This is a genomic window from Actinoplanes sp. NPDC049316, assembly GCF_040677315.1.
Lineage (GTDB): Bacteria > Actinomycetota > Actinomycetes > Mycobacteriales > Micromonosporaceae > Actinoplanes.
The window spans coordinates 1-55,836 of the sequence record NZ_JBFAQM010000004.1; the positions used below are offsets into that span (position 1 = coordinate 1).

53 protein-coding genes (1 of these 53 only partly in view) are annotated in these 55,836 nt (G+C 72.2%); 20 read left to right on the forward strand and 33 right to left on the reverse strand.

Annotated elements, in window-relative coordinates:
* Positions 1-127: 127 nt before the first annotated feature.
* Positions 128-1,495, reverse strand: coding sequence for a DUF2254 domain-containing protein (locus AB0K03_RS07365; RefSeq protein ID WP_364681732.1), 1,368 nt, complete (start codon positions 1,493-1,495; stop codon positions 128-130).
* A 396-nt stretch (positions 1,496-1,891) separates the two neighbouring features.
* Between AB0K03_RS07365 and AB0K03_RS07370 the strand changes: the two genes are divergently transcribed.
* Entirely contained in the window at positions 1,892-3,658 is a 1,767-nt protein-coding gene (locus AB0K03_RS07370) for a LamG-like jellyroll fold domain-containing protein (RefSeq protein WP_364681734.1), read from the forward strand.
* A 26-nt stretch (positions 3,659-3,684) separates the two neighbouring features.
* Here AB0K03_RS07370 and AB0K03_RS07375 read toward each other — a convergent pair whose 3' ends face one another.
* The 4 genes from AB0K03_RS07375 to AB0K03_RS07390 form a co-directional block, all read right to left on the reverse strand.
* Entirely contained in the window at positions 3,685-4,449 is a 765-nt protein-coding gene (locus AB0K03_RS07375; protein WP_364681736.1) for a potassium channel family protein, read from the reverse strand.
* Between the two features lie 293 nt (positions 4,450-4,742).
* A complete protein-coding gene (locus AB0K03_RS07380) occupies positions 4,743-5,252 on the reverse strand; it encodes a YetF domain-containing protein (RefSeq protein WP_364681738.1) in 510 nt (169 codons plus the stop codon).
* Between the two features lie 9 nt (positions 5,253-5,261).
* Positions 5,262-5,576 carry a hypothetical protein gene (locus tag AB0K03_RS07385; protein ID WP_364681740.1) on the reverse strand — a complete coding sequence of 105 codons (315 nt, stop codon included), beginning with the start codon at positions 5,574-5,576 and terminating at the stop codon, positions 5,262-5,264.
* Positions 5,577-5,589: 13 nt separating this feature from the next.
* On the reverse strand, positions 5,590-6,573 hold the full coding sequence (locus tag AB0K03_RS07390) for a YihY/virulence factor BrkB family protein (protein WP_364681742.1): 984 nt from the start codon (positions 6,571-6,573) through the stop codon (positions 5,590-5,592).
* A 190-nt stretch (positions 6,574-6,763) separates the two neighbouring features.
* Between AB0K03_RS07390 and AB0K03_RS07395 the strand changes: the two genes are divergently transcribed.
* Both AB0K03_RS07395 and AB0K03_RS07400 read left to right on the forward strand, forming a co-directional pair.
* Positions 6,764-7,645, forward strand: a complete 882-nt coding sequence (locus AB0K03_RS07395) for a hypothetical protein (protein WP_364681744.1) — start codon at positions 6,764-6,766, stop codon at positions 7,643-7,645.
* Positions 7,646-7,801: 156 nt separating this feature from the next.
* Entirely contained in the window at positions 7,802-8,107 is a 306-nt protein-coding gene (locus tag AB0K03_RS07400) for a hypothetical protein (RefSeq protein WP_364681746.1), read from the forward strand.
* Between the two features lie 14 nt (positions 8,108-8,121).
* Here AB0K03_RS07400 and AB0K03_RS07405 read toward each other — a convergent pair whose 3' ends face one another.
* Positions 8,122-8,484 (reverse strand): nuclear transport factor 2 family protein, encoded by a 363-nt coding sequence (locus tag AB0K03_RS07405; RefSeq protein WP_364681748.1) that lies wholly within the window; start codon positions 8,482-8,484, stop codon positions 8,122-8,124.
* Between the two features lie 170 nt (positions 8,485-8,654).
* On the opposite strand from AB0K03_RS07405, the gene AB0K03_RS07410 reads away from it, so the two are divergent.
* Complete coding sequence (locus AB0K03_RS07410) at positions 8,655-9,101, forward strand: phage holin family protein (RefSeq protein WP_364681750.1); 447 nt, start codon at positions 8,655-8,657, stop codon at positions 9,099-9,101.
* A 62-nt stretch (positions 9,102-9,163) separates the two neighbouring features.
* Here the strand turns inward: AB0K03_RS07410 and AB0K03_RS07415 are convergent, their stop codons facing one another.
* Genes AB0K03_RS07415 through coxB form a run of 9 tightly spaced genes read right to left on the reverse strand, consistent with a single transcriptional unit; the run spans position 9,164 to position 17,690 of the window.
* Positions 9,164-10,852: a ubiquinol-cytochrome c reductase cytochrome b subunit gene (locus tag AB0K03_RS07415; RefSeq protein WP_364681751.1), complete on the reverse strand. Its 1,689-nt coding sequence runs from the start codon at positions 10,850-10,852 to the stop codon at positions 9,164-9,166.
* Positions 10,849-11,694: a Rieske 2Fe-2S domain-containing protein gene (locus tag AB0K03_RS07420; protein ID WP_364681752.1), complete on the reverse strand. Its 846-nt coding sequence runs from the start codon at positions 11,692-11,694 to the stop codon at positions 10,849-10,851. The genes AB0K03_RS07415 and AB0K03_RS07420 overlap by 4 nt, the downstream gene beginning before the upstream one ends.
* Before the next feature lie 14 nt (positions 11,695-11,708).
* On the reverse strand, positions 11,709-12,491 hold the full coding sequence (locus AB0K03_RS07425; protein ID WP_364681754.1) for a c-type cytochrome: 783 nt from the start codon (positions 12,489-12,491) through the stop codon (positions 11,709-11,711).
* Between the two features lie 9 nt (positions 12,492-12,500).
* Positions 12,501-12,893 carry a c-type cytochrome gene (locus AB0K03_RS07430; protein ID WP_364681756.1) on the reverse strand — a complete coding sequence of 131 codons (393 nt, stop codon included), beginning with the start codon at positions 12,891-12,893 and terminating at the stop codon, positions 12,501-12,503.
* Complete coding sequence (locus AB0K03_RS07435; RefSeq protein ID WP_364681758.1) at positions 12,890-13,771, reverse strand: cytochrome c oxidase assembly protein; 882 nt, start codon at positions 13,769-13,771, stop codon at positions 12,890-12,892. The genes AB0K03_RS07430 and AB0K03_RS07435 overlap by 4 nt, the downstream gene beginning before the upstream one ends.
* Positions 13,762-14,142, reverse strand: a complete 381-nt coding sequence (locus AB0K03_RS07440) for a hypothetical protein (protein ID WP_364681760.1) — start codon at positions 14,140-14,142, stop codon at positions 13,762-13,764. Before AB0K03_RS07440 ends, AB0K03_RS07435 begins: the two co-directional genes overlap by 10 nt.
* Complete coding sequence (locus AB0K03_RS07445) at positions 14,142-14,759, reverse strand: cytochrome c oxidase subunit 3 (RefSeq protein WP_364681762.1); 618 nt, start codon at positions 14,757-14,759, stop codon at positions 14,142-14,144. Before AB0K03_RS07445 ends, AB0K03_RS07440 begins: the two co-directional genes overlap by 1 nt.
* Positions 14,756-16,675, reverse strand: coding sequence for a cytochrome c oxidase subunit I (gene ctaD, locus AB0K03_RS07450; protein WP_364681764.1), 1,920 nt, complete (start codon positions 16,673-16,675; stop codon positions 14,756-14,758). Before ctaD ends, AB0K03_RS07445 begins: the two co-directional genes overlap by 4 nt.
* Positions 16,676-16,682: 7 nt before the next feature.
* Complete coding sequence (coxB, locus tag AB0K03_RS07455) at positions 16,683-17,690, reverse strand: cytochrome c oxidase subunit II (RefSeq protein WP_364681766.1); 1,008 nt, start codon at positions 17,688-17,690, stop codon at positions 16,683-16,685.
* Positions 17,691-17,844: 154 nt separating this feature from the next.
* Here coxB and ccsA point away from each other — a divergent pair, with 154 nt between their 5' ends.
* The 5 genes from ccsA to AB0K03_RS07480 are packed head-to-tail and all read left to right on the forward strand — an operon-like array spanning position 17,845 to position 22,319.
* On the forward strand, positions 17,845-18,579 hold the full coding sequence (ccsA, locus tag AB0K03_RS07460; protein ID WP_364681768.1) for a cytochrome c biogenesis protein CcsA: 735 nt from the start codon (positions 17,845-17,847) through the stop codon (positions 18,577-18,579).
* Positions 18,576-18,974: a cytochrome c maturation protein CcmE gene (locus AB0K03_RS07465; protein ID WP_364681769.1), complete on the forward strand. Its 399-nt coding sequence runs from the start codon at positions 18,576-18,578 to the stop codon at positions 18,972-18,974. The genes ccsA and AB0K03_RS07465 overlap by 4 nt, the downstream gene beginning before the upstream one ends.
* Positions 18,971-20,884 carry a cytochrome c-type biogenesis CcmF C-terminal domain-containing protein gene (locus AB0K03_RS07470; protein ID WP_364681771.1) on the forward strand — a complete coding sequence of 638 codons (1,914 nt, stop codon included), beginning with the start codon at positions 18,971-18,973 and terminating at the stop codon, positions 20,882-20,884. Before AB0K03_RS07465 ends, AB0K03_RS07470 begins: the two co-directional genes overlap by 4 nt.
* Complete coding sequence (locus AB0K03_RS07475) at positions 20,881-21,435, forward strand: redoxin domain-containing protein (protein WP_364681773.1); 555 nt, start codon at positions 20,881-20,883, stop codon at positions 21,433-21,435. Before AB0K03_RS07470 ends, AB0K03_RS07475 begins: the two co-directional genes overlap by 4 nt.
* Positions 21,432-22,319 carry a cytochrome c-type biogenesis protein CcmH gene (locus AB0K03_RS07480; protein WP_364681775.1) on the forward strand — a complete coding sequence of 296 codons (888 nt, stop codon included), beginning with the start codon at positions 21,432-21,434 and terminating at the stop codon, positions 22,317-22,319. The genes AB0K03_RS07475 and AB0K03_RS07480 overlap by 4 nt, the downstream gene beginning before the upstream one ends.
* 28 nt (positions 22,320-22,347) lie before the next feature.
* Here AB0K03_RS07480 and AB0K03_RS07485 read toward each other — a convergent pair whose 3' ends face one another.
* The 13 genes from AB0K03_RS07485 to AB0K03_RS07545 all read right to left on the reverse strand — a co-directional run bounded on the left by AB0K03_RS07485 (position 22,348) and on the right by AB0K03_RS07545 (position 38,672).
* Positions 22,348-22,749: a BON domain-containing protein gene (locus AB0K03_RS07485; RefSeq protein WP_364681777.1), complete on the reverse strand. Its 402-nt coding sequence runs from the start codon at positions 22,747-22,749 to the stop codon at positions 22,348-22,350.
* Positions 22,750-22,888: 139 nt separating this feature from the next.
* Entirely contained in the window at positions 22,889-23,320 is a 432-nt protein-coding gene (locus AB0K03_RS07490) for a response regulator (RefSeq protein ID WP_364681779.1), read from the reverse strand.
* A 50-nt stretch (positions 23,321-23,370) separates the two neighbouring features.
* Complete coding sequence (locus AB0K03_RS07495) at positions 23,371-24,075, reverse strand: DUF4142 domain-containing protein (protein WP_364681780.1); 705 nt, start codon at positions 24,073-24,075, stop codon at positions 23,371-23,373.
* An 80-nt stretch (positions 24,076-24,155) separates the two neighbouring features.
* Positions 24,156-24,653, reverse strand: a complete 498-nt coding sequence (locus AB0K03_RS07500; protein ID WP_364681782.1) for a MarR family transcriptional regulator — start codon at positions 24,651-24,653, stop codon at positions 24,156-24,158.
* A gap of 175 nt (positions 24,654-24,828) precedes the next feature.
* Positions 24,829-25,290 (reverse strand): SPW repeat protein, encoded by a 462-nt coding sequence (locus tag AB0K03_RS07505; RefSeq protein WP_364681784.1) that lies wholly within the window; start codon positions 25,288-25,290, stop codon positions 24,829-24,831.
* 97 nt (positions 25,291-25,387) lie between these two features.
* Positions 25,388-26,806, reverse strand: a complete 1,419-nt coding sequence (locus AB0K03_RS07510) for a SigB/SigF/SigG family RNA polymerase sigma factor (RefSeq protein WP_364681786.1) — start codon at positions 26,804-26,806, stop codon at positions 25,388-25,390.
* A 281-nt stretch (positions 26,807-27,087) separates the two neighbouring features.
* A complete protein-coding gene (locus AB0K03_RS07515) occupies positions 27,088-28,110 on the reverse strand; it encodes a trypsin-like peptidase domain-containing protein (protein ID WP_364681788.1) in 1,023 nt (340 codons plus the stop codon).
* Between the two features lie 332 nt (positions 28,111-28,442).
* Positions 28,443-30,254 (reverse strand): glycoside hydrolase family 15 protein, encoded by a 1,812-nt coding sequence (locus AB0K03_RS07520; RefSeq protein WP_364681790.1) that lies wholly within the window; start codon positions 30,252-30,254, stop codon positions 28,443-28,445.
* Between the two features lie 15 nt (positions 30,255-30,269).
* Positions 30,270-31,322: a glucose 1-dehydrogenase gene (locus tag AB0K03_RS07525; RefSeq protein ID WP_364681792.1), complete on the reverse strand. Its 1,053-nt coding sequence runs from the start codon at positions 31,320-31,322 to the stop codon at positions 30,270-30,272.
* 9 nt (positions 31,323-31,331) lie between these two features.
* Positions 31,332-32,636: an NAD(P)/FAD-dependent oxidoreductase gene (locus AB0K03_RS07530; RefSeq protein WP_364681794.1), complete on the reverse strand. Its 1,305-nt coding sequence runs from the start codon at positions 32,634-32,636 to the stop codon at positions 31,332-31,334.
* Positions 32,637-32,761: 125 nt separating this feature from the next.
* Positions 32,762-33,841, reverse strand: a complete 1,080-nt coding sequence (locus AB0K03_RS07535) for an enolase C-terminal domain-like protein (RefSeq protein ID WP_364681796.1) — start codon at positions 33,839-33,841, stop codon at positions 32,762-32,764.
* Positions 33,829-36,912 carry an FAD-linked oxidase C-terminal domain-containing protein gene (locus AB0K03_RS07540; protein WP_364681798.1) on the reverse strand — a complete coding sequence of 1,028 codons (3,084 nt, stop codon included), beginning with the start codon at positions 36,910-36,912 and terminating at the stop codon, positions 33,829-33,831. Before AB0K03_RS07540 ends, AB0K03_RS07535 begins: the two co-directional genes overlap by 13 nt.
* A complete protein-coding gene (locus AB0K03_RS07545) occupies positions 36,909-38,672 on the reverse strand; it encodes a thiamine pyrophosphate-dependent enzyme (RefSeq protein WP_364681800.1) in 1,764 nt (587 codons plus the stop codon). Before AB0K03_RS07545 ends, AB0K03_RS07540 begins: the two co-directional genes overlap by 4 nt.
* Positions 38,673-38,998: 326 nt before the next feature.
* Here AB0K03_RS07545 and AB0K03_RS07550 point away from each other — a divergent pair, with 326 nt between their 5' ends.
* Genes AB0K03_RS07550 through AB0K03_RS07585 form a run of 8 tightly spaced genes read left to right on the forward strand, consistent with a single transcriptional unit; the run spans position 38,999 to position 46,966 of the window.
* Positions 38,999-39,322 carry an NADH-quinone oxidoreductase subunit A gene (locus tag AB0K03_RS07550; RefSeq protein ID WP_364682441.1) on the forward strand — a complete coding sequence of 108 codons (324 nt, stop codon included), beginning with the start codon at positions 38,999-39,001 and terminating at the stop codon, positions 39,320-39,322.
* Positions 39,313-40,452, forward strand: a complete 1,140-nt coding sequence (locus AB0K03_RS07555; RefSeq protein ID WP_364681802.1) for a hypothetical protein — start codon at positions 39,313-39,315, stop codon at positions 40,450-40,452. Before AB0K03_RS07550 ends, AB0K03_RS07555 begins: the two co-directional genes overlap by 10 nt.
* On the forward strand, positions 40,449-41,375 hold the full coding sequence (locus AB0K03_RS07560) for a complex I subunit 1 family protein (RefSeq protein WP_364681804.1): 927 nt from the start codon (positions 40,449-40,451) through the stop codon (positions 41,373-41,375). Before AB0K03_RS07555 ends, AB0K03_RS07560 begins: the two co-directional genes overlap by 4 nt.
* Before the next feature lies 1 nt (position 41,376).
* The gene (locus AB0K03_RS07565) at positions 41,377-41,916 is read left to right on the forward strand and encodes an NADH-quinone oxidoreductase subunit J (protein ID WP_364681805.1); all 540 of its coding nucleotides are present in this window, start codon (positions 41,377-41,379) and stop codon (positions 41,914-41,916) included.
* Complete coding sequence (nuoK, locus tag AB0K03_RS07570; protein ID WP_364681807.1) at positions 41,913-42,218, forward strand: NADH-quinone oxidoreductase subunit NuoK; 306 nt, start codon at positions 41,913-41,915, stop codon at positions 42,216-42,218. Before AB0K03_RS07565 ends, nuoK begins: the two co-directional genes overlap by 4 nt.
* Positions 42,215-44,065 (forward strand): proton-conducting transporter membrane subunit, encoded by a 1,851-nt coding sequence (locus tag AB0K03_RS07575; protein WP_364681809.1) that lies wholly within the window; start codon positions 42,215-42,217, stop codon positions 44,063-44,065. Before nuoK ends, AB0K03_RS07575 begins: the two co-directional genes overlap by 4 nt.
* Positions 44,066-44,067: 2 nt before the next feature.
* Positions 44,068-45,552, forward strand: coding sequence for an NADH-quinone oxidoreductase subunit M (locus AB0K03_RS07580; protein WP_364681811.1), 1,485 nt, complete (start codon positions 44,068-44,070; stop codon positions 45,550-45,552).
* 10 nt (positions 45,553-45,562) lie between these two features.
* Positions 45,563-46,966 carry a proton-conducting transporter membrane subunit gene (locus tag AB0K03_RS07585; protein WP_364681813.1) on the forward strand — a complete coding sequence of 468 codons (1,404 nt, stop codon included), beginning with the start codon at positions 45,563-45,565 and terminating at the stop codon, positions 46,964-46,966.
* On the opposite strand, the gene AB0K03_RS07590 is transcribed toward AB0K03_RS07585, so the two are convergent.
* Together AB0K03_RS07590 and AB0K03_RS07595 are read right to left on the reverse strand one after the other, a co-directional pair.
* A complete protein-coding gene (locus AB0K03_RS07590; RefSeq protein ID WP_364681815.1) occupies positions 46,953-47,927 on the reverse strand; it encodes a cation diffusion facilitator family transporter in 975 nt (324 codons plus the stop codon). The genes AB0K03_RS07585 and AB0K03_RS07590 overlap by 14 nt on opposite strands.
* Before the next feature lie 77 nt (positions 47,928-48,004).
* Positions 48,005-48,703, reverse strand: a complete 699-nt coding sequence (locus AB0K03_RS07595) for a hypothetical protein (protein ID WP_364681817.1) — start codon at positions 48,701-48,703, stop codon at positions 48,005-48,007.
* 181 nt (positions 48,704-48,884) lie between these two features.
* Between AB0K03_RS07595 and AB0K03_RS07600 the strand changes: the two genes are divergently transcribed.
* Positions 48,885-49,232: a hypothetical protein gene (locus tag AB0K03_RS07600; protein ID WP_364681819.1), complete on the forward strand. Its 348-nt coding sequence runs from the start codon at positions 48,885-48,887 to the stop codon at positions 49,230-49,232.
* Positions 49,233-49,250: 18 nt separating this feature from the next.
* Here the strand turns inward: AB0K03_RS07600 and AB0K03_RS07605 are convergent, their stop codons facing one another.
* On the reverse strand, positions 49,251-49,631 hold the full coding sequence (locus AB0K03_RS07605) for a hypothetical protein (RefSeq protein ID WP_364681821.1): 381 nt from the start codon (positions 49,629-49,631) through the stop codon (positions 49,251-49,253).
* Between the two features lie 187 nt (positions 49,632-49,818).
* Here AB0K03_RS07605 and AB0K03_RS07610 point away from each other — a divergent pair, with 187 nt between their 5' ends.
* Entirely contained in the window at positions 49,819-52,002 is a 2,184-nt protein-coding gene (locus AB0K03_RS07610; RefSeq protein ID WP_364681823.1) for an MMPL family transporter, read from the forward strand.
* Positions 52,003-52,026: 24 nt separating this feature from the next.
* Here AB0K03_RS07610 and AB0K03_RS07615 read toward each other — a convergent pair whose 3' ends face one another.
* Positions 52,027-53,046, reverse strand: a complete 1,020-nt coding sequence (locus tag AB0K03_RS07615) for an SDR family oxidoreductase (protein WP_364681825.1) — start codon at positions 53,044-53,046, stop codon at positions 52,027-52,029.
* A 120-nt stretch (positions 53,047-53,166) separates the two neighbouring features.
* On the opposite strand from AB0K03_RS07615, the gene AB0K03_RS07620 reads away from it, so the two are divergent.
* Entirely contained in the window at positions 53,167-54,942 is a 1,776-nt protein-coding gene (locus AB0K03_RS07620) for a protein kinase domain-containing protein (protein ID WP_364681827.1), read from the forward strand.
* Here AB0K03_RS07620 and AB0K03_RS07625 read toward each other — a convergent pair.
* Positions 54,878-55,836: the 3' portion of a sigma-70 family RNA polymerase sigma factor gene (locus AB0K03_RS07625; protein ID WP_364681829.1), read on the reverse strand. Its footprint extends 667 nt past the window's final position; only the last 959 of its 1,626 coding nucleotides appear in the window; the start codon falls outside the window, past its right edge — the gene reads right to left on this strand; it ends in the stop codon at positions 54,878-54,880. The genes AB0K03_RS07620 and AB0K03_RS07625 overlap by 65 nt on opposite strands.

Here is a 55,836-nt window from a genome sequence, read left to right on the forward strand (position 1 = left end):
GCCGACGACGAGGGCGACCGCGACATCTCCGTGGACTCCACCACGACCGGCCTGAACGCCTTCCGCAAGGTCGCCGCCGACCCGATGTTCAACGTGGGCCTGTAGCTCCGCCGTCGGGTGACCGTACTCATCGACAGGGCACGCCGGACGGCACCGGCCAGCGATGGTCGACAGCGTCGTGGACCAGACGGGCCAGACCCTCCAGGCGTTCAGCTTCACCCGGTGGCAGGTCTTGCCCGCCAAGGTGGTGGAGGACGAGGGCGAGGTGGTCGAGGACCGCGCGGTGGTGCCGGGGGTCCCGGCTCGACCACGCCACTTCGCGCAGAAGCATGAGGAGGCGTGCCGTCACCTCGGGCTCCTGGGCGCCGTAACGGCTGGGCTGGGCGACGGCGAGGCGGAGCAACGAGCTGAGATCAGGACGGTCGAGAAGGACGCGGGGACGTCCTGCCTCATCGCGGAGGACGCGCGGGCCGCTGGGGCGATCGGCGGCACAGCACAGCAGCGCGGCCGCATGCCCGATCGCGTGCACGGCAGTGGTCGGATCGTTGACGCCGGGCGAGAGAGCCCGCAGTGCGATGTCGACGATCTGGCGGAGGCCGTACGCGACGTCCTGGGTCGCCGTGCGTTCGAAGCCGGTCTGCACGCCACGCTGGACGCGCGCTCGGAGGCGTTCGACGACGGCGTCGTCGAGCGGACGGTCGCCGGCCGGCCACGCCACGGCGATCGGTGTCCCGGCGACGAGTGAGTCGCCGGGGCGGCGATGCAGACGGACGACGGCGTCCGCCTCCACCACGGCGGCGAACAGAGCCTCTTCGTCGACAGCGATCAGGAACCCGGACGAGCCGGCACAGACGGTCACCGCGGCGTCGGCGGGGTCGGCCTCGACGATCGCCGACGGCGCGTCGGCCGCGACGAGTTCGCGCCGCAGGGTGCGGTTCGTCTCGGCGTGCACGTCGCGGAGCATGGACTCGACGCGGATCTTGCGAGCGAGGTGAGCGAGGAACACCACGAGCGCGATGACGCTCGCCAGGGTGAACAGGTAGGCGACGGTGACGGACAGTTGCGGGACGAACGGTTCCTGGCCGTCGAAGTCGGTGCGTACCGTCCGCATCACGGTCAGCGCGTACACAAAGGTGCCGAGCAGGGCCGCCAGGGTGACGTGCACGACGCGATCCTGCGAGAAGGTCCGCAGGACGCGGGGTGAATGCTGGCTGCTGGCGAGCTGCAGGGTCACCACCGTCAGGGAGAACGTCAGCGAGGTGACCGTGATCAGCGAGCCGGCCACCGCGGCGAGCACGCCGCGGCCGGCGTCTGGACCACCACGGAACAGGAAGTGGGTCAGGACCTCGGGCAGGCGGTGCACCAGGCGGTCGTCGAGTTCGGGCAACCCGACGCCGAGCAGGACCGCCCCCACCACACCGGCCATCGGCAACGGCCAGAGCCGGCTGCGCCAGGCATCCTGGACGGCACGTCGTCGTGCTCCTGCCCGTGCCATGGTCCGAAGAACCCCTCCCTCGATCGCTGCAGACCCGCGGCCCGCGCGAGCAGCGTCACGGCTCCTCCCAGGAGCATGACGGCTGTCCCCGTAGAGGTATCCCGCCGGCGCTCCGCCCACCCATGACAGTCGTGTGACAACATGTCGGCGACCTCGTGACAAACCAGCGGTCACCGTTCCGCCCGCGCCAGGGGTGCCAGGGACAGGGCGCAGAGACTCAACCCGCCACGCCGCGCACATGGGCAGAACGCGGCGCAAACCGACCCGGCGGACCGCCGTGTCGACCCGTTCGGCCGATCATGTTCACGCTCACCGGATCGCCGTCCCGGGCTACGGTCGGCTATGCATTTGGGACTTTCTGGAGGTAAAAGCACTTTCCGGCGGATTCTCGTCGGAGTGGTGGCCGCGGGAGTCGTCGTGTCCGGCGGCGCCGCCATAGCCGGCGTGGTCTCCGACGCCCCGGCTGCGGCCCCGTCGTTCAACGGTCCGGTGTACGCGGTCGCGTACCGAGGCGACACCGTCTATGTCGGTGGCACCTTCACCACTGCGATCGTCGGCCGCACGAAGATCGGCCGTCAGCGCCTGGCCGCGTTCAACGCCCGTACCGGCGCCCTGCTGGACTGGCGGCCCGCCGCGAACGCCACGGTGCGGGCGCTGGCCGTCGACGGCGCGTCCGTGTACGCCGCCGGAGACTTCACCACGATCGACGGCGCCACGCGGAAGTCGCTGGCCGGCATCAACGCGACCTCAGGCGCCCTGACCGCCTTCAAACACGCCGTCACTGGCCGGCCCCACTCGCTGGCGGCCGGCAACGGGCGCCTCTACCTCGGTGGCCGTTTCAGTGCGGTCGACGGTGCACCACGGACCAACCTTGCGGCGTTCCGGCTCGACAGTGGCACCCTGGACTCCGCGTGGGTACCCACGACGGACGACACCGTCAACGCCGTCGCGGTCCACGGTGATCGGGCCTACCTGGGCGGCAGGTTCCACAAGACCAACGGTGTCCGGTCGACGTTACGGCTCAGCGCCGTCGATGCCACCACCGGAGCGCTCGACAAGGGTTTCGCCCCGAAGCCGGTCTCCCAGGTCATGGCCGTGACCGCCGACGCGTACGGCGTGTACGCCGCGCAAGGAGGCCTGGGCGGCCGAGCGGTCGCCTACACGGGCGCCGGCGCCGTCCGCTGGACCCGGGTGTTCGACGGTGACGCCCAGGCCATCACCCGGCTCGGCGGGATCACCTATGTGGGCGGGCACTTCGACAACGCCTGCACCACCACCGACAACGGAGCACAAGGAGTCTGCACCGACGGTTCGGTGTCACGGGTCAAGCTCGCCGCCGTGGACGCCCAGGGAAACCTGACCGGCTGGGCGCCGCAGGCCAACGGCGTCACCGGAGTCCGTGCCCTCGTCGCGAATCCGGATCTGGCCATGGTCAGCGCTGGAGGAGACTTCACCACCATCGGCGGTACGGTCCGGAAACGCTATGCCTCTTTCACCGCCACAGCCACCGGCAGAGCGGACTCCGACGGAACCGTCGCCGCGTACAACTTCGACTCCACCGACGGCGACGGCACCTTCGACGACGGTTCCGGTGCCGGCCACGTTCTCAAGGCGGCCACCCGCAACGGCGCGACCCTGCGGACGACCGCGCACGACGCGGGCCAGGCGGTCGTCTTCCCGCCACCGTGTGACGGCAGCAGCTGCCCGCGGCTGGTGCTGCAGACCCCGAGTGCGCCCGACCTGAACCCGGGCAGCCGGCCCCTGCGGTTCGGCGCCTCCGTACGGCTGACGGCACAGCAGACCACCGACGGTCAGAACCTCCTGCAGAAGGGCTATTCCACCGGCGGCGGCCAGTACAAGCTGCAGGCCGACAAGCTGCCAGGCCACCCGAGCTGCGCCATGACAGGCGCCGACTCCCCCACGATCCATCTGGCCAAGAGCAGCGTCACGGTCGCCGACGGCGCCTGGCACCACCTGGAGTGCCGCCGCACCGCCACGACCCTGAGCATCAGCGTCGACGGTGTCGTCCGGGGAAGCACCACCGTCCCGGCTACCCTGTCCGTCGACAACACCGCGCCGCTGAGCATCGGCGGCAAGGGCCTGAGCAGCAACGCCGACCAGTTCCAGGGCACGCTCGACGACGTGTGGGTGGCCGTGGGCTGACAGGCGGCCTCCGACCCGGCAACCGGTCACGTATCGGAGGTACGGCCGGCTTCGGGGAGGCGTGCCGGCGCCCTCAGCTCGGCGAGTTCTCCCCGGAGCCGGCGCATCTCGTCGAGGAGCTCCGCCAGTTCCGCACGGGTGACCTCCTCCGGTGTCTGCCCCGCAGCGACGCGGTCGACGATCCAGCTGGTCACCGACCCGGTCACGAAGCCGAGAAGGCCGATGCCCCCGATCATCATGGCGACGGCCACCAGCCGTCCCTCCGTCGTCACCGGGGACAGGTCGCCGTACCCCACCGTCGTGATCGTCACCACGCCCCACCAGAGCGCCTCGGGGTAGGAATCGATGCCGGCACCCGGCTGTCCGCGCTCGGCGTCCAGCACCGCCAGCGCCGCCACCGCGACCAGCAGGACCGTGGCGCCGCCGACGTAGACGGCGAGACGCCCCCGGCTCCAGGACTCGGCCCGCTGGTTGAGGACCTTCAGCGCGAAGATCAGACGCAGCGCCCGCAACGGGCGCAGGACGGGCAGAACCAGGACGAGCAGATCGAACCAGTGCGACCGCACGAAGCGGCGCTTTCCCTCGGCCAGGGACAAGCGGGTCACGTAGTCCGCCCCGAACAACGCCCAGATGAGCAGACCTGCGCCGTCGCAGACCCGCCCCCATACCGGGCCGAGGCCCGGCCACAGGATGGGAACCGCGTAGACCGCGATGAACAGGACCGACATGGCAGTCAGGTAGGGCGCGGCGGCGCGTTCCCACCGATCGAGGCGGCTGTCTTCCGTCGTCATCACACTCCCCCGTCCGCGGTGACGCCACCGCCGGTCCGGCCCGAAAGCCCGGCCCGCTGAACACATGCCGGCGAGAAGTGTTCGGCAAACACGTGGCAGCCGGCACGCTGGAACATGACAAGTCCGTGACGGTTCCGCAGCGGCGCAGCGCAGTTGTCACGCGATTGTCACCGCAGCGGGGAAGGATCGTCGTATCGGAACCGGAGAGTGTTCCATGGTGCTGAACTCACCGAGCAGTCAGTGTGCGGGCGTACCGATGCGGGCGCCCGCACACGACAGCCCCGATGCAGTCGTCAGGTTCCCTGGACGTTGCGGAGCGCCGTACGGGATCCGGCGTTCTGCTTCGGTATCACGCTGAAGGTACCGTCGGTCTCGAGCACGACGGCCGCCACGAGGCCGAGATCACCGACTCCCTGCGCGCGGACGGCCTGCAGCACCTCGTTCTCCGTCACTCGCTGCCGACGCATCATGTTCTCGTTCATCCGGCCGTCGTGCACGAGCAGGGTGGGTGCGGACTTGAGCAGATGGCGGACGGTACCGCTGCGGACCGACAACCACGTCGCGAGAAGTTGCAGGATCACCAGCAGCACCAGCGCCGCCAGTCCTTCCGACAGGCTCACGTCGCGCGAGAGCAGGATCGTGGCCAGCGTGGAACCCAGCGCCACGGTGACGACGAAGTCGAAGGCGTTCATCTTGGCGAGCGTCCGCTTGCCGGAGATCCGCAGGACCACGATGAGCAGCGCATAGGTCAGGACGCCGATGACGGCGACGCGCCACAGGTCCTGCAGGCTGTCGAAGAACATGCGGTTGTACTACCCCGGCCTGCGGATTTGAGACGCCCGGTCCGCGTACGAGAGAGAGCGCGAGTCGAGGACGAACTGCACTCGTCGCGTCTCGTCCTCCTGCGCGTCGAGCACTGAGCCCTCGATCAACTCCCGTGTGCCCTCGGCGATGAACAGATGAGCGTCGAGGACGACGTCGCCGGGGTGCGGTGCCGGTGCGACCGCGATGTGCAGCGACATCCGGCCCGGTTGCGCGGCGATCCGTACGCCGGCGCCCGCTGGCAGGCCCGACCGGCTCAAGATCCGGCGGATGGCCGCGGTCGCCTTGTCCGACACGGTGATCACGGCAGTTCTCCCTTCACGTCTGCGTCTGTGCCGGGCGAGAACCCCCGGCTCCATGGTTCCCGCGGCGTTTGCGGGCCTCCCGCCGGCCCGTATCGGTCGACGCATCCGGCTGGAAATCGTCGATCGAGGCATTGAGCTCCGCGCCGACGAGCACGGCCAGCGCCGTGACGAAGAAGAAGATCAGCACGGCTATGGGTGCGGCCGCCGCACCGGCGTCGTCCCGGCCGCCCGAGGCGAGGTAGAAGCGCAACGCGGCGCTGCCGCCGAGCCAGAGCAGCATGGCCACCACTGCGCCGGGCAGGTCGCGCCGCCAGCGGGTCCGCACCGGCACGGCCACGTGATAGAGCGACGTCAAGCCTGTGAGCGCGAGGACGATCACCAGGGGCCAGTAGCCGGCGGTGACCAGCCATGTCAGGTGCCCTCCCGCGACGTCGGCGAGCAGGTCACCGGCGGTGGCCGGACCCAGGACGAGCAGGGGCAGCAGGACGGCCCCGATCACGAGAGAGGACAGATAGACCACGAGGCTGAGGACGCGGGTACGCCAGAAGCTTCGCAACCCGGCCATGTCGTACGCCAGTGTGATCGCCGAGACGTACGCATTGACCGCCGCGGAACCACTCCAGAGGGCGAGCAGCAGGCTGAACGTCAGTACCCCGGCGCCGCCCTCGCGCAGGGTGGTGGTCACCAACGGACGCACCACCTCCTGCATCGTGCGATCGGTGAACACGCCGTCGGCCCAGTCCACCACCGCGTTCGCCACCGGCGTTGCCATGTCCGTCCCGAACACCGAGCCGAACTCGCCGATGAGGGTCAGCAGCGCCAGCAGCAGCGGCGGCAACGACAGCATCGTCCAGAAACTCGCCTCGGCGGCAAGCCCGTGCACCCGGTCACGCATCGCCGCTCGCGCCATGCGCAGGGCGAGGTGGCCCGCCTCACGGAGACCGCCCAGGGCGCGGCTGTGCCACCGACGCAGGCCGGGCGCCAGGGTCTCGTTCATCGCCGCGCCAGGGCGCTGGGGGCCGAGGTCATCGAGGTTCTCCCGCCGGTCGTGATCGGTACCGGCGCGGCCCTACCCGACGGCACCGTTTCCAACCGCACCCCGGGAAGAGAAACCGCCCTCACGGGTAGGACGGCCCCTCATGGGTAGGACGGCGGTTCCACTCGTACGTCGAGCACCGGAGGAGACCGTGAAGCGAGGAATTGCCCGGACGGCCGTCCGGCGGTGGGGCGTGGCACTGGCCGTTCCGGTTCTGCTCGGCTCCTGCGCCACCACCGACGACGCCGGCGCACCCGAACCGGTCAGGACGCCGACGCCCACGCCCACCCTCGCCCTGCGCATCGAGCGAACGGGAGGCCTGATCGGCCCGGCGGTCGAGCCCGGCCGGTTGCCGGCCCTCAGTGCGTACGCCGACGGCCGCGTCATCACGCCGGGGCCGCAGATCGCCGTCTACCCGCCGCCGGCGCTGCCCGCTCTCCAGGTGCAGGACGCCGGGATGGACACGGTGGCCCGGCTGGCCGTCGACGCGGTCATGGCCGGCGTGCAGCCGGACACGGATTTCGGCGATCCCGGCGTGGCGGACGCCACGACAACCGTGGTCACGGCGGTCACCGGCGAGGGCGTGCACCGGGTGCGGGTTCCCGCCCTGATCGAGGCGTCGGTCGACGACCCGGAGCTCACGCCTGCGCAGCGAGCCGCACGCACCCGGCTCAAGAACTTCATCCAGCGGGCCACCCGTCTGCCGACGGACGACCACCTGCCGGAACCTGAGCCGTACCGCAGCGTCTCCCTGGCGGCTCTGGCCCGGCCGTACACCCCGGCCGACGAGGCACCAGTGAGCCCGGCACCGACGCGGCAGTGGCCCGGTCCTGCGCTACCGGGCGCGGTGGTGGCCACCGACGGCCGCATCACCTGCACAGTCGTGACCGGCGCCGAGGCCGACCGGGTACGCGACGCCGCCGCGCAAGCGAGCGTCCTCACGCCGTGGCGGTCCGGGGACAAGACATGGGACGTCACCTTCCGCCCACTACTGCCCGATGAATCCGCCTGCACGGACCTCGCCGGTTTCTGACCGCATCGGGCCGTGTTCAGCACGGGGCCGGAACCCGGCCGATGACGATCGTTTGAAGCGCGGGCGGGAGGGGCAGGCAGCCCGCCGCTGGGCATCGCCCTGCAGCACGACCACTCCCTGGGCATCGTCCTGACCATCGCGCTGACCCTCGAGGATGTGATCACCGGCATGTCGGTGGCCACCACCGTACGGCGGGCCCTGGGCGACGGCCCCATGCTGGCCCGCATGTCCGACGTCGCGGCCGGGCTTCCCGCCGGGGCAGTCGCCGGTGCGTTCCTCGGCGGCACGCTGACCGGCCCTCTCTACACCGGGGTCCTCGCCTTCGCCGCCGTCTCCCTGCTCTTCCTCGCCCTCGAGGAGCTCCTGCGTGAGGCACACCGACGCGACGGACGGCCCTGGGTCACCGGCACCCTGTTCCTCGGCTTGCTCGTGTTCCTGCTGGTGGAGCAGCTCATCAGATGACCCGCACCGCGACGTCACGCCCAGGGCGTCTGCTGATGCAGCATGAGCCGCCATCCGTCGGGGTGGGGCACGTACGTGCTCGACGCCGTCGCCCGGTACGGCGTCTGCAGGCGGCGGCAAGCCGTGACGTCGTAGACCACGACGACCGCCTCGCCCAGGTGTGCCACGTGCCGCTTGACCAGGTCGTACCACTCCCACGGGGGCACACCGTCCCACGAGGCCAACGTCTGCGCCTTGTCGAGCAGAGCGCCGGGCACGACGACGACGGCGTCGTCGGCGAGCATCACCTCGTAGAAGGCCCGGCCCTCCCCTCGGCAGAGGGCGGCCCATCCCTGCTCTTCCAGGCACATGAGCTCTTCAATCCGCGTCTCGGTCATGCCCGGCCGCTACCCCGCTCCGGATTTTCCAAAGCCCGCTCGGTCGCGGACGGTCGATTCGTTGCCCGCATGGGGGCGCCTCGAACGGGTAAGCCGCCGCATCCGATCGGCACGCCCTGGCAGCGCGCGTCCGGCCGGCACAGCGGCACATCGACACCTGGGAGTCACCGATGAGCGAGAGCACCACGGGAAACACCGGCCGGCCGGTGGCCGAGCGGTCCGCCGCGGACCGGCTGGCCGGCGACATGGCAGATGTGGCACGCGAGGAGATGCAGACGGTACGGACCGAGTTCGTCGAAGCGGCCCGCCCCGCCGCGTCCGGCGTGCTGCTCCTCGGGGCTGCCGCCGGGTGTGCCGTTCTGGGCGTCGGCGCGGCGTCTGCCACCGTACTGCGCATCCTGGAGACCTTCCTGCCCCGCAAGCTTGCCGCGGCGGGCCTGACCGCGGGCTATCTCACCGGCGCCGCGGTGCTGGGGGTCGTGGGCCTGCAGCAGTTGCGCGAGGCCGGCGGCAGCTCGCAGCGGCTGGCCGAGGAGATTCAGGAAGCGATTTCCGGCACGGTGAGCCGGATCCGGCAGGCCGGGGCCGCGGCGGCCCGCGACGTCCACAACGGCTGAGCGGCCGGGCGGCGCAGCGGATCGCCGGGCGCGTCCGGTCCTGCATGGACATCCGCGAGGCGTCAATCCGACGCCTCCGATCGCGACGGTGCCCGGCGGTCCGCCCGCCGCCCGAGCACGGCCATCGCCACCCAGACCAGGGTGGCGGCCACCTTGGTGGCCGGGCCGGGCTTGTGGCGCGGCGGCGGTAGCACCACCCCTTCCGGCGGTTCGTCCTGTTCCACGATGACGCCGGGGAAGGCCGTCCGCGCGGCGTCGAGCGCCTCCCGCCGGTCCGGGAACGCCTCGTTGCTCACCAGCTCCTCGCCGGCGCCGTACCAGCGCCACCGCCACATGTCGTCCGGGTTGCGCCACAGCCGGATGCGCTCGTCCGGCTCGCCGCCCGGTTCGGGGGCGACGCTGTGCCCGGACAGGCCCGCGTGCAGGTCCTCGCGGGTGAGCTCGCCCAGGCTCGTCGCCGTGCCCGCTCGCAACGCACGGGCGGTGAAGAACGCGGTCGCGGCGACGACGAACGGCAGCACCAGCACGAGGATCTGCAGCGTACGCAGGATGCCGGTCACCGGGATGCGGGTCAGCCGGGCGATGATGTCGTCGGCCGCGGTGACGAGCAGAACCGCGAAGAACGTCAGGGCGTACGCGCCGACGGCCACCCGCCACGGGCTCTCCCGGGGGCGCTGGAGGATCTGGTGCGACGCCTTGTCGCCGGTGCGCCACCGTTCCAGCCAGGGCCAGGCGTACAGCAGCAGGAAGGTCACCGTGCCCACGCCGACGGCCGGCAGGAAGGGTGCGGGAACGAGGTGGCCGAAGACGTGGAACTCGATCGGCGGGAACAGCCGCAGGGCGCCGTCGCCCCAGGCCACGTACCAGTCGGGCTGGGCCGGGGAGGTGGCCTGCGCGGGGCGGAACGGGCCGTAGATCCAGACCGGGTTGATCTGCACCAGGCCGCCGAGGGCGAACACGGCCGCGAACACGCCGGTGAGGAGGCTCAGCGAGCGGACCGCGTACGCCGGCCACAGCCGCGACCCGACGACGTTGTGCTCGCGACGCCCCGGGCCGGGGAACTGGCTGTGCTTCTGCCGGATGATCATGACGAGGTGCACGGAGATCAGCGCGAGGAAGACGCCCGGCACGATGAGCACGTGGCTGATGTAGAGCCGTGGTGTCGTCTCCGGGGTGGGGAACTCGCCGCCGAAGGCGAGCATCGCGATCCACTCCCCCACCACCGGGATCGACAGGACCGTCGAGTAGATGATCCGCAGGCCCGTGCCGGACAGCAGATCGTCGGGCATCGAGTAGCCGGTGAAACCGTTGAGCAGCGCCAGGGCCAGCATGGTGACGCCGACGACCCAGTTGAGCTCGCGCGGGCGGCGGAAGGCGCCGGTGAAGAACACCCGCAGCATGTGCAGGACGATGGCCGCGACGAAGAGCAACGCCGCCCAGTGGTGCGCCTGCCGGATCAGCAGGCCGGCGCGGACGTCGAAGCTCAGCGCCACGGTGGAGGCGAAGGCGCTGGACACCTCGGAGCCGTCGAGCGGCTGGTACGCCCCGTCGTACACCGTCCCGGACGTGCTCGGCTCGAAGAACAGCGTCAGGTACGTGCCGGTGAGCAGCAGCGCCATGAACGCGTACAGGGCGATCTCGCCGAACATGAACGTCCAGTGGTCCGGGAACACCTTGGCGAGGGCGGTGCGCCCGATCGAGGTGGTGCCGAGCCGGGCGTCGAGGGCGCGGTAGAGCCGCCGGGTGATCACGGCCGGCTCCAGAATCCGGCGCCCGGCGGTGCGGTGAAGTCACCGCGCGCCCGCAGGAAACCCGCCGCGTCGACGTCGAAGGGCAGGCCGGGCAGCGGTCGCGCGGCCGGCCCCGCGATGGGGTCGGCGTCCCGGTAGAGGTCGAACGCGCTCTGGTGGCAGGGACAGAGCATGCGGCCGGTGGTCTGCTCGTACAGGCCGACCGGGCAGCCTGCGTGCGTGCAGAGCAGCGAGTACGCGACCACACCGCCGAGGTCACCGGCCGCCGGCCGGCGATCGAGCAGGGCCGGGTTGAGGCGTACGACGAAGGCGGGGGCGTCGCCGTCGCGGGTGTGGCCCTCGGGCACGACGATCTGGATGGTCCCCGCCTGGATGTCGGTGAGCCGCACCGGCTCGCCCTCCGGCGTCACCATGCGCACCCCCGCCTCCCATGCGGTGCGTCGCAGCATCGTGACGGGGGCGGGTTTGCGGAACGACAGCAACGACCGCAACGGGAACAACAGCGCCACGCCGATGGCACCGACGCCCAGCAGCAGCATGCCGACCAGGCCGCGGCGCTGCAGCGGGCTCTCCGGGCCGTCGGTCGCCGCGGCCAGCAGGTCGCGCTGCCGCGGTGGGGCGGCCAGCTCGGGCTTCTGTTCCACGAAGCCGCCGGTCGGCAGCAGCCGGCTGCCCCAGACGGCCAGCCCGTACGCGAGGCCGGCGAACGCCACGGCGAGGCTCAGCCCGAGGAGCTGGGTGTTGCCGCCGAGTCCGTAGGTCACCGCGAAACCCACGGCGCCGAGCACGGTCACCGCGAAGGCGAACCGGATGCGGCGCACCGCGCCTGTCTGGTCGCTCATCGGCCCGGTTCCGCTCATCGGGCCCGGCTCCCGAGCCGGCGGGCGAGCAGAAGCACGATCGTGAGGCCGAACACCCAGGCCACCGCTCCCTCCGTGAAGGGGCCGAGCCGGCCCAGGGGCCAGCCGCCCCGGTCCAGCTCGCCCCGGTCGTCCTGCAGAACGCCGACATACGCGGCCACGTCGTCGACCTCCTCGTCGCTGAGCACGTCGGGCGGGAACTCGGGCATGAGTCCCGGTCCCACCCGTACCGCCTCCCCGATCTGGGTCGGGGTGGCCCGGAACAGCGACGGCGCGATCCGCCCGTTGTTCAGCGTGGCCCCCACCCCAGCGGCGGAGTGGCACGCCGAGCAGTAGGTCAGGTACAGCTCCCGGCCGGAGCGGGCGCTGCCGCCGCCGACGGCCGGAATCGGCGGGCCGCTGGCCGGTGGGAACGACGCGACGTGCTGCACCAGGGCCCGGATGTCGGACTCCGAGAAGACCGCGTCCTGATGCGCGTTGGGCTTCCCCTCCTTCCGCAGCGGCATACGGCCGGTGCTGAGCTGGAAGTCGACGGAGGCAGGCCCGGCGTCGGCCAGGGAGGGCCCGCGCTGGGTGCCCTCGCCCTGCTGGCCGTGGCAGCTGGCGCAACTCTGCTGGTACAGCACGGTGCCGCGGTCAGGGCCGGTGGGCGGCGCCGGGGACGTCGACGGTGACGGCGAGGGTGCGGGCGCCGCCAGCGGCAGGCCGAGCACGCCGAGCCCGGCCGCCGCGGCCAGCATCCGGTGACCCCGGCGCGGCGGCGAGGGTTGGTCGGTCACGGTACCCCCTCAGTCCAGCGTGAACAGGTAGGCGGCGATGTCCCGCGCGTCGGTGGAGGTGACCCCGAGGTCCGGCATGGCCGTTCCGGGCTCCACGGCCTGCGGGTCCATCACCCAGTGCCGCAGGTTCGGCCCGCTGTTGACCAGTTCCCCGGCGATGTACGACCGGCTGCCGAACTTCGTCAGGGGCGGGCCGACGAGCCCGTTCGCCCCTTTGACCCCCGGCACGGTGTGGCAGGAGCCGCAGCCGTACGTCGAGATGAGCCGCTCGCCACGGGCCGGATCGCCGTCGGGCACCTCGGCCGGTGGCCCCGGTGGCACCGCCGCGCAGGCGGCCGGCGCCAGCAGCAGGGCGGCGGTCGCGGCGAGCGGCCAGACGAGGCGTAGTCGACGGGCGATCATGCCGGTATCTCCTCTCGGCTCGGACGCAGATCGCGGTCGGCGGGGCTGCTGCGGTCCAGCCGGACCATCCAGCGCAGGAAGACGGCGACCGCGGCGACGAGCATGACGACGTCCATCGGGATCCACATGATCAGACCGGCGAGCTGCTGGTCGGCGAGCGGATCCGGCCCCGCGAGGGCCCCGGCCGGATAGATCGGCGCCGAGGCCAGCGTCAGGACGGCGCCGAGCGCGGCGGCGGGCATTCCGGCAGCGAACAACAGCAGGAAGGTGGCCGGTCCGCCCAGCCCTCGGTGGCCCGGGGCCAGCACCGTGGCCCACAGCAGCCACGCGGCGGCGGTGAAGGACAGATGCTCCACGCCGTGAATCCAGGCGTCTTCCTCGGCCCACATGTACGGCTTCGGAAGGTGCCACAGCCACAGCACGACCGTGTGCACACCGGCGGCGACCAGGGCGAGGTTCAGCGGCCGGCGCAGCCAGCGGCCGGCCGCACCGGCGCGGAACCGGGCGATCACCGTGCGCACGCGGCGCGGGGCGGCGAGGGTGAGCGGCAGGCCGGCGCCGCCGGCGGCGAGCAAGGGCCCGGCCACCAGCAGCAGGATCATGTGCTGGGTCATGTGCCCGGCCAGGGACCGTTCGGCCGCCTCGTGCACCGGGCCGCGCTGGGCGAGCAGGATGACGACGAGCCCGGCGGGGAACGCCGCGGCGCGCCAGCGCGACACCACCGCGCCCGCGCCACGCCGCGCCCACAGCTCGTGCACACCTCGGCCGTACGCCGCTCCGAGGCCGGTCACTGCCAGCAGGCCCGACACTTCGACCCACCGGTCGGCACCACCCGGGTCGGCGTGGGCGAGGACGACGGCCGCCGCGGTCACTGACATGGCGACAACACCAGCACCGCAGCGCCGCCGGCGGCGATGATCGACAGGAAGAGGGCGTTGGCGCACAGCCCGATGAGCAGCATCATGCCGGTGCGCTCCATCCGCGGGTCGTCGTCGTCCCGCGCCGCAGTCGCACGCCGCCAGCCCCGCCAGGCGAGCAGCAGTGCGGCGAGGGTGATCAGGCCCGGCACCACCACGCCGGCGCCCACGATGCCGCGTATCGGGATGCCCCCCACGCTGGTGTTGCCGGAGCGGCAGGTGAGCTCGTCGACGCCCCAGGCGACGAAGAGGTGCAGCGCCCAGGCGAGCGCGCCGCCCAGCACGGCGAACCAGAGCAGGAAACCGCTGGCCCGGCGGGTTTGTGTCGGCATCACAACCTCGGCGACAGGTAGAGGCTGATGAAGATGGCCACCCACACGACATCCACGAAGTGCCAGTAGATGGCGGTGAGCCGCACGCGCTCATGACGGCGGTAGCCGAAACTGCCGCGCAGGGATGCCGCCAGCAACCATCCGACCATGAGCAGTCCGACGGCGACGTGGAACCCGTGCAGGCTCGTGATGGAGTAGAACAGCGAGCTGTACGCGTCGGTGGTCAAGGTGTGCTTCTTGAGGTCCTCGGAGTACTCCCACGCCTGCAGGCCGAGGAAGGACAGCCCGAGCACGAGCGTGATCGCCAGGCCGGCGCGCAGCCGCCACCGCTGTCCCTTCCGGATGCCGCGCTCGGCCCACATGACCGGGACGCTGCTGGGCAGCAGCACAGCCGTCATGATGATGACCTTCATCAGCTTCGGGTCCTCCAGCGGTGGCGGCGGCCACTGCGGACCCGACTGGAAGCGGACGTAGAAGTAGCTTCCCAGCATGGCGGCGAACACGGTCGCCTCGGTCGTGACGAACAGGATCATGCCCCACCAGCCGGTGGTACGCCCGGACGGCATCTCGGCCGACAACAGCCGCGGCGAGGTCGCCTTCTCGGTCACCGCCGTCATGACGCCACCCCTGCTTCCTCGGGCGACCGTTCCGGTGGCCACATCCAGCGGGCGACCGTGCCGAAGATCAGCAGTGCTCCGGCGCCGGCGAACCAGTACCAACCCCACAGCACGCCGAGCACGACGACGAGGATGCCCAGCGCGGTGACCAGCGGCAACAGCGACTCCTCAGGCATCTCGACCGCCCCCTCCTCACGGCCGTCCAGCTCGCTGGTGGTCATGGCCTGGTGATCCGGCAGGGGCGGGTCCGTGGCGAGCGCGGCGGTGGTCCGCTCGTCCCACATCGGATGGACACTGTGCACCTTCGGCACCGTGACGAAGTTGTACGGCCGGGGCGGCGAGGTCGTGGCCCATTCCAGGGTGTCCCCGCCCCAGGGGTCATCGGGTGCCGGCCGCCCCCGCCGGATGGCGTGCAGCACGCCGATGAGCACCAGGAGGAGGCCCACGGCGAGGATGTACGCGCCGACGGTGGAGATGAAGTTCCACAGGTCCCAGCCCAGATCACCGGGGTACGTGTAGATGCGCCGCGGCATGCCGAGCAGACCCGACACGTGCATGGGCATGAAGGTGGTGTTGAAGCCGATGAAGACCAGCCAGAAGGCCCAGCGGCTGAGCTTCTCGGCGTACATCCTGCCGGTGAACTTCGGCAGCCAGTAGTAGATCCCGGCGATCATCGGGAAGACGGCACCGCCGAAGAGCACGTAGTGGAAGTGCGCCACCACGAAGTAGGAGTCGGTCACCTGCTGGTCGAAGGCCGTGATGGCGAACATGACGCCGGTGAAGCCGCCCAGCACGAACGTCACGATGAAACCGACGACGAACAGGAACGGCGTACGCACGACGATCCGTCCGCGCAGCATCGTGAAGAGCCAGGCGAAGATCTGGATGCCCGACGGGATGGTGATCAGCGTGCTCGCCGCGCTGAAGAAACTGTAGGACAGCTGCGGCAGCCCGGTGGCGAACATGTGGTGCACCCACACGCCGAAGCTGATGATCGAGATGGTGACGATCGCCAGGACCATCAGCGGGTACGCGACGACGCCACGCCGGCAGAACGCGGGCAGCACCGCCGAGACGATGCCCAGCGCCGGCATCACGATGATGTACACGTCCGGATGCCCGAAGATCCAGAAGAGGTGCTGCCACAGCAGGGTGCTGCCGCCGTGCGCGGGGTCGAAGAAGTGGGCGCCGAAGCGGCGGTCCAGGAAGAGCATCACGTTGGCGACGTTCAGCGCGGGCAGCGCGAAGATCACCATGAACGAGGTGCCGACGATCGCCCAGACGAACAGCGGCACCCGGTTGAGCGACATGCCGGGGGCCCGCATCTTCACGGTGGTGACGATGAAGTTGATGGCGCCGGCCGTCGTCGAGACGCCCAGGAACAGCAGTCCCAGCGAATAGACGTCGAGGTTGATGCCCGAGGAGTACGGCGTGTCGGTCAGCGGCACGTACCCGAACCAGCCACCGTCCGGGGCCCGCCCGACCATCTGGCTGGCGAACATCACGATGCCGGAGAAGGCGAAGACCCAGTAGCCGAAAGCGTTGAGCCGGGGGAACGCCATGTCCCGGGCGCCGATGAGCAGCGGCACGAGGAAGTTGCCGAAGCCGAAGAACATCGGCGTCGAGAACAGGAAGATCATCGCCGTGCCGTGCATGGTGAACAGCTGGTCGTACGCCTCCGGCGACAGCACCGTGGCGTTCGGCCTGGCCAGCTGCGTACGCAGGATCATCGCATCGGTGCCGGCCAGGATGAAGAAGATCCCGGCGGTCACCATGTACCGGCGGCCGATGCGCTTGTGGTCCACAGTGCTGAACCAGCTGCGCAGCGACGGCCGCTCACCCCACTCCTTCTCCAGCTCGGCCTCGGCCTCGCCGCGGGAGATGGAGCGCGCCTGTTCCTCGGTCTCGACGCTCATGCGCTCCCTACTTCAGCGATTGCAGGTACGACAGCAGGTCCTGCAGATCCTGCGCGGCGACGGGCTGCGGCGGCATCGCGTTGCCCGGCTTGATGGTCTGCGAGTTGACGATCCAGCCGCCCAGGTGGCCCGCGTCGTTGGGCGCCGCCCCCGCGCCGATGCTCCACCGCGAGCCGATCGTGGTGAGGTCCGGTCCGACCTCGCCCACCGCGGAGGTGCCACGGATCGTGTGACAGGAGGCGCACGAGCTCTGCTCGAACACCTGACGGCCCCGCTGCTGCGCCGCGGTCAGCGTGCCGGTGGCGGGCTGAGCGGTGGAGGCCACCCAGGCGTCGAAGGCGGTACGGGGCTCAGCGACGACCCGCAGGGCCATGAACGCGTGCTGCTTGCCGCAGTACTCCGCGCACTGGGCCCGGTAGGTGCCGGCGCGGTCGGTCTGCAACCACGTCTCGTTCACCTTGCCGGCGATGAGGTCCGTCTTGGGCATCAACTGCGGCACCCAGAAGCTGTGCTGCACGTCCGCGGTCCGCAACCGCACCCTGACCGGTTCCCCGACCGGGATGTGCATCTCGTTGGCGGTCACCGCTCCGGCGCTGTCCGGGTAGTGAATCTCCCACCACCATTGGTGCCCGATGACCTCCACGGTCACGTCCGGCTTCTGGCCGGGAGCGGCGAGCGCGTTCAGGTCGCGCAGGCCGAGCCCGTACGCGGCGACAAGGATGACGAGCGGGACGGCGACGCCGAGCACCGTGATCGCGCCGATCGCATCCCCGCCCTTGATCCTGGCGGTGGCCCGGCGGCGCCGCCACAGCGCCCAGCCCAGGATCAGCATGACCTCGGCGAAGACGGCCATCGAGATCCAGAAGAGCAGCCACCAGAGTCCTTCGATGCGCTGCGCCCCGGCGCCGGACGCGTGCAGGGTCGACTGTTGCTGCCGGGCGCACCCCGCGAGCAACAGCGACAAGAGCACGATCGACAGCCGCCACGGGCGCTGTCGTGGGTGGCTCTGCCCCATCCGATCTCCCTTCGTCAGCGGGGCGCGCTTGCCCTCAACCGTGGGCGTCAAACGCCGCGCGGGCGAAATTCGCCGCAAGATCTCAGCTTGCTGATGGTTTGACGGCCCGTCCTCCGGGCAAGCGCGCGCCACCGTTTCCTGCGGAGGAGCACACATGCCGAACAATCTGCCGACGCCCCTGCTCGACGGCCGCCGTGCGACCCGGGACCGGCGCAACCTCGGCTGGGGAGCGGCGGGACTGGGCGTGGCGGGCGTGGTCGCCGCGTTGACCGTCGCACCCGCCGACGCCGTTCAGGGCCAGGCGCAACGTCTGATGTACCTGCACGTGCCCACCGCCTGGACGGCGTACCTCGCGTTCTTCGCGGTGCTCGTCAGCAGCGGCGCCTACCTGATCTGGTCCGACCCCCGGTGGGACCGGGCGGCGCGAGCCGCCGCGGAGATCGGGCTGGGCGCCACCGTCGTCACCTTCGCCGTGGGCACGGTCTGGGGCCGGGCGACCTGGGGCGTCTGGTGGGCCTGGGATCCCCGGATCGTCAGCACGATCGTCCTGTTCCTGATCTACGCCGCCCAGGTGACCGTGCGGGGCGCCGAGGGGGATCCGCACCGCGGCGCCCGGCGGGCCGCCTGGCTGGGCGCGGCGGGCTTCGTGATGATCCCGGTGGTGCACTTCTCCGTCGTGTGGTGGCGCTCCCTGCACCAGCAGGCCACCGTGCTGGCGCCGAGCGCGAGCCCGCCGATCGACACCGTCATGCTGGCCACCCTGCTGCTCTGCGTTGCCGCGTGCACGGTCACCGCGGCCTGGTTGTTCCTGCGCCGGCTGGCCGTCCTCGAGCTGCGTGCGGGCGTACGGACGCCGGCGAGGCGAACCGTCCCGGCGGGGCGTCCGTGACACCGCGGCGCAGCCGTGCGCTGCTGCTCCTGATCGTGGTGGCGGGCGTCGCCCTGCTGGTCGCCGCGGGCCTGCAGAACACGCTGACCTTCTACCGCTCTCCCAGCGAGGTCGCCGGGCACACCTCCACCCACGAGCGGGTCCGACTCGGCGGCGAGGTCGTGCCGGGTTCGCTGCGTACCGACGGCGGGCTGACCCGGTTCCGCATCGGCGACGGCACCACCGAGATCGCGGTGGAACAGGTCGCCGACCTGCCGGGCACGCTGCGCGAGGGCCAGGAGGCCGTGGTGGAGGGCACGCTGGACGCCCACGGGGTCTTCCGGTCCGACACGGTGATGGCCAAGCACGGCAACGAGTACCGCCCCGCCCAGGCGGGCGGGCAGGGCAGCCCGTGACCGGCCGGCTCGGAGAACTCGCGCTGGGCGCCGGGCTGGTCGCGGCGGTCGCGACCGCCCTGCTCTGGGCCCGCGTCGCCCTGCTCGGCGTCTCCGCCCGCCCGGCACGCGCCGCGACGTGGGCCACCCTCGCCATGGCCGTTCTGGCCTGCGGTGTGCTCGAGGTGGCACTCGTCGGGCACGACTTCAGCGTCCGGTACGTGGCCGAGAACGGCGGCCGTGACGTTCCGCTGTATTACACGGTCACGAGCCTGTGGGCGGCGCTCGACGGCTCGCTGTTGCTGTGGCTGCTCGTGCTGGCCGGCTGCGCGGTGCTGGTGGGCAGTCGCCGCCCCGAGCGCGCCGGCCCGCTGCAGCCGTACGCGATGGCCGTCATCGGCGTGGTGGCCGTGTTCTTCTTCGCGCTGACGTACTTCGCCGCCAACCCGTTCGCGTCCGTCTCACCGGTGCCCGCCGACGGTCCCGGGCCCAACCCGCTGCTGCGGGAACACCCCGCCATGGGCGTGCACCCCCCGCTGCTGTACGCCGGCTACATCGGACTGGTCGTGCCTTTCGCGTACGGGATGGCCACCCTGCTCGCCGGCCGCGCCGACCGGCTGTCCGTCGCCGTGGTCCGCCACTGGACCCTCGTCTCCTGGGCCCTGCTCACCGGCGGCATCACGCTGGGCGCCTGGTGGTCGTACGCGGTCCTGGGCTGGGGCGGCTACTGGGCCTGGGACCCGGTGGAGAACGCATCCCTGCTGCCCTGGCTGACCGCCACCGCGCTGCTGCACACCCTGTCGGCGGGGCGCCGTACGCCCGCCCTGCGCTCCTGGACGATCGCGCTCGCGTGCGGGAGCTTCCTGCTGGTGCTGGTGGGCACCTTCCTCACCCGCTCCGGCGCCGTGGCCAGCGTGCACACCTTCACGGCGTCGCCGCTCGGCCCGATGCTGCTGGGTTTCGTCCTGCTCAGCGTCACGGTGGTGCTCGGTCTGCTCGTGTGGCGGTCGGGCGTGGCCGCCGGAACGCAGCCGTCGCCGTTGCTGGCCCGCGAGTCCGTGATGACGGGGAACGCGGTCCTCATGGTGGCGATCGCGGCGATCGTGCTCACCGGCACGCTGTTCCCGTTGCTGGTCCAGGCGGTGCAGGGCCATCAGGCGGCCGTCGGGCCGGGCTACTTCAACCGGGCCGCGGTGCCCGTCGCGCTGGTCGTGTTGCTGCTGATGGGGCTCGCGCCGCTGCTCCGCCCCGGCCGCACCGCCGACCTGCGGGACCTGCGGACACCAGCGCTGGCCGGTCTCGCCGCCGCGGCGGTCGTCGGCCTCCTCAGCCGCCCCGGAGTGCTCGCGCTCGCGGCTTTCGCGCTGGGGGCGTACGTCCTCACCGGACTCGCCCAGGCGCTGATCCGACGGCCCGGCGGCCTGCGGCGGTACGGCTGGATGACGGCGCACGCCGGGATCGCGATCGTCGCCGTGGGAGTCGCCGCGTCGTCCGCCTACACGGTCAGCACGGAGCGGCAGCTGCGCGTCGGTGAGAGCCTCAACGCCGGCGGTGTGACGGCCCGGCTGGACACCGTGGACCGCCTCGGTGCGGACAGCGGGATGAGGGTCCGGGTCCGCCTCACCCTCGGCGGTGAGGCCGGTGGCACCAGCGAGCCGCAGTTGCGCTACTACCCTGCCCGGGATCTGACCGTCAGCGTGCCGGCCATCCGCTCCGGTGTCACGGGCGACGTCTACGCCACCGTGCTCGGCGCTGCACCCGACGGATCAGGCGCCACCGTACGGCTGGCCGTGAACCCGCTGGTGTGGCTGGTCTGGCTCGGCGGCGGCATGACGGCTCTCGGCGCGTTGGCGGCCACCGTACGGACACCGTCGCGACGCCGCACCGCCACCCCGGCGCCGGAGGTTCCCGTGTCTGTGGGTACGGCATGAGCAGGCGGCGGGTCGTCGGCGCGTTGCTGGCGACGGCCGCGGTGGTGTCGCTGGGCATCACCCTGGCGTCCGGCATGGGCCGGGCGTCCGATGCTCCGGAACCGTCGGCGACGGGCCCGGTGACGCAGGCACGCAGCGGGACGGCGCCCGGGCTCAGCGGGCGGACCCTGACCGGTGCGGCCTTCGACCTGACCACGCTGCGGGGCAAGGTGGTGCTGGTGAACGTGTGGGCGTCATGGTGCGATCCGTGCCGTGCGGAGCTGCCGGTGCTGGCCGGCGCCCAGCGGCGCTGGTCGGCCGAGGGGCTCGAGGTCGTGGGCATCGACATCCGGGACAACGCCGAGTCGGCTCTGGGGCTGCTCAGCGAGCTGGGCATCCCGGACCTACGCAGTGTGGCGGACCCGCGAGGTACCGTAGCCGTGGCGTGGGGTGCCCGCGGGGTCCCCGAGACGTTCGTCGTGGACCGGACCGGGCACGTGCGATGGTGGGCGCAGGGCGCGGTGGACGCCGCCTGGCTGGAGGAGCGGATCCCGCCGCTGCTGGCTTCATGAGGCTGCGCCGTCTGCTCCTGCTCGGCGTGGCCGCCGTGTTGCTGGCGGCGGCCGGGGCGGCCCTGTGGCGCTCTGCCGCACCACGCCCGGAGACCGCCCACAGCATCGCCGACCAGCTGCTCTGCCCCGCGTGCCAGGGCGAGTCCGTGGCCCGGTCGCAGTCCCCGATGGCAGCCGCCATGCGCGACACCATCGAGCAGCAGCTCGCCGCCGGCCGCAGTCCCGGCCAGATACGCCGGTTCTTCGTGGACCGATACGGCACGGGTGTCCTCGCCGAGCCCGGCTACGACGGCATCGGGATCCTCCTCTGGGTGCTGCCTTCGCTCGCCGTCGGCGCGGTCGCCTTCCTCGTCGTCCGGCAACGACGCCGCCGGCCCGCGGAGCCGGCGCGAGGAGAGCCGGACACGGCACCATCACCGCGGACCGGGCGGGCGCGGACGTGGGATGCGGTGGCGGTCGCCGTCATCGCCCTGGTCGCCGTGGTCGCGTTCACCAGTCCCGAGCGCGGGAACACCGATCGGCCGGCCCGGGCGGCGGACGCCACGTCGTCGCTGCTGACGCTGGCGCGGTCGCTGGAGGATCAGGGCCGGTACGCCGAGGCGGCCGAGGTGTACCGCGACGTGGTGGCGCAACAGCCGGACGACCGTACGCGGCTGCGGCTGGCGTTCACTCTGTTGCGGTCCGACCGGGCGGCCGAGGCAGCCACCACGGCCGGGGAGGTGCTGCGCGACTCCCCCGGCAGCACCGAGGCCCTGCTCATCCTCGGGCTGGCCCAGCGGGCGACCGGCTCGCCGGACGCGACGGCGACCCTGCGCCGTTTCCTGAAGGCGGCGCCGGACGATCCGGCCGTCCCCGAGGTCCGCCGGCTGCTGGCCAAGTCCTGAGCCGTCGCGGAGCGGGGCGCCCGGCGGCTCACCAGTCGTCGGTCATCAGCATGTTGCAGACGTCGTGCACGCCGGGCGTCTCCCAGGCGCGGCGACCGGCGGCCTCGCGGACCTCCGCGGTGTCCACGGCGCCCTCGAGGATCACGACGCCGTTCTGGACGGTCACCTGGACGTGACGGCCGCGGATCTGCGTGTCGGCCACCAGCCCGTCGGCGACCCGGTGCACCAACCGCAGGTCCGACTCGTCCCACTCGTCCTCCGAGTCGTCCCAGGCGTGCCGGTCATCGGGCTCCTCCCAGGGTTCCGGCACCTTGAACTCGTCCCAGAGATAGCCGCGTTCGAAGTCGGCCCAGAGGTCGTGCACGCCGGCGTCGTCCCGGCGTCCGGTTCCGTCGAAGTCGTCCCCGGGTCCGGGAGAGCAGGGGGTCATGGCAGGCTCCTCGGTCCGATCGATCGGGCGGGCCGGGAACGCGCCGGCCAGCGCCCGGGCCACAGGGAGACAGGCTCGCACCGGCACATCGCAGGGTTCCTGCACCCGCATGACAGTTGTGTGACGGTCCTCGGTGGCGTCATGACGGCCGGGTCACCACGCAGAAGGCGGTGGATTCCAGGGCCCGGACGATGCCGGCCAGGCAGGTGAAGTCGACCGGCTTGGCCGCATAGCCCTGCACCGGCAACGCTTCGCGCCGGACGATCCGCTCCGCGGCCGGGGAGTCGACGAGAACGATCACCGGGAGCTCCCGGGTCGGCGGGTGATCCCGCAGCCACCGCAGCAGATACCGCCCGTCGTGGCCCGGCAGGCTGAGATCGAGCAGCACGACGTCCGGGGCCGGCGCGGCCTCGTACGGCGGCTCCCGCCGCAGGAAAGCCAGGGCCCGGCGCGCGTCGTGCACGGCGTGGACGCGATTGAGGACCTTGTGTGTCTCCCACGTCTCGCGGAGATAGAGCTCCTCCGCGGGATCATCCTGGACCAAGAGGAACTCGACCGTCGCAGGACTCACCGAGCCTCCCGGATAGGTGCATGAGTGCACGGAAAGGCCCGATGATAACCCTACGAGCGGGTACGGACGTACAGCCGGATCCCGGTGCCCACCCCCAGGGCGACCATCGCGGCCAGCACCACCCACAGGATCGCGGGCTCGACGGGCGGCGTGACGCCGGTGTTCGCCCGGGCCAGTGCCAGCCCGGAGGTGTCCTGCGCGGCGGGAAGGGCGGCCGGCGCGAGCATCTCGTAGCGCACCAGACCGGTGCTCTCGAGCATCTTCATATGGTTCATGACGAAGGTGTTCGCCTGGTCGGCCAGCTCACGGACGATGGGATCACGGGTTGCGGCCCGCACCGCTCCGATCACCGGGAAGATCTTGCCGTGGGCGTTGCGCAGCCGCGTCACGAAGATCTGGTCGAACTGGCGGCCGCGGTTGTTCTGCATCTCGGTGAGCCACCCCTGCTGCTGGGTGGTGGGGGTGGCCGGGATCGTGGCGCCCAGCTTGTTCGCCGCGTCGACCACGAGCCGGTCCAGTTCGACGTGCTGGTCGGCGATCATCTGACCGACCTTGCGCACCTGGGCCGACCCTCCCCGGGTGGCGGCCATCTGACCGGCCGGGATCTCCCAGAGGCCGGCTTGGCGCACCCCGTTGAGCAGCAGCATGTCCGCGGCGTTCAACTGGGTCGGGCCGCCGGGCGCGGCCGTCGCGGCACCGGCGGGTACGGCGACCAGCACGGCGACGGCGGCAAGGACGGCGAACAGGCGTTTCATCAGCACCTCCGAGGATCTCGGGGTGGGATACGCACGCGGGCCGGAATTGGTTCACATGTGCACGTATTTTTCGGTGCCGGTCACACGGACTCGGCCCAGCGCCGCCACCATTGCGCGTCGGTGAGCTCGCCGGAGGCCTCCACGAGCGCGTCGATCACCGCGGCGAAGGCGATCGGCCGGGTCATCGACAGCTCCGCCACCAGGGCGCCGATCTCGGCCGACCGGCGCCGCATGACCTCGCCGATCAGGTCACGCCCCGCGGGTGTCAGCGTCACCCAGGCGGCCCGGCGATCGTCGTCGCGGTTGCGGCGGGCGACCAGCCCCTTGCGGACCAGCCGGTTACACATCCGGGTGGCGGTCGACGACGTCACGGCGAGCTCCTGGGCCAGGTCCGTGATGCGCTGCGGGCCCCGGGAGACGAGCACGACGAGCGTGCGGAACTGGCCGAGCGTGACGTCCTCGTCGAGACCGGACAGCGACCGGGCCGCGAGACCGACGAACACCCGGCTGAGGGCGAGCAACGCGGCGGTGACCTGCTGTTCGGCCTCGTCGCGCGGCCCGGCGGCGGAAACCGTCATGGCTTCACTCTGACACAGCGGCCCGCCGCGCCCCGCGCGGGACGGCGTCGCACTCGGCTGATGACGAGACGGAGCGGATGGCCGGCACACGGACGGCCGCGAGACCGACGCCGGCCGGGGCGCGCAGGCGGTGGAGCCGGAGAACCGGCTCCACCTGTTCGCGATCGATACGGCGTCAGGCGCCGCGACGGGCTCCGGACGAGCGGGAACCCCTCGTCAGGATCATCGCCGCCGCGACACCGAGCAGCAGGACGACGACCCCCGTGATGACGTTGTTCAGCACGATTCCGGTGGAGCTGCCGGACTGCTGGATCACCCACTGCGAGACCACGATCCAGCCGCCGATGACGGCGGTCGCCCAGCTGAGCCGCACCATGCGCTGCGGCATGAGGGTCAGCCCCAGCGCCACCACGGCGACGGCGATGCCCAGGATCAGGTTGCTCCGGGCCACATCGGGAGCGGTCGCGTTGAAGTGGATCACCCACGGCGAGATCGCCAGCCACAAGCCGGCGAGCAGGACGAGCCCGTCGGTGATCACGGCGGGGCCGCTGGCGGACGCCCGTTCGTAGCGGGCCTGCATCTCGACGAGGTCGGGATGCGTGACCATCGTGGTGCCGTACCGCGATGTTTCGGTCATTCTTCTCACCTCCATGGAGAAGGATCGCGTACGGGCCGCCTACCCCATGCCGGTCCTCACCCACTCCGATGCGGGCAGGCATTTCGGCGTGTCCGGGTCACGGGGCGCGGGCCCGGACACGGCGCGGTGCCGACAACGGCCTCCAGCGGGCTTCCCGGCAGTGCCGGACCGGCAGAGGACTGCTGCTGACGTCCTCAGGCGCGCCAACGCGTGGCCGGCCCGGCGCCCACTCTCCAGCGAGCGTCACGACCGTCTCCGCATGGCCCCAGGACTGCCTGCGCCCCGCGGACGCCGCCGAGGGCACAGTCCTCTGCGGAGCTGCGCCTCCGCCGGGAACCGCGACCGGGCGGACGGCCGGCGGGGTGAGCGGCCGGCAGGGCAGGAGGCGGGTCACCCCGAGCCGGCACAGGATGTCGAAGAGCTCCGGCGGCACATTGACGACCGCGATGCGGGCGCCGCTCGCCCCGGCAGCCCGATAGGCTCCCACCAGGGCCTGGGCCATCCCCACTCCCGCCCCGGTGGCCTGCCGCAGGTCGACCACAACTCGTCCGCGGCCCGTCCGGACCGCGGCATCGACCACGGCCTTGCGCAGGAGCGCGGTGTCCGTCTCGCCGGCGGCGGTGATCACGGTCGCCTGCCGGGTGTCGGCCACGGTGATGCCGGCGGCGGCGTACGGAGGTTCGGCGGCCACCTCCGCGGCGTCGGTGAGGTGCAGCCGGAGCCGGTCCAGCGTGCGTCGCAGCAACCGGGACACGTTCATCTGTGACATGCCCAGATCGGTGGCTATCCGTTCCTGCGTCGCCCCGGCGAAGAAGTAGTAGGTGAGGATGTACCGATCCCGTTCCGGCAGGTCACGCACCAGATCCCGGAGCGCCAGCCGGTCGCAGAGGGAGAGCAGGGCGTCGTCCTCGGCGCCGACGAACTCCTGCCGCTCGCCCGCGTCGTCGTCGGCGGACACCCGCTTGTTCAGCGACCCCACGTCATAGACCGCGGCGGCGCCGAGCGCTTCCAGGACCTCGCGCTCGGCCAGGCCGAGGACCGCGGCGATCTCGGCCGTGCCGGGCGAGTGCCCCAGGGACTGCGTCAGCTCCGCCCGGGTCTGCGTGACCGCGAGATACCGTTCCTGCAGGCGGCGCGGGACGTGCACGTCCCAGCCGTGGTCCCGGAAATGCCGCTTCACCTCGCCCGTCACGGTGGGGATCAGGTAGCCGAAGAACGGCTTGCCCCGACCCGGGTCGAACCCGTCGACCGCCTTGAGCAGCCCGATCGCGGCCACCTGCCGGAGATCCTCGGCGTCCTGCCCACGGTTGCGGTAGCGGTGGGTCAGCCGGGTCGCCAGCGGCAGGTTCAGCTCGACGATGCGGGCGCGGATCCGCCGGCGTTCACCGTCGCCGAGCGCCGTCTCGTGCAGGTCGCGGAACAAGGCTTCGGTCATCCGCTCCGTCTCGTCCACAGCCGAGTGCGACGCCGCCTCGTCAACGGGCGGGCGCCGGGCAGCGACACGGTGCATCGTCATGCATCTCCTCCGCGGGACAGAAAACGTCGCTGCCGACACTCGGCGCGGCGACGCAGGAGGTGGGAATCGGCCGCCCAGGGCGGGAACGGCCGGCCGACGGAGACAAGCGGTCCGTGCTGCGGCCGCCGCTGCGACATCGGCTGTCACGCTCGTCCGGCAGGCGCGCCCTTGCGGACGCATGGCGCCGTCGTTTCGACGCCGCGGGTGCGAGCTTCGCAGGGGCCCAGTTCCCGTACGAACCAGAGCCAAACCTCGCGTCTGATCGATCTTTCGCGTGCGGCTCAGCGGGACAGGGTTCCGAGGGTCACGGGCAGGTCGGTCACCGTGCCGTCCCGGTTCACCTTCACGCTCACCCGGTCACCCGGCTTGACCGTGCGCAGCGCGGCGTAGACATCCCCGACCGTCTCGATGCCGGTGCTCTGGAAACCGACGATCACGTCGCCGGCCCGGACACCGGCGGTCGCCGCCGGGCTGCGGGGCTGGACCTGCCGGACCAGGGCTCCGGCCGTCACGTCCATCCCCAGGGCCCGGGCGGCTTGCGGGGTCACCGTGGTCAGCACGACGCCCAGGAACGGATGTGCGACCTTGCCGTTCTTCAGCAGCTGGTCGGCGACGTCGACGACGGTGCTGGCCGGGATGGCGAACCCGAGGGACACCGCGCCCGCCGACGGCGGGATGTACGCCTCGTTGATGCCCACGAGGCGGCCTTGCGCGTCGAGAAGCGCTCCGCCGGAGTTGCCCGGTGAGATCGGCGCGTCCGTCTGGATGAGGTCCACCAGCGGGCGGCCGCCGGTGGTGGAGGCGGGGATCTGGCGGCTGATGCCGGAGATGATGCCCATCGTGACCGTGTTCTCGAAGCCGAGCGGGCTACCCAGCGCCAGCGCGGTCTCGCCCTGGCTGGGCAGGTCCTGGCGGACGGTGACGGCGGGCAGATCGTCGCGTGGCACCTTGACCACCGCCAGGTCGGTGATGTCGTCCGCCCCGGTCACCTGCCCCTGCACCTGCGTGCCGTCGGCGAAGGACACCTGGACCCGGGTGGCCGACCCCACGACGTGAGCGTTGGTCACGATCACTCCGCCGGCCCGGTAGATCACGCCGCTACCCAGCCCTTCGCCGGTGTGGATGGTCACCACCGAAGGCTCCACCGCGGATACGACGTGCACGATGGCGTTGTCCGTGGGGGCGGCCGCCGATGCCGGTGCCGCCGGGGTCGCTTCGGGAGGAGAGTCGTCGGTGCAGCCCGCGCTCACCGCTACGGTCACCGCCGCGACCATCGTTGCGGCCGCCAGTCGCCTCGTTCGCATCAGATTTCCTCCTCGGTGTGACGGGGACGGCACATCGCCGCCGCGGTCCTGCCCAGGGGGCTCCGTGACGGACGGCCGGTCCTATGACGGTCCGGTGACATTCCGGCGACGACGAGTCCTTGCGCCCGGGCGCCCACCTCGACAGCCGAGCAGAGCCAGGCGTACGGCGTATGCGACCGCGAGCACGGCCACGGCGGCACCGGCCGCCCCGTGGCGCGAAGTCAGAAGCGGCGCCAGGCACATCAACGCCGCGGCGTGCACCAGCCGGTGCCACGACATGCGTGCGGCCGCCCGGCGCAGGCCTGCGCACCGTCGCGCCCGCTCCGGGGCTGTCACCGGGACCGGCGGGTGTGCTGGGCGGTGGAGTCCGCCGAGGTCTGCGTCGGTGTGCCGCTGAGCAGCCGGGCGGAGTTCACGAGGCCCACCAGGCTGAAAGCCTGCGGGGTGTTGCCGAGGTGATGCCCGGACTCCGGGTCGTACTCCTCCGACAGCAGGCCCACGTCGTTGCGCAGGCTCAGCAGCCGCTCGAACGACTGTTCGGCGTCGTCGCGGCGACCGATCGCGTGCAAGGCGTCCACGAGCCAGAACGTGCACGCCAGGAACGCACCCTCGGTGCCCGGCAGACCGTCGACGTTGTCGTGCTCCGGGCGGTACCGCAGCACGAAGCCGTCCCGGCAGAGGTCCTGCTGCACCGCGTCGACGGTGCCCGCCACGCGGGGATCAGCCGCCGGCAGGAACCCCACCCGCGGGATCAGCAGCAGGGAGGCGTCGACGGCGGGTGAGCCGTACGACTGGGTGAACGTGTTGCGGTCGGCGTCGAAGCCCTTCGCGCACACCTCGGCGTGGATCTCGTCCCGGGCCGACCGCCAGCGGTCCACCGGACCGTCCAGCCCACGGCGTTCCACCGCGGTGACGGCCCGGTCGAAGCCGGCCCACGCCATGACCTTGGAGTGCACGAACTGCCGCCGGTCGCCGCGGACCTCCCACAGACCGTTGTCCGGCTGCCGCCACTCACCCTCGAGGAAGTCGAGCAGCGCCCGTTGCAGGTCCCACCCGGCGTCCGTGGCGGCGATGCCGGACTCCCGGGCCGTGTGCAGGCCGTCGAGCACCTCACCCCAGACGTCGAGCTGCAACTGCCCGGCGGCGGCGTTGCCGATCCGGACGGGCCGGGAGCCGCGATAGCCGCTCAGCCAGTCGGCGGTGTACTCGGGAAGGCGGCGGGTGCCGTCCAGGCCGTACATGATCTGCAGATCGGCGGGGTCGCCCGCGACCGCCCGCAGCAACCACTCGCGCCAGGCCTTCGCCTCGGCGACGTAGCCGGTGCCCAGCAACGCCTGCAAGGTGAACGTGGCATCGCGCAGCCAGCAGTACCGGTAGTCCCAGTTGCGCGGCCCGCCGATCTGTTCCGGCAGCGAGGTGGTCGCCGCGGCGAGGATCCCGCCGGTCGGGGCGTACGTCAGCGCCTTCAGCAGGATCAGCGAACGCCGGACCGTGTCCGGCCACCGGCCGTCGTAGTCGCACCGGCCGATCCACTCGTGCCAGTACCGTTCCGTGTCGGCGAGCGCCTTGACGGGGTCGACCGGTTCCGGGCGCGGCAGGTGCGACACCTGGTACGTGAGGACGAACGGCACCCGTTGCCCTTCGCGCACGGTGAAATCCGACACGGTGGCGCGGTCGCGCCCGTGCAGAGGAGCGTCGGTGCGCAACCACACCGCGTCCGGACCGGCTGTGGCGCCCAGGTCCGGCCCCTGGCGGCGCACCCACGGCACCACGCGGCCGTAGTCGAAACGCAGCACGAGGTCCATGTGCATCGGCACCGCGCCGGACAGGCCCTCCACGATCCGCACCACATCGGCCGCCTCGCCCCGCGGCGGCATGAAGTCCACCACCCGCACGACGCCGCCGGGCGTGCGCCACTCCGTCTCCAGGACGAGGGTGTCGCCACGGTATCTGCGGGTCGCCGTCCCGCCACCGGCCGGCGCGATGCGCCACTGACCGCAGGACTCCTCGCCGAGCAGCGCCGCGAAACATGCCGCCGAGTCGAAGCGGGGCAGGCACAGCCAGTCGAGGGACCCGTCGCGGCCGATCAGGGCGGCCGACTGCAGATCCCCGATGAGCGCGTAGTCCTCGATGGGACCGGGCATGACGCGTCTCCCCCCTCAGGCGGACAGGTCGAGGACGACCTTGATGTCGTCCGGTCGAGCCTCGAGAGCCTCGGCGAAGCGTTCCAGCGGCACCCGCCGGGTGATCAGCCGTGCCAGCCAATCGATGTCCGCCTTGGCCAGCGCGTCCGCCGCGGCGGCGTAGTGGCTCAGGTTCGCATTGACGGAACCCACGACCACGTCGTTCTCCAGCACCATCTCTCGGTTGGCCGCACCCACGTCGACCGCGATCTTCCGGCCGACCGGCGACACGCCGGTCAGGCAGACGATCCCGTAGGAGGCGGTGCCGGCCATCGCCTCGAAGACCAGGCTCGACGCCCCGGTGGCCTCGATGATCACGTCAGGCTGTACCCGCTCGGTGACGTCTCCGATGCCGGCGGAGTGGTACTGCGCCCCCAGCGCCTTGACGGCGTCCGGCTTGGCCCCGCCGGTGGCGAGGTCCAGCACGTGCACGTCGAGCCCACGCTGGACACCGAGCAGCGCGGCGAGCAGCCCGATGGGTCCCGCGCCGGTGACGAGAACACTGCGCGGCTCGAACCATGCTCTGGCCCCCACCTTGTCGACCTGCTCCCAGGCCTTGGCGACCACGGTGGTGGGCTCCATCAGCACGCCCACCTGTTCCAGCCGGGGATCGAGCTTCACCGCGAACCCGGTCTCGACGGCCCAGGCCTGGCTGCCGTACCCGTCGATCTCCTTGATGCCCCGCTCGGTGTACTCGCCGTTGCGGCACATGTCGAACTCGTCGTGGGCGCACGCCCCGCACGGCACCGGGTCCGGCCGCCGGACCACCCCCACGACCAGGTCACCCGGGGTGAAGCCGCTGCCGGGGGGAGCGGTACGGACCCGCCCCAGCGACTCGTGGCCCAGGACCAGCCGCTCCCGGCCGGGCGGAGCCCAGCCGTACTCGCCGGCGGCGATCTCCCGGTCGGTGCCACAGATGCCCAGCGCCAGCCCTTCGACCAGCATCTCGCCGGGGGCCGCCTCGGGATCGGGGACGTCGCGGACTTCGGCGGAATTCGCGGCCAGAGGCCGGACGGTCAACGCTCGCATGGTGTCTCCTCAGTGGGACGGGTGGGCCAGTTCGGGGGCGTCGGTGTCGAGCGGGACGGCCGGGCCCGGCACCAGGCCCAACTGCACGGCCGGCCGGGACCCGACGGCCGTGAACAGCCAGTCGGCCGCCGTGCGGAACCGGTTCGCCGGCAGGGCGCTCAGGTGGTAGCCGCGGGTGACCACCCGCGCCGGGAGACCGGACAGCGGCACGTGCAGCGGGTTGGCCGCGGCGTGCCGGCCGCCGAGGTCCACGACGAACCCGAGGTCACGGTGACGGTACGGACGCCGCCGGCCCACCCCGTACGAGGCGGCGATGTTGTCGCCGGCCAGCCGGCCCTGGCGGACGGCGTGCTGAGCGGTCATCGGGGTCAGCCGGCCGGGGTGCGCCGGGTCCGGCACGGCGGCGGCATCGCCGCACGCGAGAATCTCCGGGTGCCCGGGTACGGCCAGGTACTCGTCGACCCGCAGCCGCCCCTCGGCCATCGGCAGCCCGGTGCTCTGTGCCAGGGGGTCGGGACGGACACCCACGCACCAGACGAGCGTGTGCGACTCCACGAAGCGCCCGTCGGTGAGCTTGACGCCGGTGGCCGTGGCCACGGAGACCGACGTGCCCATCCGCACGTCGACGCCGCGTTCGCGGAGCACCCGCTCCGCGGTGGCGGACATCCGCTGGTCCATCCCGGGCAGGACCTGGTCGGCGGTGTCCAGCAGGAGCCACCGGGGGCGGGTGCCGGCCAGCCGTGGATGACGGCTCAGCACGTCGCGCGTGAGGAGCTCGATCTGCGCGGTCACCTCCGTACCCGTGTAGCCCGCACCGACGATCACGAACGTCAGCCGGGCGGCGCGCTCGGCCGGATCGGTGGCCGCGTCGGCGAGCTCGACCTGCCGGATCACGTGATCGCGCAGGTGCAGCGCCTCCGGAATGCCGCGGAACCCGTGCGCGTGGTCGGCGACACCGGGTATCGGCAACAGCTTGTTGACGCTGCCGGCGGCGAGCACGAGCCGGTGATAGCCCAGCGTGCCGCGTTCTCCCTCCGGGCCGGTCCAGGACACGGTCCGAGCGTCGACGTCGACATCGTCCGCCTGCCCGAGGACCAGCCGGATCCCCGGCAGGGTGCCGGTCAGCGGCACGGTGATCCGGCGTGGGTCCAGGACGCCCCCGGCGACCTCCGGCAGCAGCGGGAGATACAGGAAGTAGTCGGTGGGGTTCAGCAGCACCACCTCGGCGGCGCCGCGGGCCCGCCGCAGCAGTGTTCTGGCGGCCTGATACCCGGCGAATCCGGCTCCGACGACAACGATGCGCGCACGCGCCATCCGATGCCCCTCTCCCGCGTCATGGTCACGACAACGCGCGCCTACCCGGTGCCGGGAAGGGGAAACGCGGAGCGACGGTCAGCTCCGCCGGCTGCTCACCCGTCCCGCATCGTTCGGGCCGGCCGCTACGCCGAGCGCCACCGTTCGGCGTCGCCGTGCCGGAACGTCAGCCCGTTGCCGGGCGCATCCCGGTTGACCGCTGCCGTGCCGCCCTCGGCGCCGACTGCGCCGTCGAAGAGCATCCGCTCGATGCGGACGTGGTCGTGGAACCACTCCAGGTGCCGCAGGTTCGGTGTCGCCGCCGCGACGGCCAGGTGCTGATGCGGTGCGCAGTGCCCGGAGACCTCCAGCCCATGAGCTGCGGCCACGGCCGCGGCGCGCTGGAACTCCGTGATGCCTCCGCAGCGGGTGACGTCGATCTGCAGGCAGTCCACGTACGGGACCATGCGCGCGAAGTAGACGAGGTCCCAGCCGTACTCCCCCGCCGCCACGTCCGGATGGACGGCGTCGCGGACCAGCCCGAGGCCGGGCAGATCGTCGGAGCTGACCGGTTCCTCGTACCAGCGCACGTCGAGGTCGGCGGCCGCGTGCATCACCCGGATCGCCTGCTTGCGCTGGTATCCGCCGTTGGCATCGACGAACAGCCGGGCGTCTCCGATGGTCTTCCGCGCCGCTGTCATACGCGCCAGATCGCGCTCGACGTCGGTGCCCCAGGACTCCCCGATCTTGATCTTCACCCGGGGGATGCCCTGGTCGTGGACCCAGTGGGAGAGCTGAGCGTGCTGCCGCTCGGCGTCGTATGTGGTGAACCCGCCGCTGCCGTAGACCGGGACCGCCGGCCGTGCCGCGCCCAGGAGCCGGGCCAGCGGCAGCCCGTGCCGGCGGGCTTTGAGGTCCCACAGCGCGTTGTCGGCGGCCGACAGCGCCAGCCCGCCGATCCCCGGTCGCCCGGCGTTGCGCAGCCGCCGCTGCATCGCCGCCCACGCCGCCGGGATGTCGTCCGGGTCGACGTCGGTGACCTCGCCGGCGAGCAGGCCGGTGACCACCCGCGCGGCCTCCGGCGGGCCGTACGTCCACCCGAGCCCGGTGGCCTCCCCGTCGCTCGCCTGGACGAGCACCAGCGTGGTGCTCGTCCAGGCCATGGTCCCGTCACCCTCCGGCGCGTCGGTAGGGACGGTGTACGCGGCGGCCGTCAGCGCGACCATCGCCGCACCCCGTACCCGGCCGCGGCGACCAGCGTTCCGGCGATGGCCGCGGTGCTCAGGACGCGCGCCGCACGCGACGGCGCCTTCGGGCGGTCCGCCCACCGCTTCTCCGGCACGCCGGTCCCGTCGTCGCCGTCGAGACCGGCGTTCAGAAGTTCGGCGAGGTGGACGCCGCGGCGGCCGCCGGAGTCGCTCTGCTCGACCTGGGTACGGCAGCTGAACCCGTCGGCGAGGATCACGTCGCCGGGAGCGGCGTCGCGGACGGCGGGCAGCAGCACCCGTTCGGCGCAGGCTTCCGACACCTCGTAGTGGCCCTCCTCGAACCCGAAGTTGCCGGCAAGGCCGCAGCACCCGGAGTCGAGGATGTCGGCGTCGACGCCGGCGTCGGCCAGCAGCTTCGTGTCGGCCGCGTACCCCATGATCGCGTGGTGGTGGCAGTGCGTCTGGATGTGCGCCGTGCGCTCGACCCGCGGTGGCCGCCAGCCGGGGGTGTGCGCGGTGAGCAGTTCCGCGAGGGTGACGGTCTGCCGGCGCAGCCGTTCGACATCCTGGTCGTGCGGGAACAGCTCCTCGGCGTCGCCGCGGAACACCGCGGTGCAGCTGGGCTCGAGACCGAGGATCAGACGCCCGGCCCGCAGGTGCGGGCGCAGGATCTCCACCGTACGCATCAGCACGCGCTTGGCGACGTCGAGCTGCCCGGTGGAGATCCAGGTGAGGCCGCAGCACACCTTCTGCTCGGGTACGACGACCCGCCATCCGGCGTCCTCGACGACCCGCACGGCGGCTCGCGCGATGCCGGGGTCGAGGTGGTTGGTGAACGTGTCCGGCCAGAGCACCACCTCGCCGCGCTCGCCGCTGCCGCGGGGTGTACGGCGGGCGAACCACTGCTGGAAGGTCTCGGTCGCGAAGACCGGCACCTCGCGCCGGGTGTCCACCCCGGCGGCCTTCTTCGCGACCCAGGCCAGGCCGGGAGCGTGCGAGAGCAGGTTGACCAGGCGCGGAGCGGTCGCGGCCACGGCCGCCGCGGCGACCGGCAGCCAGCCCATCGAGTAATGCGCCCGGGGACGCAGCCGGCCCTCGTAGTGGTGCGACAGGAACTCCGCCTTGTACGTGGCCATGTCGACGTTGACCGGGCAGTCGGCCTTGCACCCCTTGCAAGCCAGGCACAGGTCGAGGGCGTCCTTGACGGCTTCCGAGCGCCATCCGTCGCCGATCGCGCCGCCCCGCGATGTGCCGTCCAGCATCTCGAACAGCAGCCGCGCGCGCCCGCGGGTCGAGTGTTCCTCCTCGTGGGTGGCCATGTACGACGGGCACATGACGCCGCCGCCGTGCCGGCGGCACTTGCCGACGCCGACGCAGCGCAGCACCGCCCGGCTGAAGCTTCCGTCGTCGTTCGGGTACTGGAAGTGGGTGGCGACCTCGCCGTGGTTGTAGTCCACGCCGAGCCGCAGCTGACCGTCCAGCGGGTTGGGGGCGGCCACCTTGCCGGGGTTCATCCGGTCCGCAGGGTCGAAGATCGCCTTGAACCGGCCGAAGGCCTCCACCAGGTCCTCGCCGAACATCACCGGCAGCAGCTCCGCGCGGGCCTGGCCGTCGCCGTGCTCGCCGGACAGGGATCCGCCGTACCGGGTCACCAGATGAGCGGCCTCCTCCATGAACGATCGGAAGGCGGTGACGCCGTCACTCGTGGTCATGTCGAACGGTATGCGGCAGTGGACGCAGCCCTGACCGAAGTGGCCGTACAGCGAGGTCTGGTCGTAGCCGTACTTGCCGAACAGCGCTTGGAGGTCGCGCAGGTAGTCCCCGAGGTCGTCCGGACCGACCGCCGAGTCCTCCCAGCCGGGCCAGGTGTCGGGCAACCCGGGTACGCGCGCGGTGGCGCCCAGGCCGGATTCGCGGACCAGCCACAGCTGCTTCTCGTGCTGCTCGTCGTCGAAGAAGGCGACCCGCTCGTCGCCGCGGGCGAGCTGCAGGGAGGCCAGCATCCGGTCCGCGGCGGCGTCGGCCTCGTCCTTGGTCTCCCCACCCATCTGGACCATCAGGTACGCCCGTCCCTCCGGCAACAACCGCAGGGCGTCGGGGTGCAGGTGCTTGGCCTGTTCGAAGTGGATGAGGTGGTGTTCGATCCCCTCGAGGGCGATCGGCCGGTGCGGCAGGATGGCCGGTACCGCGTCACCGGAGGCGCCGACGTCGGGGAAGCCGATCATCACGAGGCTGCGGACCTTGACGACGGGCACCAGCTTCAGCCGGGCCCGCAGCACGGTGACGCAGGTGCCCTCGGTGCCGACCAGCGCCTGGCCCACGTGGAAGTTCTTCTCGGGCAGGAGGCTGTCGAGGTTGTACCCCGACACCCGGCGCGGGATCGCCGGATACCGGGTCCGGATCTGCGCCATGTACTGGTCACGCAGGGCCCGCAAGTGCCGGTAGATCTCCGCCTGCCGGCCGCCCGCGCCGACGATCCGCTCGTACTCGTCGTCCGGGGTCTCCCCCACCCACATGCGGGTGCCGTCGTAGAGCAGCACCTCCAGCTCGGCGATGTTGTCGACGACCTTGCCCGTGCGCTGCGCGGTCGCCCCGCACGAGTTGTTGCCGATCATCCCGCCCAGCGTGCAGTGGTTGTGGGTGGCCGGCTCGGGACCGAATTCCAGTCCGGTCTCCCTGAGCTGGTCGTTGAGCAGGTCGAGGACGATGCCCGGCTCGACGAGACAGGTCCGGTTCTGCGGGTCCACCTCGAGCAGCCGGTGGCAGTACTTCGACCAGTCGATGATGACCGCGACGTTGGTGCACTCGCCGGCGAGGCTGGTGCCGCCGCCGCGGGAGGTGATGGGAGCGCCGTAGCGGCGGCACACGGCCACCGCGGCGACGCCGGCTTCGACGGTGCGGGGCACGACGACGCCGAGCGGCACCTGCCGGTAGTTGGAGGCGTCGGTCGAATACGCCCCGCGGGACCCGGCGTCGAAGCGGACCTCGCCGTCCACCTCGGCCGCCAGGTCCCGTTCCAGCGCGGCGACGTCGATGTCGCCGGTGTCCGGAGTGCGCACAACCGGTTCGGGGAGCTTGACGACGGTCATGCCCGCAGCTCGTTGATCTTGTCGCGGACCACGGTCGCCACGGTCGCCACCTTGTGCGGCTGGCCGCGCAGGAACGCCTCGGTGAAGTGCTTGGCCTGCTCGTACTTGATCTTTCCGGGCATCGGGGGCTCGTTCGGGTTCACGTCCACGTCCACCAGCGCCGGCCCCGGGTGCGCCAGCGCCTCCGCGATGGCGCTGCGCACGTCGCCGGGCTTGTTCACCTTCACCCCGTACGCCCCGCAGCCGCGCGCCCACGTGGAGAAGTCCGCCTCGGGCTGCCGGTGCCGCACGGCGTACTCGGGATAGCCCAGGATGATCTGCTCCCACAGGATCTGGCCGTACGAGTTGTTGTTGTTGACGACGACCTTGATCGGCAGCTCGTGGCGCACGGCGGTGAGGAAGTCGGCCATGAGCATCGCGAACCCGCCGTCACCGACGTACGCGATGACCTGCCGCCCCGGGAAGGCGTGCTGCATCCCGATCGAGTACGGCAGACCGGGCGCCATCGTCGCCAGGTTTCCGGAGAGGTAGAACTCCCGGCCGCCGCGGATCGTCCAGTGCCGCGCCGACCACGTCGCGATCGTGCCCGAGTCGCAGGTCAGGATGGCGTCGTCGGCGGCCAGCTCGTCGATGACACCCATCACGTACTGCGGGGCGATGGGCTCGCGGCTCTCGTCCTGCAGCGCCGTCATGTCGGCGCGCCACGAGTCCATCTCCTTGCGGTACTTGGCCAGGAAGGCGCCGTCGCCGCCGGTGAGCAGCGGCAGCAGGCCCTGCAGGCCCTTCTTCGCGTCCGCGGCGATCGGCGCCTCCACCGGGAGCCGCAACCCGATCAGCGTCGCATCCGAGTCGATCTGCACCACCCGGACCTTGCCCGGCTCCGGGAGATACTTTCCGTACGGGAAAGACGTGCCCACCATCAGCAGGGTGTCGCACTCCTCCATGGCCTCCTCGCTCGGCTTGGTGCCGAGCAGCCCCAGACCACCGGTGGTGACCGGATGGTCGTCGGGCACCACCGCCTTGCCGGGCAGCGTCTTGACCACCGGCGCGCCCAGCTTCTCCGCCACGGCGATCACCTCGTCGCGGGCATGCAGCGCGCCCGCGCCGACCAGGATCGCCGGCTTGCTCGCCGCGTTGAGCACCTCGGCGGCCGCCCGCAGCTCGCGCTCACCCGGCGGCAGCTGCGGCCGGTCCAGGTTCGGCAGGCTCACCGGCTTGCTGCCCGGCGCCGGATGTGCGTACGGATCCTCGTCCACCGCCGCCACCTGAATGTCGTTCGGGAACGTCAGGTGCGACACCGTCTTCTTGATCAGCGCATTGCGGATCGCCAGATCGACCACGCCGGGCATCTGCTGGGGGTTGGTGATCATCAAGTTGTACTCGGCCACGTCCTGGTACAGCCGGTCCAGATGGACCTCCTGCTGATATCGCGAGCCCAGCAGGGAGGTCTCCTGCATACCCGTGATCGCCAGCACCGGCACGTGATCGAGTTTCGCGTCGTAGAGGCCGTTGAGAAGGTGGATGGCACCGGGACCGGAGGTCGCCGCGCACACCCCCAGCCTGCCGGTGGCCTTGGCGTAGCCGGTGGCCATGAACGCGGCCGCCTCCTCGTGGTGCACGAGGATGAACTTCAACTGGTCGGCATGGCGGCGGAAGCCCTCCATCAGGCCGTTGATGCCGTCGCCCGGCAGACCGAACACGGTGTCCACGCCCCACGCGATCAAGCGCTTGGCCAGACTCTCGCCCACGATCTCCTGCATTGGTCGTTCCCTCCGTCGCAACCGGATGCGGACACGGCGTCGCGTCGCGGCACCGACGCCGCGCCTACCCCGGCGACCCGGCGTCAAACGGCGCGCGAAGGAAGGTGTGTGCTGCGCCGGCATCACCGCGAGGAATCACGGGTGGCCGGCGTTCGCGACATCCGAAGTTGTGCGGACACCGTCCTGCCGCGGAACCGGCATGACGAAGTCGGACAGCCGCCGAGTAGAGCGGTGATCCGGTGGGTAGGGGGGGGCACAACGAGCGTGGCTCCGCCGCGCGCTGATGTCGGGGAGGAGCCGTGCAGGCGCTGGTGAACGCGGGCGCCATGGCAGGTCTGGCCATGGCGGTCGTCGCCCTGCTCTATCTGCTGCACCGCGGGACCGCCGTCGCGGCGGACCCGTTGCGTGCCGCACCGTTCCTGTCCGGTAGCAAACCGCAACACCATGCGGTATCGCGGTTCCACGTGCGCTGGTACGCCCTGACGATGCTGTTCCTGGCCTTCGACGTGGAGATGTTGTTCATGTACCCCTGGGCGCTGGTCGTGCCGCAGGTGGGTGTCAAGGCCGTCGTGGAGATGTTCGGGTTTCTCAGCGTGCTGATGGCGGGTGTCGTCTACGCGTGGCGGGAGGGCGCGCTGCGATGGTCTTGACGGAAATTCTCGGGCGGTGGGCCCGGCGGCGTCCCCACGTGCTGCCGGTGGTGACGCCCGGCGCGACGGCCGTACGCCTGGCCGTGGAGGCGGAGACGGCCCGGATCGGGGCGGTGGAGGCGACCGGGCCCAGCGACGCGGACGTGCTGCTGATCGTCGGGAATCCCGGCGATGAGCTACGGGAGGCGATCGATCTCGTGTGGTCGCAGCTGCCGGGCCCTCGGGCCCGCGCCGGCTTGGCCGATCCCGCCGAGGCCGGCACGGTGCTCGGGCGAGCGGTCCTGGCGCTGTCGGACCCGCACGGCGCCGGCGACCGCGACCGCGGCGACGAGTGGGCGGACCGGGCGCCGGACATGGACGGCGGCCAGGACGGGGGCATGCGGATGCCGGGCGGCCTGATGATGGCCGATCGGGGGCCGGACCGCGACGCCCTCACCCTCGACGTCCTCACCGTTCCCCTCGGACCGGTGCTGGCGGACTGGCCGGCGGGTCTCGTCATGGACCTGAAGGTGCAGGGCGACCTGGTTCAGCAGGCGCAGGCGCGGGTCGTACCGGCGCCGGCCGCGCAGTCCCGGCCGTTCTGGGACGCCACCGGGCTCGGCGCCTCCCGGCGGTACGCGGCGTCGCACCTCGACTCCCTGGGGCGGCTCCTGGCCGTGGTCGGCTGGTCCGGCATGGCATGGCGGGTACGGCGGCTGCGCGACAGCGCTTTGGCGGACACGCCGCAGCCGGTGCTCCGGGCGCAGCTGGCGGCGATCACGCGGCGGCTGAACCGGTCGCCTGCGCTGCGCTGGGCGACCGACGGACTCGGCGTGCTCACCGCCGGGACCGCCGACCGGCTCGGGGTGAGCGGCCCGGCGGCGCGCGCGGCGGCGGAAGGCGGCGATGTCACGGCCAGGTGGCGGCGTTGGCTGACGGAGACGGACGCGCTCCTCGCCGGCGAACCGGCCGGTCCGGGCCCCCGGGGACGATCGGTGCCCGGGCGTCCCGCCTCCGCCGGGCTGCTCGCCGCCGCGGACGAGCTCGTGGTGGGCCTGGACATCGCGGCGGCCCGGCTCGTGCTGGCCAGCCTCGACCCCGACACGGACGAGCTCGCCGCCTCGTCGCAGCCGGCGGAGGTCCGCTCGTGACGGCTGCCCCCGCCTGGGCGGTGGTGCCGGCCGCCGCCCTGGTGCTCGTCCTCGCCGGCGGCGCAGCCGCCCTCGACGGGTTGCTCGATCCGGCAGGACGCGGTCGCCCGGTGGCCTGGCGGCTGGGCCGGCCGGTGTGGGAGACGGCACGGCTGCTGCGGCAGCGACGGCGCACCACGGTGGCGCCGGACGCCCTGCTGTGGCGTACGGGCACCGCGAGCCCGCTGGTGATCGCGCTCCTCATGGCGGTGCTGGTCCCGGTCGGGGGGACCGCGGTCGCCGATCCCGCGGTCGGACTCGTGTGGTTCAACGCGCTCGACGTGGCGCTGTGGCTCACCGTGTGGGCGGCGGGATGGGGCGCCAACAGCGCGCACGGGCTCATCGGGGGCTACCGGTTCCTCAGCCAGGCGCTGGCGTACGAGTTGCCGTTGATGTTCGCGCTGACCGCTCCCGCGGTGGCGGCGGGCAGCCTGCGCATCGGTGAGATCGTCGCCGCGCAGGAGCAGACGTGGTTCGTGGTGCGGATGCCCGCCGCCTTCGTGGTCTTCCTCGTCGCGGTGGCCGGGTTCAGCCTCTGGGGGCCACTGTCCTACCCCGCCGGACGGGACATCGCGGGAGGCGTCCTGTCCGAACCGTCCGGCGTGGATCGCCTGGTGCTGCTGACCGGCCGGTACGCCCTGCTCACCGTCTGCGCCGGGATGAGCACCGCGTTGTTTCTCGGTGGCGGCGCCGGACCCTTCCTGCCGGGCTGGCTGTGGAGCCTCGGCAAGACCGCGCTGGTCCTCTGCGCGCTGGTGGCGGCGCGCCGGAGCATGCCGGTGCTGCGGGCGGACCGGGTGATGCGGCTGGCCTGGCTCGTGGTCCTGCCGGTCACGCTGCTGCAACTGCTGGTGGTCTCCGTGCTCGCGGTGAGGGGGAGTTGACGTGCTGACGACGGTGTTCTGGGTGCTGGCGGTCGTCGCGGTGGCGGCCGGGGTGGCGGTGTTCACGGTGAACTCGATGGCGCGGGCCACCGCAGCGCTGGCGGTCAGCTTCGTCGCCGTAGGCACGGCCCTCCTGCTCATCGATGCCGGCTACCTCGGGGTCATCACGATCCTGATGATGCTCATGGAGATGGGCATCATGGCCGTTTTCATGATCATGTACATGATGAACCCCGGCGGGCTGATGCCGATGTCCATGCTGCACAACAAGCGCGGCGCCCTGGTGATCTCCGTGGGCGTCTTCCTGCTGCTGTCCGCCGGCGCCCTGCTGACCCCGTGGCCGCAGCGCCGGGGTGAGCCACCCGCCGACGTGACGCGTGCGCTGGGCGAGCCCGTGATGGGCTCGAAGATGCTGGTGATGATGACCGTGTCGGCCGTGCTGTTCGCCACCATGGTGTCCGCGCTCGTGCTGGCCACCGGCCGGGGTCGCTACGACGGGGACGAGGCACCGGCCGCCGACGACACCGGGGGCGGCGCGTGAACCTGCAGATGTTCCTCCTGCTGGCCGCCGCCCTGTTCGCGGTCGGCCTCTACGGTGCCCTCAGCCAGCAGGCCGTGGTCATGGTGATGATGGGCCTCGAGCTGATGATCAACGCCTTGGTCGTGGCCGGAGCCGCCTTCTGGTACTTCCTCACCCCGGACGCTCCCGACGGGCAGATCTTCGTCCTGGTGGTGCTCGCCGCCATGACGGTGGAGATGGCGATGGGCTTCGCGGTGACCACGCTGCTGTTTCGCGCCAAGGACGCCGACATGACCGACATGGCCGCGGAGCTGCGCGGATGACCGCGGCGCTGTGGACCCTCATCGGCCTGCCCGCGGCCGCGGGGGCCGTGCTGGCCGCCGGCGGCCGCCGCCTCTCCCGCGCCGCACCGGCCGTCGCGGTGCTCGCGGCCGTCGTGGTCCTGGCTCTTGCCGTTCTGGTCGCGGCGGGGCGTCCGCACCTCGAGGTCGCGTTCGTCGCGGGAGGTCCCTTCGGACTGGCCGTCGACGGCCTCGCCGGTGTCGTGCTCGTGGCGGTCGCCGCGGTCGCCCTGCTGGTCCTCGTGTTCTCGGTGGGCGACGTCGCCGGTGGGCGGGCCCGCTTCTTCGGCCTGATGCTGATCTTCGTGGCCGCCGTACTGCTGACGGTCACGGCGGCCACGCTGCCGGCGCTCCTGATCGGCTGGGAGATCATGGGTGCCACCTCGTACGCGCTGATCGCGTTCGACCGCCACGACGACGCCCGGGTGTCCGCCGGTACGACCGCGTTCCTGACGACCCGGCTCGGCGACGCCGGTCTCTACGTCGCCGCCGGCGCGGCCCTCGCCGCCGGTGCCGGCCTGGGGCTGGACGGCCTGGCCGCGCTGCCGTCCCCGTGGCGCCACGTCGTGGCCGCCGGAGTGCTGGCGGCAGCGGTCGGAAAAGCCGCCCAGCTGCCGCTGTCCTTCTGGTTGTCCCGGGCCATGCTCGGGCCGAGCCCGGTCAGCGCTCTGCTGCATTCCGCCGCGATGGTCGCCATGGGTGGGTACCTGCTGCTGCGGCTGCACCCGCTGCTGGGCGCCACCGGCTGGGCGGCGACCACCGCGGCCTGGATCGGCGCCGGTACGGCGGTGCTGCTGGGCGCCGTGGCCGTGGGACAGAACGATCTCAAGCAGCTGCTCGCCGCGTCGACCAGCGCCCAGCTGGGTTTCGTGTTCGTCGCGGCGGCCACCGGTGGTGTCGCCGGCGGGGCCGCCCACCTCATCGGGCACGCCGCCACGAAGGCCCTGCTGTTCCTCGCCGCGGGAGCGTGGTTGTCGTCGCTGGGCACCCGCGACCTGGCGGCGCTGCGCGGACCCGGGCGCCGGCACCGCCTCGTCGGCGTCACCTTCGCCGTCGGGGCGCTGGGGCTCGCCGGCGTGCCGCCGCTGGCCTTGTGGGCCACCAAGGACGAGGTGTTAGCCGCCGCGCGGGACTTCTCGCTGCCGCTGTACATCGCCTGTCTGGCCGGAGCGGTGCTGTCGGCCGCCTACGCCGGTAAAGCCCTCGGGCTGGTGCTGCGTCCGTTGCCCCGGAACCCGGAGGCGCATTACGACACCGAACGGCCCGGCAGCCGGCGGGTGGACGGCTGGGAACGGGCACCGCTGGTCGTGCTCGCCGGGGCTGCGGCCGTACTCGGAATCCTGGCCTTGCCACCGGGGAGCGACGCCTTCCGCCGGGCGCTCGGCGTCTCCGGCGAGCCGCACGCGACCGGCTGGGAAATGGTCCTGTCCGCTGTGCTCGCGGTGGCCTCGGTGATCGCGGCCGGATGGCTGGCGCCGCGTCTTCCCGCCCCGGCGTGGGCGAGAGCCTGGATCGGCCTCGGCGCTGCCGCGGACCGCCTCGTCGCGCGGCCGGTGCTGGGCCTCGCCCGCGTGCTGGCCCGCTTCGACGACCGGGTGCTCGACCGGGCGGTCGAAGCGACCGCACCCGGCACCCTGCGGCTGGCGCGGACCGCCGCCCGGGCCGACGACGCGGGCGTGGACGCCGCGGTACGGGCGCTGGCGGCGGGGACCCGGCGGCTCGGCGACCTGGCCCGCCGTCCGCAGACCGGGCAGGTTCACCAGTACTACGCCCAGGCGGTCGTGGGACTGACGGCCGCCGTCCTCCTGTTGGTCCTCGTGGTGAGGTGACGATGCTGACGATGCTGGTGTTCGCCCCTGCCGTCGCCGCCGCGGTGATCCTGTTATGGCGTGGGTTGCCGGATCGGGCGGTACGCTGGACCTGGGTGGTGGTCAGCGCCGCCGAGGTCGCCGCCGTGGTCGCGCTGTGGAGCGGTTACGACGGCGGCATCGGGTACGAGGTGAACCGCCCGTGGATCCCCGGCGTGCGGTCCGGCTACCACCTCGGCGTCGACGGGCTGTCGCTCCCCCTCCTGGCCCTCACCACGGTGATCTTCTGCGCTTGTGCGGTGTACTCGCTGCGTCACACCGACCGGCCGCGCCGGTTCGCCGCCTTGTTCCTGGCGCTCGAGACGACGTGTCTGGGATTGTTCAGCGCGCTCGACCTCATCGTCTTCTTCGTCTTCTTCGACCTGTCCATCGTCGGCATGTACGCCGTCATCGCCGGGTGGGGCCACGGCGCGCAGGCAGCCCGTTCGGCGCTCAAGTTCTTCCTCTACACGTTCGTGGGCTCGCTCGCCCTCCTCGTCGGCTTCATCGGCCTGTTCCTGGCCGCCGTGCCGCACACGTTCGACATGGTCGAGCTCACCACGCAGACGCCGCTGACCGGGCGCGGGGCCACGGGTGCGCTCGTCCTGCTCGCGATCGGGGCCGGCCTGGCCGTCAAGACGCCGACGTTCCCGTTCCACACCTGGCTGCCACCGGCGCACACCGACGCTCCGGCGGCCGGCTCCGCCGTGCTCGCCGGTGTCCTGCTGAAGATGGGCACGTACGGGTTCGTCCGCATCGCCATGCCCATGCTGCCGGAGGCGTGGCGGCGGTACGCCCTCGTCGCCGTCGTCATCGGCGTGATCAGCGCGCTCTATGGCGCCCTGGTCGCGTTGGCGCAGACGAACTTCAAGCGGATGATCGCGTACACGTCGGTCAATCACATGGGCTACATCGTCCTGGCGGTGGGCGCCGCCGGCCTGATCTCCGGCACGGACGTCGAGGCACGGTCGGTGGCGGTCACCGGCGCAGTCACCCAGATGGTCAGCCACGGCCTGATCACCGGGGCGCTGTTCCTGCTCGCCGGGGTGTTGTTCGACCGCGGCGGCACGTACGAGATGGGTGCGTACGGCGGACTGGCCGCCGACACGCCACGCTTCGCCGCGCTGACCGCCGTGGCCGCGTTCGCCTCGCTGGGGCTCCCCGCGTTCAGCGGCTTCATCGCCGAATTCCAGATTTTCACCGGTAGCTTCGGTTCCGCACCGGTCGCCACCGGCCTCGCCGTGCTGGGCATCCTGCTCACCGCTGCCCTGTTCCTCTGGGCGTTGCACCGCGTGTTCCTCGGTCCGTCGCGGCACGCGCTGTCCCCGGCCGCGGACATCCGGCCGGGCGAGACGGCCGCGATCGCCCCGCTGCTCCTGCTCGCGTTCGTCATCGGGGTCTTCCCCCGGCCTCTGCTGGACCTCGTCGAACCGGCCGCCCGCAGCGTCGCCGACCTCGTGGCGCGATAGGCGACGGGTGATGAACGAGAAACCCCTGGCTCTGCTGCCCGAACTGCTGCTGCTCGCCGGCGCGGTGGCCACGCTGCTGTGCGGATCGTTCCTGCCCCGGCGCCGGCAAGGCGTCGCCGGGCTGGTCGCGGCCGCCGCGCTGATCGCGGCCCCGATCAGCGCGGTCGTCGGCAGGACCGACCAGATGGTGTACGCGCACACCTACGCCGTCGACGCCGCAACCACCACGGCTCGTGTCGTCGTTCCCCTCGCCGGTCTTCTGATCATCGTGCTGGCGCAGGGACGCGTCGACGGTGACCGCCGGCAGACCGAGTTCTACGTGCTCGTCCTGCTGGCAGGTCTGGGCGCGGTGCTGCTCGCCGGCGCCTCCGACCTGCTGGTGCTCGCCGTGGCGTACCTGCTGGCGACCATCCCCCTCTACGGGCTGACCGGCTGGGGCCGCCGCGCGCACCAGGCCGAGGCCGCGCTGAAGCTGTACCTGCTCGGCGCCCTGGTCGGCGTGTTCCTGCTGGCCGGCGTCGCCCTGCTCGCCGCCGCGGGCGGCACCACGCGCTACGACGAACTGTCCACCCGCCTGCCCGGGGCGGCGGCAGGGCTGGTCGCCGCCGGTGTCGTGGCCACGCTGACCGGACTGTTGTTCAAGGCCGGCGCCGTCCCGGTCCACTTCTGGGTTCCCGACGCCGTTCAGGGGGCCACCACCGCTGCGGCCACCGTACTCACCACCATCCCGAAGGTCGGCGCGCTGGTCGCGGCGTACCGGCTGCTCAGTGCGGTCCCGGCGGACAGCGGCTGGCCGGCGGTCGCCGCGGTCGTCGCCGCGGCGACCATGACCCTGGGCAACCTCGCCGCCTTCTCCCAGACCGCCGTGCGGCGCCTGCTCGGCTACTCGACCATCAGCCAGGTCGGCTACCTGTTCATGGCGGTCGCCGTCGCCGGCGCCACCGGCCGGGCTTTGCCCGCGCTGCTGCTCTACCTGGCCGCGTACGCGCTGACCAACACCGGCGCCTTCGCGGTCGTGGCCGCGCTGCCCGGTCGCGACACCCTCGAGGACTACCGGGCGGCCGTCCGGCGCCACCCCTGGGTCATCGCGTCGCTGGTCGTGTGCCTGCTGGGACTGGTCGGCACCCCGCCCACCGCGGTGTTCGCCGGCAAGCTCACCGTCTTCGCCGCGGCCTGGGACGGCGGCCTGGGCTGGCTGGTCGTGGTCGCCGCCGCGAACACCGTCGCCAGCCTCTACTACTACCTGCGCTGGCTGCGGCCCGCGTTCACCGGCCAGGCCGGGGCGTTCCCCGGGGAGCACGAGCGGGACCGGCCCGCCGCCGCCGTCGCCGTGGTCGCCGCCATCGCGACGCTCGCCCTCGGCGTGGCCGCCGGTCCGGTGTACGACGCGGTTTCGGGCGTCATGACCCGGTGACACGTGCCGGAGGCGTACCGTTTCCCTGCTCGCCGGAGACCGTCACCGTCACCTGGGTGATCGCGGGGTTGTCCAGCAACGTCGACCGCAGCTGTGCGACCTGACGGACCAGATCCGCGCCCGGGGCACGACAGGACGCCTCGACGGGGCTGATCCAGGCGTTCACCAGCAGGCTTCCCGGACCGACATAGACGGCGTGCAGGTCGTGGACCGCGCCGACCCACGCGGCGCCGGCGACCTGGGCGCGGATCGGTTCGAGCACGTCGGGCGGCGCCGACTCGTCCAGCAGCAACGTCTTCGAGCGCCGCGCCAGCAGGAACGCGACGACGATCAGCAGGACGCCGATGCCCATGCTGCCCACCGCGTCCCAGCCCGCCCAGCCGGTCCCGGCGTGCAGCACCAGCGCCGCCAGCGCCAGCACGAGACCGATGAGCGCGGCGGTGTCCTCGAGGAAGACGGTCGTGGCGCTGGGATCCGAGGCCCGGCGCAGATGCTCCACCATGGAGCGCTGCCGTTGCTGAGACTCCACGCGCAACTGCTTGCGGGCGGTGTACCAGGAGTAGCTCTCGAACCCGAAGGCCACGACCAGGACGCCGATCCCGATCCAGAGGGACTCGAGGGGTTCGGGAACCAGCAGACTGCGGACACCCTCGCCGATCGACAGCGCCCCGCCGATCAGGAAGATGCCGAGCGCGGCGAGGAACGTCCAGAAGTACCGTTCCTGGCCGTAACCGAAGGGATGCCGCGCGTCCGGCTCCTTCGCCGAGCGCCGCAGCCCGATGAACAGCAGCACCTCGTTCCCCGTGTCCGCGGTCGAGTGGGCGGCCTCGGCCCACAGCGAGGCCGAGCCGGTCAGGATCGCGGCGACCGTCTTCGCCACCGCGATCGCCATGTTCATCAGTACGGCGACGATCACGGTCCGGGTGCTGCCGCCGCTACCGCCCTCGGTACTCTCAGCCACGGTAGGGGGCCTACCCCGGGCCAGGGTGCAGCACACACCGGATCCACCACTGTGCCGGGGGCCTGTGCCCGTCGGCGTCAGGCACGGGTGAAGGTCCAGGTCACGTCAGGCCCGTTGGCACGGGTACGCAGCCGGAGCGTGTCCCCCGCGCATTCGTAGGTTCCACCACGCAGAATCGGCTGGACGTCCACCGCACCGCCGGCCCCCGGCAACGTGTCACGGCTGATGTCGGCCAGGTTGGCCCCGTCGAGCAGGGTGACGGTGAACGGCTCGCTGAGCCGTACGGTCGCGTTGAGATCGCTCCAGCTGATGCGGCCCTGCGGGTTCCACCGTCCGGTGCCCTCCCCGCCCTGGAAGGTGACCGATCCGCGGAACGAGCCCTGGTACGCGACCGTTCCCCGGATGTCCGCACCGGCGGCCTCCGCCGTGAAGGTCAGCGGCTTCGCGGCCCGGAAGTCCACCTCCGTCCGGCCGTCCGGGCCGACCGTCATCGCCGTGCCCGTACCGCCGGCGATGCGACCGCGCGCGTCGCCGATGGTGCCGGCCGAGGCGACACCGGTGGCCCGCCACTGTCCGGTGACGCACCGGGGCGCGGGGGCCGCCGTGGCGGCGGACGCCGTCGCCGGGGGCGGATTCGACGTCTGCGGTGCCCCCGGCGAACTTGAGGCGGGTGGCGTGGCGGGCGCGCCGGCTGCATCCGGGGAGGAGTCGCCGTCCGAGCAGGCCGTGAGGCCACTCAGGAGAACCGCGGCGAGAACGACCCGATCGAGTCTCATGATCATCACCTTCTTGTCGGACGTTCGATCGACACACGTCCCTCCCTGTACCCGCCGGCACCGCAGATGCGTGGCTGTCTCATGACAGTTCGTTGACCGTTTCACCGGCGACTCCGCTTTTCGGACCAGGCGTACCGGGTAGTCGCACGGCGGCTTCTCACACCGGGCGAAGGAGGCAGTCATGATCAGGTTCGAGGTCCGTCAGGACGGCACAGGCCGGTGGCGGCTGGTGAATCGGACCCCTTCCGGGGCGGATGTCCTCGCACGCGAGGCCGGCGCGCGGGATCGGCTCCCGTGGCGACAAGCCGTCGAGTGGCTCCGGCGAGGAGGTGGCGAGGTCGAGATCATCGGCACGCCCGCCGAGCATTTCCGCTGGGTGCTGCACGCTGCCGACGGCACGGTGGTCGCCGAGTCCCCCGCCGTCCACCGCGATCCCGCCGTGTGCCGGGTTGCGTACAGCAACGCCGAGCGGGCCGCCCGCACTGTCTTCGGAGGGCTGCGAGAACCGACGGCCGGGGCGGGCGGCTGACCCCACGCCCGGCCCGGCTCAGTTGACTGTTCTGCTCTGGCGGCGACACTGCTCGCCCAAACGGTCGACTTCCGCCTGGGCGCTCTGCAGGTCGTCGAGGATGCGCTGCAGCCGGGAGGTCTGCAGTCGCCGGAGCGCGTCGACCGCGTCGCCGGCGCCGTCCAGCGCGGCCCGTGCCCGCTCCAGGCCCTGCGCGCAACTGGCCGGCACGGTAACCCCGGGGCCGCTGGGCGAGACGGCGGCCGGCGTGCCGCCACCCCGGTCCGATCCCGGGTCCCCGGGTGAGCCCGGCCGCAGGAGCGCGAGAAGCCCGGCCCCCAGTGCCAGGCCGACGACGAACGTCAGGACGGGCATGAGCCACGGCGGTCGCGACGCCACCACAGGTCCGATCTTGGCCATGTCTTCTCCTTCCCCGGGACTCGGGCGTACCCACGGAGCCCGGATGACAAGCAGCCGGGGACGCGCTGCGGGCGCTGCCTGACGTTTCCCGGCACCCGGCACAGGGCAGCACGGGAGAGACGCTCGCCAGCCGGCGCCGGACGATCCGGGACCGGAGACCACCCGTCACGCCCTCGTCAGGACCGCCATGACTCGACGCCAGCAGCCGGACCCGCCGGGTCGCCGGACGATGGGGTACGCCGGACGGCTGGTGCGCGCCCGCTGGGTCGTCGTCGCCGTCTGGGTGCTGCTGGCGCTGACCGCCAACGGTGTGCCGTCCGCCGGCGGAGGGGTCGACGGGTTCGTCTCGCCGGACAGCGCGCCGATCAAGACCGAGCTGCAGTCCTTCCAGCAGTTCGGGTTCCCGCTGCTCAGCCGCGTCGCCGTGGTGCAGCGCGACCCGGACGGGCTGTCGAATCTGACGCAGGCGGAAGCGGTGGCCCGGGCGGCCGCCGTGACCCAGCGGCAGTACGACGACGTCGGCCCGATCCTCGGGGCGATCCCGGTGCCGAACACCTTCGGCTGGTTCCCCGGAAGCCGGGAGAACGGTACGACGATCATCACCCTGCTGTTCATCCCGCCGGACGTCGGCTTCTCGGCACAGGCGCGGGCCGCACGCGACTTCGCCGACCGCCACTTCGGGCCGGAGGACGACGTCATAGGGGTCACCGGCACAGTGCCGGCCCGGGTGGAGCAGGGCACAGTTGTCGGCCGGGCACTGCCCACCGTGGAGATGGCGACGCTCGCCGCCGTCCTGCTCATCGTCACGGTGGCGTTCCGTTCGCTCGTCGCTCCCCTCATCACCCTGTTCACCGCCGGTGTGGCCATCCGGGTGACGCTCCAGGTGGCCGCGATGGCGGGCGCGGCGCTGAAGGTGAACATCCCGAGCGAGGTGGAGCCGCTGCTGGTCGCCCTGTTACTGGGTGTCGTCACCGACTACGTGGTGTTCTACCTGTTCGCAATGCGCGCCGAGCTCGGCCGTCACGGCGACCGGTTGGAGGCGGCGCGCCGGGCGACCCGCCGGACGACGCCCATCATCGCCGTCGCCGGTGTCACGGTGGCCTGTGGCACGGGCGTACTGGTCGTCGCCGAGTCGGCCCTGTTCCGTGCGTTCGGACCGGGCATGGCACTCGCCGTCCTCGTCGGGGTCGTGGTCGCCACGACGCTGGTGCCCGCTCTGCTCGCGATCCTCGGCCCGGTGGCGCTCTGGCCGGGAGGGCACAGGGCGATCCAGGACGCCGCCGCACGGCGCGGCCTCGAGCGGCGTCACCGCCGGATGCGCCGGCTCGTACGGCCCGGCACTGCCCTGGCGGTGTTGCTGACCGGCCTCACCGGGCTCGCCCTGGCGGCCGTACCGGTGCGCCACATGGGCATCGGCCTGTCGTTCGTGCCCTCGCTCCCCGCCGGTAACGAGGTCCGCCAGGCGGCATCAGCGGCCCGCCAGGGGTTCGCCGACGGCATCGTCTCCCCCACGGTGCTCCTGGTGCAGGGCAAGGACGTCGTCGAGCGGCGTGACGCCCTGGCGGCACTGCAGAAGACGATCGCCGGCCGCCCCGGTGTGGCGGGCGTCGTGGGTCCTGCCGACCAGGTCGCCCCGCAGGCCGCCGGCCTGGTGCTGTCCCGCGACGGCGACGCGGCCCGGTACCTGATCGTGCTCGGCACCGCGCCCCTGGGTGCCACCGCGATCGACACGCTGACGGCCCTGCGGACGGATCTGCCCGCGCTGATGCGCTCCGCGGGGCTCGACGGCGTCACGTTCGGCATCGCCGGGGACACCGCCATCGGCGAGATGGTGGTCAGGCAGACGCTGGACGACCTCGAACGCATCGTGGTGGCCACACTCCTGGTCAACCTGCTGATGGTGATGCTCTTCCTCCGGGCGCTGGTGGCTCCCGTGCTCCTGCTCGGACTGAACGTGCTCGCCCTCGGCTCGACCCTGGGCATCACGACGTGGCTGTTCGACACGGTCCTGGGCCACGACGGGCTGACGTTCTACGTACCGTTCGCCGCGGCGGTCCTGCTCGTCGCCCTCGGCTCGGACTACACGATCTTCACCGTGGGACACGTGTGGCAGGAAGCGCGCCGCCGGCCGCTGCGTGAAGCGCTCGTGGTGGTCGTCCCACCCTCGTCGCGCACGGTGACCACCGCCGCGGTCACCCTGGCGGCGAGCTTCGCCCTGCTGGCCGTCGTACCGTTGCGACCGTTCCGGGAGATCGCGTTCGCCATGTCGCTCGGTGTGCTCCTCGATGCGGTGCTGGTGAGATCCCTGCTGGTCCCGGCCCTGCTGGCGTTGCTGGGCCGGGCCAGCGGGTGGCCGAACCGGCTGCGGTGACGCGGGCGACCGGGCCGTCCGGCCTCAGTGGGTCATCGCTCGCCGGCCGCGGACCACGCCGGCGGCGGCCAGGACTCCGGCGGCCGCACCGGCGAGGGCCAGCCGATGCATGGAGGCCCACGACCAAGCATCCCGGGACTTCGCCTTCGCATCGAACATGCCGTGCGCACCACGGTCCGCGTCCTCGTCGCGCGGCTCGAAGACGTTGCTGCCATAGCGCGGACCGCCGGCGTTGGTGAGCTGGCCCTGGACCGTCTTGCGGGCCATGTACCAGTCGAGGAACCACGGGGCGACCCGGTTGCCCAGAATCGTGTACGCCGTGGAGAAGCCGACCCACATGGTGCGCCGGGGATGCTCGGCGAGGAACCGGACGGCGCGCGCGGCGAGCTCCGGCTGGAACACCGGCGCGACCGGCTGCGGATGCTCGTCGAAGCCGGTGGCGTTCCAGTCGAACTGGACCGTGTTGACCCCGGGCAGCTGCACCATGCCGACTCGTACCGCGCTGCCGCAGTGCTTCAACTCGGTGATCACACTCTCGGTGAAGCCTTTGACGGCGTGCTTCGCACCGCAGTACGCCGACTGCAGCGGGATACCGCGAAAGGCCAGCGCGCTGCCCACCTGGACGATGACACCCCGGTCACGGGGACGCATGTGCTCGAGCGCCACCCGGGTGCCGTGCACCTGCCCGAGGTACGTGACCTCCGTGATCCGCCGGTACTCGTCCTCGGGAATGTCCCAGAAGTAGCGCAGGTCGCCCGAGAACGCGTCGTTGACCCACAGCTCGATCGCGCCGAGCTCCCGCTCCACCCGGGCCGCCGCCGACCGGACCTGCTCGAGGTCGGCCACATCGGCCGCAACGGCGAGGCCACGCCCGCCCGCCGCCTCGACGTCCTTGACGGCACCGCGCAGGCCGGCCTCACCCCGGGCCAGCACCGCCACGTCCCACCCGTGTCCCGCGAGCTCACGGACGACCGCCCGCCCGACACCCGCGCTTGCGCCGGTCACCACAGCAATACGACGTCCTGTCACGACATCTCCCTCCATCTCGCTGCTCGTGGAACTGCGGCTACCCCGTTGCACACCGCCGCACACGACCGCCGTTTCCGCATACGGCGTCCGGGTACGGGCACCGCGTACCGCCGAGCCGGACAGGAGGTGATCTCGTTGCGGATCCTGGCAGGCCGCTACCGGCTGACCAGGCCGATCGGCAGGGGTGGCATGGCACAGGTCTGGCGGGCCGACGATCTCGTCCTGCGCCGGACGGTGGCCGTCAAGATGCTGTCCCCGGCCGTGATCGCCGACGGTGTGCCGCCGGAGGCCATCCGCCGGGAGGCTCAGTCGGCGGCGCAGCTCTCCCACCCGCACATCGCGGCCGTGTACGACTACGGCGAAGCCTCCGACGACGACGGACGGCACCCGTTCATCGTCATGGAGTTCGTCGCCGGGCCCACCCTGGCGGCGCGGATCGGGCAGGACGGGCCGCTGGACTGGCGCACGGCCGTGAGACTGTGCGCCCAGGTCGCGGGCGCTCTCGACGCGGCGCACGGCGCCGGTGTGGTGCACCGTGACGTGAAGCCGGGAAACGTCATGCTGGCGCCGACCGGCGCCAAGGTGGTCGACTTCGGCGTCGCCACCGCCGCCGGGCAGCAGCCGGCCGACCCGGCGGGCCGCATCTGGGGCACGCCGGCCTACCTGCCACCCGAACAACTCCGGCGCGGCGACGCGCTGCCGGCCGGCGATGTGTACGCCCTCGGCCTGCTGTTGTTCGAATGCCTTGCCGGCAGTCCGCCGTGGCAGCTGGGCGGCGTCGACGACATTCTCGCCCGGCGCCGCCGCAATCCCGTGCCGGAGCTGCCGCGTTCCTCGCACCTCCCGGCCGGCGTCGTCCAGCTCTACCGTCGCTGCCTGGCCGCCGTCCCCGCAGACCGGCCGTCCGCGGCCGAGGCTGCCGCTGTGCTCGACCGTGCCCCGGGGCGACGGCCGGCGGTGCGACGGGGCGTACCGGACACGTCCGGTGTCCCGGAGGCCGTCGCACCGACCCGGCCGCACCGAACCCGCGCGTTCACCCGGCGGGCGGTAGTGGCGGTCACCGCCTCGGCGGCGGCGGCCGGGCTGCTCGCCGTCCAGCTACCCGGATCGGGCTCACCCCGGGATGTGGCCCAGGCGGAGGTTCCCGCCGAGGAGCCGCAGGAGAGGGCCGGGGCCTGCGCCGCCGAGTACCTCAGCCGGCGCGACGGCGACGGCTCGTTCACCGCTCGCCTCGCCATGACCAACACCGGTGCCCGGACGCTGCGCGACTGGACGCTCCAGTTCGACGTCCCCGACGGCCAACAGGTCACCGATGTCACGGCCGGCGACTGGGAGCAGCGGCACGGCCGCGTCAGGATCGCGGGAATGCCCTCGCTGGCGCCCGGCGCCACGGCGACCGTGTCGGTTGCGGGAGACGTCGGCCGGGCAACCGATCAGGGCCCCGCGGGCTTCGCGATCGACGGCGAGGAGTGCGGCCGCAGCATCACCCGGATCGGCTCGGCGGCGGCCACTGTTCCTGCTCAGCCCACACGCCCCCGACGCGAGTCCCGCACCACGGACGCCGTCCGGCCGCACACCGCCCGCTCAGGTCAACCGGCACGCTCCACGAGTCGATCCGCCCCGTCAGCCACCACGCGTCCCTCGCTGAGCGCACCGGCGCCGACCGCGCCCGCACCGGAACCGTCCCGCTCGCCGACCGGCAGCGGGCCGACCGGCAGCGGGCCGACCGGCAGCGAGGTGCCGAGCCGGCCCACCCGAACCTCCGTACCGGAATCCGGCACGCCCGCGACCAGCGGTCCGCCGGCCGGCCCCTCCACCTCGGCCACCGCGACCCCTTCCACCCGGATCAGTGGAACCACGAGCGACCCACCGCAGTCCGCCACACCGTCCGAGGACGGCAGGCGAGACTGAATCCCGCAGGCTCGGCAACCGGTTCCCCGACCGTCCGCGGGCGTCCCGGGGAGCGTCGCCGGGCCGCGGTTCGAGTCCGGGACGGCGGCGGCCGGCTGCGACCGGACACCGGTCTCGCGGGTGTGGTGGGGTGAGGTGATCGATGCTGCGCCGGCTGGGCGCGGCCGGCAGCCTCCCCGACCGGCGCAACGGGCACCCGCGACGAGCGCACAGGCTCCCGGCGCTGGCCGGACGTGGCCCGCAACGCGTGGTCGGCCGCCCGCCGACGGGGCCGCCGTCGCGCAGCCCGGCCCCGGCACGACAGCGCGGGGGCCGCCGGCCGCTGACGTGGTGCTTCGACTCGATGCCGCGGCGGCACAGCGGCCGGTACCGAACCCTGCGGAACGCCCCTTGCGGGCGTACCGGAGACAGCTGCGCCCGGCACCGGAGGTACACCCCGGCAGGGCAGAAGCCTCGCGACACCGGTACGGCGCAGCAGCGCGAGCAAATCCGCGGCGACGTTGACCACGCACACGCGTGCACCGGTGTGCCCGGCCGCCCGGTAGGTGTCCAGCAGCGCCCGGGCGATGGCCGGGCTGGCTTGTGGCAGCCGCCGCATGTCCACCACGAGCGTACGCGGACGGCGGTTGACCAAGATCTGGACGAGCGCGTCCCGCAGTTCGCCGAGCGGCGCGACGGCGTCCGGCGCGCTGACCGTGGCGACCAGGCACCGCTGGCGTGCCTCGTACGTGTAGATCCGCACGCCGTCGCCGTTCTCCTTGCGCGCCGGCGCCGACGGTTCCAGACACGACCTCAGATGTGCCAGGGCCTGGGCGAGCAGCCGCGAGACGCTCATCTGGGACGTGTTCAGCTCAGCGGCGATCTCGTCCTGCGTACGGTTGTCGAAGAAGTACC

Excerpts from the sequence above, each read along its gene's own strand:
- AB0K03_RS07495 (WP_364681780.1), bottom strand. The coding sequence starts at position 24,075 with ATGAAACGCCTGTTCGCCGTCCTTGCCGCCGTCGCCGTGCTGGTCGCC.
- AB0K03_RS07550 (WP_364682441.1), top strand. The coding sequence starts at position 38,999 with ATGGCAGGTCTGGCCATGGCGGTCGTCGCCCTGCTCTATCTGCTGCAC.
- AB0K03_RS07505 (WP_364681784.1), bottom strand. The coding sequence starts at position 25,290 with ATGACCGAAACATCGCGGTACGGCACCACGATGGTCACGCATCCCGAC.
- AB0K03_RS07375 (WP_364681736.1), bottom strand. The coding sequence starts at position 4,449 with ATGACGACGGAAGACAGCCGCCTCGATCGGTGGGAACGCGCCGCCGCG.
- AB0K03_RS07520 (WP_364681790.1), bottom strand. The coding sequence starts at position 30,254 with ATGCCCGGTCCCATCGAGGACTACGCGCTCATCGGGGATCTGCAGTCG.
- coxB (WP_364681766.1), bottom strand. The coding sequence starts at position 17,690 with ATGGGGCAGAGCCACCCACGACAGCGCCCGTGGCGGCTGTCGATCGTG.
- ctaD (WP_364681764.1), bottom strand. The coding sequence starts at position 16,675 with ATGAGCGTCGAGACCGAGGAACAGGCGCGCTCCATCTCCCGCGGCGAG.
- AB0K03_RS07430 (WP_364681756.1), bottom strand. The coding sequence starts at position 12,893 with ATGATCGCCCGTCGACTACGCCTCGTCTGGCCGCTCGCCGCGACCGCC.
- AB0K03_RS07530 (WP_364681794.1), bottom strand. The coding sequence starts at position 32,636 with ATGGCGCGTGCGCGCATCGTTGTCGTCGGAGCCGGATTCGCCGGGTAT.
- AB0K03_RS07575 (WP_364681809.1), top strand. The coding sequence starts at position 42,215 with ATGACCGCGGCGCTGTGGACCCTCATCGGCCTGCCCGCGGCCGCGGGG.
- AB0K03_RS07365 (WP_364681732.1), bottom strand. The coding sequence starts at position 1,495 with ATGGCACGGGCAGGAGCACGACGACGTGCCGTCCAGGATGCCTGGCGC.
- AB0K03_RS07585 (WP_364681813.1), top strand. The coding sequence starts at position 45,563 with ATGAACGAGAAACCCCTGGCTCTGCTGCCCGAACTGCTGCTGCTCGCC.
- AB0K03_RS07485 (WP_364681777.1), bottom strand. The coding sequence starts at position 22,749 with ATGACCCCCTGCTCTCCCGGACCCGGGGACGACTTCGACGGAACCGGA.
- AB0K03_RS07515 (WP_364681788.1), bottom strand. The coding sequence starts at position 28,110 with ATGCGAACGAGGCGACTGGCGGCCGCAACGATGGTCGCGGCGGTGACC.
- AB0K03_RS07420 (WP_364681752.1), bottom strand. The coding sequence starts at position 11,694 with ATGAGCGACCAGACAGGCGCGGTGCGCCGCATCCGGTTCGCCTTCGCG.
- AB0K03_RS07595 (WP_364681817.1), bottom strand. The coding sequence starts at position 48,703 with ATGAGACTCGATCGGGTCGTTCTCGCCGCGGTTCTCCTGAGTGGCCTC.
- AB0K03_RS07500 (WP_364681782.1), bottom strand. The coding sequence starts at position 24,653 with ATGACGGTTTCCGCCGCCGGGCCGCGCGACGAGGCCGAACAGCAGGTC.
- AB0K03_RS07510 (WP_364681786.1), bottom strand. The coding sequence starts at position 26,806 with ATGACGATGCACCGTGTCGCTGCCCGGCGCCCGCCCGTTGACGAGGCG.
- AB0K03_RS07580 (WP_364681811.1), top strand. The coding sequence starts at position 44,068 with ATGCTGACGATGCTGGTGTTCGCCCCTGCCGTCGCCGCCGCGGTGATC.
- AB0K03_RS07555 (WP_364681802.1), top strand. The coding sequence starts at position 39,313 with ATGGTCTTGACGGAAATTCTCGGGCGGTGGGCCCGGCGGCGTCCCCAC.
- AB0K03_RS07600 (WP_364681819.1), top strand. The coding sequence starts at position 48,885 with ATGATCAGGTTCGAGGTCCGTCAGGACGGCACAGGCCGGTGGCGGCTG.
- AB0K03_RS07540 (WP_364681798.1), bottom strand. The coding sequence starts at position 36,912 with ATGACCGTCGTCAAGCTCCCCGAACCGGTTGTGCGCACTCCGGACACC.
- AB0K03_RS07610 (WP_364681823.1), top strand. The coding sequence starts at position 49,819 with ATGACTCGACGCCAGCAGCCGGACCCGCCGGGTCGCCGGACGATGGGG.
- AB0K03_RS07480 (WP_364681775.1), top strand. The coding sequence starts at position 21,432 with ATGAGGCTGCGCCGTCTGCTCCTGCTCGGCGTGGCCGCCGTGTTGCTG.
- AB0K03_RS07440 (WP_364681760.1), bottom strand. The coding sequence starts at position 14,142 with ATGCCGACACAAACCCGCCGGGCCAGCGGTTTCCTGCTCTGGTTCGCC.
- AB0K03_RS07525 (WP_364681792.1), bottom strand. The coding sequence starts at position 31,322 with ATGCGAGCGTTGACCGTCCGGCCTCTGGCCGCGAATTCCGCCGAAGTC.
- AB0K03_RS07435 (WP_364681758.1), bottom strand. The coding sequence starts at position 13,771 with ATGTCAGTGACCGCGGCGGCCGTCGTCCTCGCCCACGCCGACCCGGGT.
- AB0K03_RS07410 (WP_364681750.1), top strand. The coding sequence starts at position 8,655 with ATGAGCGAGAGCACCACGGGAAACACCGGCCGGCCGGTGGCCGAGCGG.
- AB0K03_RS07445 (WP_364681762.1), bottom strand. The coding sequence starts at position 14,759 with ATGACGGCGGTGACCGAGAAGGCGACCTCGCCGCGGCTGTTGTCGGCC.
- AB0K03_RS07545 (WP_364681800.1), bottom strand. The coding sequence starts at position 38,672 with ATGCAGGAGATCGTGGGCGAGAGTCTGGCCAAGCGCTTGATCGCGTGG.
- AB0K03_RS07535 (WP_364681796.1), bottom strand. The coding sequence starts at position 33,841 with ATGGTCGCGCTGACGGCCGCCGCGTACACCGTCCCTACCGACGCGCCG.
- AB0K03_RS07615 (WP_364681825.1), bottom strand. The coding sequence starts at position 53,046 with ATGGAGGGAGATGTCGTGACAGGACGTCGTATTGCTGTGGTGACCGGC.
- AB0K03_RS07405 (WP_364681748.1), bottom strand. The coding sequence starts at position 8,484 with ATGACCGAGACGCGGATTGAAGAGCTCATGTGCCTGGAAGAGCAGGGA.
- AB0K03_RS07390 (WP_364681742.1), bottom strand. The coding sequence starts at position 6,573 with ATGAACGAGACCCTGGCGCCCGGCCTGCGTCGGTGGCACAGCCGCGCC.
- AB0K03_RS07475 (WP_364681773.1), top strand. The coding sequence starts at position 20,881 with ATGAGCAGGCGGCGGGTCGTCGGCGCGTTGCTGGCGACGGCCGCGGTG.
- AB0K03_RS07380 (WP_364681738.1), bottom strand. The coding sequence starts at position 5,252 with ATGTTCTTCGACAGCCTGCAGGACCTGTGGCGCGTCGCCGTCATCGGC.
- AB0K03_RS07605 (WP_364681821.1), bottom strand. The coding sequence starts at position 49,631 with ATGGCCAAGATCGGACCTGTGGTGGCGTCGCGACCGCCGTGGCTCATG.
- ccsA (WP_364681768.1), top strand. The coding sequence starts at position 17,845 with ATGCCGAACAATCTGCCGACGCCCCTGCTCGACGGCCGCCGTGCGACC.